Source organism: Neobacillus soli NBRC 102451 (genome assembly GCF_001591665.1).
Lineage (GTDB): Bacteria > Bacillota > Bacilli > Bacillales > Cytobacillaceae > Neobacillus > Neobacillus soli.
The window spans coordinates 1-57,671 of the sequence record NZ_BCVI01000041.1 but is presented as its reverse complement, the minus strand read 5'-3'; the positions used below and the strand labels follow the sequence as shown (position 1 = coordinate 57,671).

Annotated in this window: 53 protein-coding genes, 1 tRNA gene and 1 pseudogene (1 of these 55 running past the window's edge); 20 read left to right on the top strand and 35 right to left on the bottom strand. The window is 38.3% G+C overall.

The window, feature by feature from the left end; translation table 11 throughout:
- The 4 genes from tkt to yneA form a co-directional block, all read right to left on the bottom strand.
- Positions 1-173: the start of a transketolase gene (tkt, locus tag BSO02S_RS15220; protein WP_066068946.1), read on the bottom strand. The gene continues 1,834 nt to the left of window position 1, outside the view; the window shows 173 of its 2,007 coding nt (coding positions 1-173); the start codon lies at positions 171-173; the stop codon falls past the left edge of the window.
- A 177-nt stretch (positions 174-350) separates the two neighbouring features.
- On the bottom strand, positions 351-581 hold the full coding sequence (locus BSO02S_RS15215; protein ID WP_066068943.1) for a DUF896 domain-containing protein: 231 nt from the start codon (positions 579-581) through the stop codon (positions 351-353).
- Between the two features lie 76 nt (positions 582-657).
- Positions 658-1,305 (bottom strand): YneB family resolvase-like protein, encoded by a 648-nt coding sequence (locus tag BSO02S_RS15210; RefSeq protein WP_066068940.1) that lies wholly within the window; start codon positions 1,303-1,305, stop codon positions 658-660.
- Between the two features lie 11 nt (positions 1,306-1,316).
- Positions 1,317-1,643: a cell division suppressor protein YneA gene (gene yneA, locus BSO02S_RS15205; RefSeq protein WP_066068937.1), complete on the bottom strand. Its 327-nt coding sequence runs from the start codon at positions 1,641-1,643 to the stop codon at positions 1,317-1,319.
- Positions 1,644-1,800: 157 nt separating this feature from the next.
- Here yneA and lexA point away from each other — a divergent pair, with 157 nt between their 5' ends.
- Together lexA and BSO02S_RS15195 are read left to right on the top strand one after the other, a co-directional pair.
- Positions 1,801-2,424, top strand: coding sequence for a transcriptional repressor LexA (lexA, locus tag BSO02S_RS15200; RefSeq protein ID WP_066068934.1), 624 nt, complete (start codon positions 1,801-1,803; stop codon positions 2,422-2,424).
- Between the two features lie 205 nt (positions 2,425-2,629).
- Entirely contained in the window at positions 2,630-2,914 is a 285-nt protein-coding gene (locus BSO02S_RS15195) for a DUF4257 domain-containing protein (RefSeq protein WP_066068931.1), read from the top strand.
- A 56-nt stretch (positions 2,915-2,970) separates the two neighbouring features.
- On the opposite strand, the gene glnA is transcribed toward BSO02S_RS15195, so the two are convergent.
- The 4 genes from glnA to hflX all read right to left on the bottom strand — a co-directional run bounded on the left by glnA (position 2,971) and on the right by hflX (position 7,431).
- The gene (glnA, locus tag BSO02S_RS15190; protein WP_066068930.1) at positions 2,971-4,305 is read right to left on the bottom strand and encodes a type I glutamate--ammonia ligase; all 1,335 of its coding nucleotides are present in this window, start codon (positions 4,303-4,305) and stop codon (positions 2,971-2,973) included.
- Positions 4,306-4,340: 35 nt separating this feature from the next.
- A complete protein-coding gene (locus BSO02S_RS15185; RefSeq protein WP_169802756.1) occupies positions 4,341-4,715 on the bottom strand; it encodes a MerR family transcriptional regulator in 375 nt (124 codons plus the stop codon).
- A 170-nt stretch (positions 4,716-4,885) separates the two neighbouring features.
- The gene (locus tag BSO02S_RS15180; RefSeq protein ID WP_066068922.1) at positions 4,886-6,157 is read right to left on the bottom strand and encodes a methionine gamma-lyase family protein; all 1,272 of its coding nucleotides are present in this window, start codon (positions 6,155-6,157) and stop codon (positions 4,886-4,888) included.
- 14 nt (positions 6,158-6,171) lie between these two features.
- Positions 6,172-7,431, bottom strand: coding sequence for a GTPase HflX (gene hflX, locus BSO02S_RS15175; protein ID WP_066068917.1), 1,260 nt, complete (start codon positions 7,429-7,431; stop codon positions 6,172-6,174).
- A gap of 198 nt (positions 7,432-7,629) precedes the next feature.
- Here hflX and BSO02S_RS15170 point away from each other — a divergent pair, with 198 nt between their 5' ends.
- Positions 7,630-8,235, top strand: coding sequence for a trimeric intracellular cation channel family protein (locus tag BSO02S_RS15170; protein ID WP_066068913.1), 606 nt, complete (start codon positions 7,630-7,632; stop codon positions 8,233-8,235).
- 129 nt (positions 8,236-8,364) lie between these two features.
- Positions 8,365-10,152 (top strand): M14 family zinc carboxypeptidase, encoded by a 1,788-nt coding sequence (locus BSO02S_RS15165; RefSeq protein ID WP_169802754.1) that lies wholly within the window; start codon positions 8,365-8,367, stop codon positions 10,150-10,152.
- A 43-nt stretch (positions 10,153-10,195) separates the two neighbouring features.
- On the opposite strand, the gene spoVK is transcribed toward BSO02S_RS15165, so the two are convergent.
- The 3 genes from spoVK to miaA form a co-directional block, all read right to left on the bottom strand.
- On the bottom strand, positions 10,196-11,140 hold the full coding sequence (spoVK, locus tag BSO02S_RS15160; protein ID WP_066068911.1) for a stage V sporulation protein K: 945 nt from the start codon (positions 11,138-11,140) through the stop codon (positions 10,196-10,198).
- Positions 11,141-11,284: 144 nt separating this feature from the next.
- Complete coding sequence (hfq, locus tag BSO02S_RS15155; protein ID WP_066068908.1) at positions 11,285-11,515, bottom strand: RNA chaperone Hfq; 231 nt, start codon at positions 11,513-11,515, stop codon at positions 11,285-11,287.
- A gap of 30 nt (positions 11,516-11,545) precedes the next feature.
- Positions 11,546-12,499, bottom strand: a complete 954-nt coding sequence (gene miaA, locus BSO02S_RS15150) for a tRNA (adenosine(37)-N6)-dimethylallyltransferase MiaA (RefSeq protein ID WP_066068951.1) — start codon at positions 12,497-12,499, stop codon at positions 11,546-11,548.
- Between the two features lie 308 nt (positions 12,500-12,807).
- Between miaA and mreBH the strand changes: the two genes are divergently transcribed.
- A complete protein-coding gene (gene mreBH / locus BSO02S_RS15145) occupies positions 12,808-13,815 on the top strand; it encodes a rod-share determining protein MreBH (RefSeq protein WP_066068905.1) in 1,008 nt (335 codons plus the stop codon).
- 94 nt (positions 13,816-13,909) lie between these two features.
- Here the strand turns inward: mreBH and mutL are convergent, their stop codons facing one another.
- Together mutL and mutS are read right to left on the bottom strand one after the other, a co-directional pair.
- The gene (gene mutL / locus BSO02S_RS15140) at positions 13,910-15,820 is read right to left on the bottom strand and encodes a DNA mismatch repair endonuclease MutL (protein WP_066068902.1); all 1,911 of its coding nucleotides are present in this window, start codon (positions 15,818-15,820) and stop codon (positions 13,910-13,912) included.
- 24 nt (positions 15,821-15,844) lie between these two features.
- Positions 15,845-18,457: a DNA mismatch repair protein MutS gene (gene mutS, locus BSO02S_RS15135; RefSeq protein ID WP_174524248.1), complete on the bottom strand. Its 2,613-nt coding sequence runs from the start codon at positions 18,455-18,457 to the stop codon at positions 15,845-15,847.
- 237 nt (positions 18,458-18,694) lie between these two features.
- Here mutS and BSO02S_RS15130 point away from each other — a divergent pair, with 237 nt between their 5' ends.
- From BSO02S_RS15130 to BSO02S_RS15115, 4 genes are all read left to right on the top strand, one after another.
- Complete coding sequence (locus BSO02S_RS15130; protein WP_066068899.1) at positions 18,695-19,237, top strand: RNA polymerase sigma factor; 543 nt, start codon at positions 18,695-18,697, stop codon at positions 19,235-19,237.
- Entirely contained in the window at positions 19,227-20,126 is a 900-nt protein-coding gene (gene spoIIP, locus BSO02S_RS15125; RefSeq protein WP_066068898.1) for a stage II sporulation protein P, read from the top strand. The genes BSO02S_RS15130 and spoIIP overlap by 11 nt, the downstream gene beginning before the upstream one ends.
- A 160-nt stretch (positions 20,127-20,286) precedes the next feature.
- Positions 20,287-21,027, top strand: a complete 741-nt coding sequence (locus tag BSO02S_RS15120) for a YwaF family protein (protein ID WP_066068895.1) — start codon at positions 20,287-20,289, stop codon at positions 21,025-21,027.
- A gap of 63 nt (positions 21,028-21,090) precedes the next feature.
- A tRNA-Arg gene (locus BSO02S_RS15115) sits at positions 21,091-21,164 on the top strand.
- A gap of 379 nt (positions 21,165-21,543) precedes the next feature.
- On the opposite strand, the gene BSO02S_RS15110 is transcribed toward BSO02S_RS15115, so the two are convergent.
- The gene (locus BSO02S_RS15110; protein ID WP_066068892.1) at positions 21,544-22,548 is read right to left on the bottom strand and encodes a DUF3231 family protein; all 1,005 of its coding nucleotides are present in this window, start codon (positions 22,546-22,548) and stop codon (positions 21,544-21,546) included.
- 318 nt (positions 22,549-22,866) lie between these two features.
- Here BSO02S_RS15110 and BSO02S_RS15105 point away from each other — a divergent pair, with 318 nt between their 5' ends.
- From BSO02S_RS15105 to BSO02S_RS15090, 4 genes and pseudogenes are all read left to right on the top strand, one after another.
- The gene (locus tag BSO02S_RS15105) at positions 22,867-23,871 is read left to right on the top strand and encodes a DUF3231 family protein (RefSeq protein WP_066068890.1); all 1,005 of its coding nucleotides are present in this window, start codon (positions 22,867-22,869) and stop codon (positions 23,869-23,871) included.
- Positions 23,872-23,901: 30 nt separating this feature from the next.
- A complete protein-coding gene (locus BSO02S_RS15100; RefSeq protein WP_066068887.1) occupies positions 23,902-24,084 on the top strand; it encodes a hypothetical protein in 183 nt (60 codons plus the stop codon).
- A 141-nt stretch (positions 24,085-24,225) separates the two neighbouring features.
- Complete coding sequence (locus tag BSO02S_RS15095; protein WP_066068884.1) at positions 24,226-24,435, top strand: hypothetical protein; 210 nt, start codon at positions 24,226-24,228, stop codon at positions 24,433-24,435.
- Positions 24,436-24,928: 493 nt separating this feature from the next.
- A pseudogene (locus BSO02S_RS15090) lies at positions 24,929-25,965 on the top strand (DUF3231 family protein).
- Between the two features lie 275 nt (positions 25,966-26,240).
- Here BSO02S_RS15090 and BSO02S_RS15085 read toward each other — a convergent pair.
- From BSO02S_RS15085 to BSO02S_RS15065, 5 genes are all read right to left on the bottom strand, one after another.
- Positions 26,241-26,867, bottom strand: a complete 627-nt coding sequence (locus BSO02S_RS15085; protein WP_066068881.1) for a LysE family transporter — start codon at positions 26,865-26,867, stop codon at positions 26,241-26,243.
- A gap of 237 nt (positions 26,868-27,104) precedes the next feature.
- The gene (locus tag BSO02S_RS15080) at positions 27,105-28,463 is read right to left on the bottom strand and encodes an amino acid permease (RefSeq protein WP_066068878.1); all 1,359 of its coding nucleotides are present in this window, start codon (positions 28,461-28,463) and stop codon (positions 27,105-27,107) included.
- 401 nt (positions 28,464-28,864) lie between these two features.
- Positions 28,865-29,200, bottom strand: a complete 336-nt coding sequence (locus BSO02S_RS15075; protein ID WP_066068875.1) for a hypothetical protein — start codon at positions 29,198-29,200, stop codon at positions 28,865-28,867.
- Positions 29,201-29,837: 637 nt separating this feature from the next.
- Positions 29,838-33,794, bottom strand: a complete 3,957-nt coding sequence (locus tag BSO02S_RS15070; RefSeq protein WP_066068872.1) for a S8 family serine peptidase — start codon at positions 33,792-33,794, stop codon at positions 29,838-29,840.
- 228 nt (positions 33,795-34,022) lie between these two features.
- Complete coding sequence (locus BSO02S_RS15065) at positions 34,023-35,399, bottom strand: aminotransferase-like domain-containing protein (protein WP_066068869.1); 1,377 nt, start codon at positions 35,397-35,399, stop codon at positions 34,023-34,025.
- Between the two features lie 157 nt (positions 35,400-35,556).
- On the opposite strand from BSO02S_RS15065, the gene BSO02S_RS15060 reads away from it, so the two are divergent.
- Both BSO02S_RS15060 and pdxR read left to right on the top strand, forming a co-directional pair.
- The gene (locus BSO02S_RS15060; protein ID WP_066068866.1) at positions 35,557-36,459 is read left to right on the top strand and encodes a DMT family transporter; all 903 of its coding nucleotides are present in this window, start codon (positions 35,557-35,559) and stop codon (positions 36,457-36,459) included.
- Between the two features lie 430 nt (positions 36,460-36,889).
- On the top strand, positions 36,890-38,326 hold the full coding sequence (gene pdxR / locus BSO02S_RS15055) for a MocR-like pyridoxine biosynthesis transcription factor PdxR (protein WP_066068862.1): 1,437 nt from the start codon (positions 36,890-36,892) through the stop codon (positions 38,324-38,326).
- A 611-nt stretch (positions 38,327-38,937) separates the two neighbouring features.
- Here the strand turns inward: pdxR and yiaA are convergent.
- The 7 genes from yiaA to BSO02S_RS15020 all read right to left on the bottom strand — a co-directional run bounded on the left by yiaA (position 38,938) and on the right by BSO02S_RS15020 (position 45,580).
- Positions 38,938-39,408, bottom strand: a complete 471-nt coding sequence (yiaA, locus tag BSO02S_RS15050) for an inner membrane protein YiaA (protein WP_066068859.1) — start codon at positions 39,406-39,408, stop codon at positions 38,938-38,940.
- Between the two features lie 351 nt (positions 39,409-39,759).
- Entirely contained in the window at positions 39,760-40,368 is a 609-nt protein-coding gene (locus BSO02S_RS15045; RefSeq protein WP_066068855.1) for a flavin reductase family protein, read from the bottom strand.
- 22 nt (positions 40,369-40,390) lie between these two features.
- Positions 40,391-41,329 (bottom strand): ring-cleaving dioxygenase, encoded by a 939-nt coding sequence (locus tag BSO02S_RS15040; protein WP_066068850.1) that lies wholly within the window; start codon positions 41,327-41,329, stop codon positions 40,391-40,393.
- Positions 41,330-41,559: 230 nt separating this feature from the next.
- Positions 41,560-41,982: a MarR family winged helix-turn-helix transcriptional regulator gene (locus BSO02S_RS15035; RefSeq protein WP_066068847.1), complete on the bottom strand. Its 423-nt coding sequence runs from the start codon at positions 41,980-41,982 to the stop codon at positions 41,560-41,562.
- Between the two features lie 295 nt (positions 41,983-42,277).
- Positions 42,278-42,871 (bottom strand): YdeI/OmpD-associated family protein, encoded by a 594-nt coding sequence (locus BSO02S_RS15030; protein ID WP_066068844.1) that lies wholly within the window; start codon positions 42,869-42,871, stop codon positions 42,278-42,280.
- 456 nt (positions 42,872-43,327) lie between these two features.
- Positions 43,328-44,287, bottom strand: a complete 960-nt coding sequence (locus BSO02S_RS15025) for an aldolase catalytic domain-containing protein (protein ID WP_066068841.1) — start codon at positions 44,285-44,287, stop codon at positions 43,328-43,330.
- A gap of 189 nt (positions 44,288-44,476) precedes the next feature.
- On the bottom strand, positions 44,477-45,580 hold the full coding sequence (locus tag BSO02S_RS15020) for an AI-2E family transporter (protein ID WP_066068837.1): 1,104 nt from the start codon (positions 45,578-45,580) through the stop codon (positions 44,477-44,479).
- A 497-nt stretch (positions 45,581-46,077) separates the two neighbouring features.
- Between BSO02S_RS15020 and BSO02S_RS15015 the strand changes: the two genes are divergently transcribed.
- On the top strand, positions 46,078-46,962 hold the full coding sequence (locus tag BSO02S_RS15015; protein ID WP_066068834.1) for a GNAT family N-acetyltransferase: 885 nt from the start codon (positions 46,078-46,080) through the stop codon (positions 46,960-46,962).
- Positions 46,963-47,047: 85 nt separating this feature from the next.
- On the opposite strand, the gene BSO02S_RS15010 is transcribed toward BSO02S_RS15015, so the two are convergent.
- Positions 47,048-47,932, bottom strand: coding sequence for an SCO family protein (locus BSO02S_RS15010; RefSeq protein ID WP_169802753.1), 885 nt, complete (start codon positions 47,930-47,932; stop codon positions 47,048-47,050).
- A 239-nt stretch (positions 47,933-48,171) separates the two neighbouring features.
- Here BSO02S_RS15010 and hpaB point away from each other — a divergent pair, with 239 nt between their 5' ends.
- Both hpaB and BSO02S_RS15000 read left to right on the top strand, forming a co-directional pair.
- Positions 48,172-49,614, top strand: a complete 1,443-nt coding sequence (gene hpaB, locus BSO02S_RS15005) for a 4-hydroxyphenylacetate 3-monooxygenase, oxygenase component (protein WP_066068829.1) — start codon at positions 48,172-48,174, stop codon at positions 49,612-49,614.
- Positions 49,615-49,781: 167 nt separating this feature from the next.
- Positions 49,782-50,387, top strand: coding sequence for a LysE family translocator (locus BSO02S_RS15000; RefSeq protein WP_174524249.1), 606 nt, complete (start codon positions 49,782-49,784; stop codon positions 50,385-50,387).
- A 112-nt stretch (positions 50,388-50,499) separates the two neighbouring features.
- Here BSO02S_RS15000 and BSO02S_RS14995 read toward each other — a convergent pair whose 3' ends face one another.
- From BSO02S_RS14995 to BSO02S_RS14970, 6 genes are all read right to left on the bottom strand, one after another.
- Positions 50,500-50,967 (bottom strand): flavin reductase family protein, encoded by a 468-nt coding sequence (locus BSO02S_RS14995; protein ID WP_066068823.1) that lies wholly within the window; start codon positions 50,965-50,967, stop codon positions 50,500-50,502.
- Between the two features lie 16 nt (positions 50,968-50,983).
- The gene (locus BSO02S_RS14990; RefSeq protein WP_066068820.1) at positions 50,984-51,271 is read right to left on the bottom strand and encodes a hypothetical protein; all 288 of its coding nucleotides are present in this window, start codon (positions 51,269-51,271) and stop codon (positions 50,984-50,986) included.
- 407 nt (positions 51,272-51,678) lie between these two features.
- Positions 51,679-53,100 carry a radical SAM protein gene (locus BSO02S_RS14985; protein WP_066068819.1) on the bottom strand — a complete coding sequence of 474 codons (1,422 nt, stop codon included), beginning with the start codon at positions 53,098-53,100 and terminating at the stop codon, positions 51,679-51,681.
- Positions 53,093-53,836 (bottom strand): prolipoprotein diacylglyceryl transferase, encoded by a 744-nt coding sequence (locus tag BSO02S_RS14980; RefSeq protein ID WP_066068816.1) that lies wholly within the window; start codon positions 53,834-53,836, stop codon positions 53,093-53,095. The genes BSO02S_RS14985 and BSO02S_RS14980 overlap by 8 nt, the downstream gene beginning before the upstream one ends.
- Positions 53,837-53,919: 83 nt before the next feature.
- Entirely contained in the window at positions 53,920-54,564 is a 645-nt protein-coding gene (locus tag BSO02S_RS14975; protein ID WP_066068811.1) for a protein kinase family protein, read from the bottom strand.
- Between the two features lie 65 nt (positions 54,565-54,629).
- Positions 54,630-55,004 carry a MerR family transcriptional regulator gene (locus BSO02S_RS14970; RefSeq protein ID WP_066068808.1) on the bottom strand — a complete coding sequence of 125 codons (375 nt, stop codon included), beginning with the start codon at positions 55,002-55,004 and terminating at the stop codon, positions 54,630-54,632.
- Between the two features lie 110 nt (positions 55,005-55,114).
- Here BSO02S_RS14970 and BSO02S_RS14965 point away from each other — a divergent pair, with 110 nt between their 5' ends.
- Both BSO02S_RS14965 and BSO02S_RS14960 read left to right on the top strand, forming a co-directional pair.
- Entirely contained in the window at positions 55,115-55,828 is a 714-nt protein-coding gene (locus tag BSO02S_RS14965) for a metal-dependent hydrolase (RefSeq protein ID WP_066068805.1), read from the top strand.
- A 125-nt stretch (positions 55,829-55,953) separates the two neighbouring features.
- Positions 55,954-56,505, top strand: a complete 552-nt coding sequence (locus tag BSO02S_RS14960) for a GNAT family N-acetyltransferase (protein WP_066068803.1) — start codon at positions 55,954-55,956, stop codon at positions 56,503-56,505.
- A 13-nt stretch (positions 56,506-56,518) separates the two neighbouring features.
- On the opposite strand, the gene BSO02S_RS14955 is transcribed toward BSO02S_RS14960, so the two are convergent.
- The gene (locus tag BSO02S_RS14955; protein WP_066068800.1) at positions 56,519-56,719 is read right to left on the bottom strand and encodes a hypothetical protein; all 201 of its coding nucleotides are present in this window, start codon (positions 56,717-56,719) and stop codon (positions 56,519-56,521) included.
- A 120-nt stretch (positions 56,720-56,839) separates the two neighbouring features.
- Positions 56,840-57,385 (bottom strand): outer spore coat protein CotE, encoded by a 546-nt coding sequence (locus tag BSO02S_RS14950; protein WP_066068797.1) that lies wholly within the window; start codon positions 57,383-57,385, stop codon positions 56,840-56,842.
- Positions 57,386-57,671: the final 286 nt, after the last annotated feature.

The window sequence follows — 57,671 nt, the reverse complement described above, 5'->3', positions numbered from 1 at the left end:
TTAAACCAATGTGGATTCTTCGGATTTTGGTTCATGAAACGAGTCCACAATGTATATGTCATTGGTGCCGCACCCATTGGCATCCCAGGGTGTCCTGAATTTGCTTTCTCGATTGCATCAATAGCAAGTGTACGAATAGAAGTTACAGATAAATCATCAATAGTATTAAACATGAAATACATCCTTTCTTCATAACGAGGATACTAAATACATTATTAATATTATATTGCTCCAGTAATTAATTCAACAAATAGCAACATAATGTGAAATAAAACACATTTTGTTCCTTATTTTTACACAGAAATAGTTATATATGTAAAAAGGAATACAAAAATTGTATTCCTGAATTATTAATGAAGTGTATTTTTTTTCCGGGCCTTAATTTTTTCTGGTGTGACGTCATTTCCTTCTGGATCAATAAACTTTGTATTTGTTAATGTATCAAGCATATTAGAACGAAAAGCTGTCAGATATTCACTTCTTAATTTAGATTGCTCTTTTGCTTCTAGTTCAGTCAATCCCGTTGCCTTTGCTTTTCTTGCCAGTTCATTAATTCTAGCCATTTTTTCTTTTGATAGCATTCAAGCATCTTCCTTTCAACTGATTACATGACACTTGATTTTACTAAAAAAAGGACCTTCTGACAAGGCAAAGGGTCTAGTCCTCTTCTGATTCCCTATATTCTTGATATCTTCTGTGTACGGTTGCTTTAGAAATGCTATAACCAAAACCTCGTAACGTAGCGGCTATTTCGGCAAAGGTCAATCCATTTTTTCTTAACCTAGCAATTTCTTCAACCGGAACTTCAATCTTTTCGCGTCCAGACGCTTCTCCAAGATTTTTTAAATTTTTTTCCGGTTTATAGCCTTGGCTAACCGCTCGTTTCATGCCCCGCTTAATTTTTACATTATGCAGTTTTCGTTGATATTCTTCGACCATACTGACAATTTTCAAAACCATCGAATCCGATTCGGAAAGCTGCAATTCTCCATTATGCGAAATGCTATATAGTTTAATATTTTCTTTGATAATGCAATGCAAGAGCGCAATTTTGGCGTTTCCCCTGCCAAGTCGTGTTTCATCCTGAATTAACACAGCTTGTACTTGATTATCTTTGATTTTTTCTAATAATTGGAGGATCCCATCGCGGTCGAAATCATAGCCGCTTGCCTTTTCTTTAATAATCGAATCGATTTCAAATTGGTACTGTTTTGCAAGTTGTGTCAATTCTTCCTCTTGTCGCGTTAATGATGTTTCTTGTGTTTCTTTATTTGTACTGACACGGCAGTAGATGATTGCTTTCATAAGGTTCCTTTCTAATTCCCGAGGGCACTTGCTAATTCTGTTGTTGAAGATGCAGCCTTTATGCTGACCGGAATGATAATTTCCTCGCCAGGAAAAATTTCTTCCCCTTCTATCTCATTATGTTTTTTTGTCCAGGTAACAAACTCTTCATTTGATAAAGAATGCTGATTCGAAAATTGATTAGAGATGTTCCAAAGTGAATCTCCTTCTGAGATTTTAACCTTTAAATACTGATCAGCGTCTTTCGAATGCTGCTGGAAGGATAATATGATAGCTAGTGAACAGCTTAAAATAATTAGAGTAATAGCATAGGAGTATTTGTTCCATAGTTTCTTCATGAATAACACCTCTTATAGGAATATATGTTCGTTTGATTAATATTATTATAATTCGAACGTTTGTTTGTTGTCAACTATTTTTCGAACTTATGTTTGTATAGATATGGAGAACATGTTATAATAAAGACAACATTAACCAGGCGAGGTGGATTTTATCATGACGAAATTATCAAAGCGGCAGCAGGATATCTTGGATTACATAAAAAGCGAGGTTAAGAGTAAAGGATATCCTCCTTCTGTAAGGGAAATTGGCGAAGCTGTTGGACTAGCATCCAGCTCCACTGTTCACGGTCATTTAGCAAGATTGGAAAGTAAAGGGCTAATTAGACGCGATCCAACGAAACCAAGAGCCATCGAAATTTTGGATGTGGATGAAGATGCACATATCCCAAGAAACAAGGTTGTCAACGTTCCTGTTGTTGGGAAAGTTACCGCAGGTTTACCCATTACTGCTATCGAAAATGTAGAAGAGTATTTCCCGCTGCCTGAAAGTCTAGCCCCCTCTGATGAACAGGTCTTTATGCTCGAAGTCATGGGTGAAAGTATGATAGAAGCCGGGATTCTTAACGGAGATTACGTTATCGTTAAGCAACAGCAAACTGCTAATAACGGTGATATTGTAGTAGCGATGACAGAGGAAGATGAGGCTACATGTAAGAGATTTTTTAAGGAAAAAGACTACATCCGCCTTCAGCCGGAAAATTCTACAATGGAACCGATCATTTTAGGAAATGTTTCGATCTTAGGAAAAGTTATTGGGGTTTATCGACATATTCATTAATACAAAGAGAGCTGGCATCAAATATGCCAGCTCTTTTTGTATCTCTTTTATTGGGAAATTTACTCGGCAATATCATACCCTTAATTAATATATTGAAAATTCAGTATTTATACTCATGCTTATGTTAGTAATATTTCATATAATAAAAATACACCAAGATTTACCTTAGGTCCAAAAATAACAGGCTTAAGGAGTGTGAGAAACAGTGTTACAGGACATTATTTTCTCTTTAGTGATTGGTGGAACGGTTGGGATTATCGGACATGTTCGAAAGCACGGTAAAATCATCATGCCTCGAAAGACAAAAAAGTTCATTTATCTCGGTTTTCTAGAAGAAATGCTTCTAGGTTCAGTGGCCGCCCTTCTCCTTGTGCTGTACACATCCCCAAATTCTTTTGTAGAAAATATTATTTTTTCTATCATTGCCGGGATTGGTGGTGATGCTGTCTTAAATCGATTTAAACTATTAAACCAAGACAGCGAAAAATAAGGATAAAACCACAAAAAACCCCCAGTACCGAAAATGGTACTAGGGGGTTTTCATTATTAATACATGCTCATATATTGGTCACGTTCCCATTGGTGCACGACCGTACGGAACATATCCCATTCAATCTCTTTCGCTTCGACAAAGTGTTCCATTATGTGTTCGCCAAGACCTGATACAATGGCATCGTCAGCCTTTAATAAATCTAATGCTTGCGCTAAGGTTGCAGGAAGATCGATGATTCCTTCTTCAATCCTTTCTTCCTTGCTCATTACATAAATATTGCGATCCACTGGTGCAGGCGGAGTTAATTTATTTTTAATTCCTTCTAAGCCTGCTTTTAGAAGCACGGCCATTGCCAGATATGGATTTGCTGCCGGGTCCACACTTCGTACTTCCACACGTGTACTTAAACCACGGGATGCCGGAATACGGATTAATGGTGAACGGTTTTGTGCAGACCACGCTACATAGCATGGTGCCTCATAGCCTGGTACAAGACGTTTATAAGAGTTTACCGTTGGATTTGTTACAGCTGTAAAGCTTGGTGCATGTTTCAGAATTCCCGCAATGAATTGACGGGCTGTGTCACTCATCTGTAGATCACCGGTAGGATCGAAGAATGCATTTTCTCCGTTTTTAAATAATGAAAGGTTCATATGCATTCCCGATCCATTAACACCAAATAATGGCTTCGGCATGAAAGTTGCGTGCAGGCCGTGTTTGCGGGCAATGGTTTTTACTACAAGTTTGAAGGTTTGAATTTGGTCACAAGCTGTTAGAGCATCTGCATATTTGAAATCAATCTCGTGCTGACCTGGTGCTACTTCATGGTGTGAAGCTTCAATTTCAAAGCCCATTTCTTCCAATTCAAGTACGATGTCGCGGCGGCAGTTTTCGCCAAGGTCGATTGGCGCTAAATCAAAGTAGCCGCCTTTATCGTTTAACTCTAAAGATGGTTCACCTTTTTCGTCTAATTTAAATAAGAAGAATTCAGGCTCTGGTCCAAGATTGAAATCCGTAAAGCCAAGCTCATGCATTTCTGTTAATACACGCTTTAAGTTATTGCGCGGATCGCCGCCAAACGGAGTGCGATCAGAATTGTGAATATCACAAATGAGGCGGGCCACTTTTCCTTTTTCCGCTGTCCAAGGGAAGACAACCCATGTATCTAAATCAGGGAACAAGTACATGTCTGACTCTTCAATTCGAACAAATCCCTCAATTGAAGAACCATCGAACATCATTTTGTTATCAAGTGCTTTTTCTAATTGGCTGATTGGGATTTCCACGTTTTTAATGGTTCCAAGAATATCTGTAAATTGTAAGCGAATAAATTTAACGTTTTCCTCTATTGCCAACTGTTTAATATCTTCTCTTGAAAACTTTGCCATTTTAAATCCTCCAATTTTTATATAAACTTCATTTTCTAATGGAAAAAGCGCGAGATATCACCCTGTCGTAAGGATGAGCGATTCAACCTGCCCGTATGCATTAATTCGTTGCGCAAAAGCTTTCGCAACTGATCATCCGTTAACTCACGTTTTGCCTTTTCCGCTTGCGGCTCTAGCGCTTTAGATTGTTCTTGTTTGACCAAGAATAGTTGCTTAATACCAGCCATATTCACACCTTGGTCAATTAAATCCTTAATTTCTAAAAGCCTATCAATATCATTTAAGCAAAATAGACGCCTGTTCCCCTCGGTTCTTGCTGGAGAAATCAATTGGTGTTCTTCATAGTAGCGGATTTGCCTTGCTGTTAGTTCTGTTAGCTGCATGACAGTTCCGATGGGAAACAGTGGCATCGAGCGGCGAATTTCCTTTCCACTCACCAATTTCTCCTCCCTTTTCTAAATTATATTTTATATTATATTTGGTGGTAGAAAAGATGTCAAATACATGTTAGGTTTTCTAACATGGTTTTTTCAAAAGAAAAAGGACAGCTTGTAAGAAGCTGTCCTCGTCATTTATTTCCCTATTTTAGTTCAATCAAACTTTTTTCAACTAAGTGGTCGATGGCAAGACAAACGGCCATTTTTACGTGGGCGTAGGTTAAGCCGCCTTGAACATAGGCTATATAGGGAGGCCTGAGTGGGCCATCTGCGGTAAGCTCAATACTTGCACCCTGGATAAATGTCCCTGCGGCCATAATGACATCGTCCTCATACCCTGGCATATAGCTTGGATGTGGAGTCACGTAGGAATTAACCGGTGAGGCAAATTGGATTGCTTGGCAAAAGGCAATCATTTGATCCCGGTCATCGAACTGTACCGATTGAATTAAATCTGTTCGCTCCGCGTCCCATCTTGGCGAAGAATTCATTCCTAATTTCTCCAACATTGCTGCCGTAAATACTGCACCTTTTAACGCCTGGCCAACGACATGCGGTGCAAGGAAGAAACCTTGATACATTTCTTGCAGACTGTAGAGAGAGGCACCAGCTTCTGCCCCGATGCCTGGTGAGGTCAGCCGGTAGGAACAGGCCTTCACCCATTGTTTTTTACCGACAATATAGCCGCCTGTCTTCACAATCCCGCCGCCGGGGTTTTTAATAAGCGAACCCGCCATTAAATCCGCTCCAACATGACAAGGCTCCAACTCCTCTACAAATTCCCCGTAACAGTTATCAACAAATACGACGACATCCTGTTTGATTTCTTTCACAAAGGTAATCATTTCGGCTATTTCCGCCACCGTGAATGAAGGTCGTGCCGCATAGCCTTTCGAGCGCTGGATGCCAATCATTTTTGTATTCGGCTTTATTTTCTTAGCGATGGTCTCCCAATCGACTCCACCTTCATTGGTCAATGCCACGCTATCATAAGAAATAGCGAATTCCTTTAATGAGCCAATCCCGTTCCCACGAATCCCGACTATTTCTTCAAGCGTGTCATAAGGTTTGCCCGTTATATAAAGAAGCTCATCCCCTGGGCGCAGCACACCAAATAAAGCGATGGAGATGGCGTGTGTACCGGAAATAATTTGCGGGCGAACAAGACCTGCTTCCCCCCCAAAGACATCTGCATAGATTAATTCCAGTGTATCTCTGCCAATATCATCGTAACCATAGCCCGTAGACGGGATAAAATGGGAATCACTCACTCTTTTGTTTTGAAAACTCTTTAATACACGAAATTGATTTTTCTCAATTCTTTCGTCTATTTTTTTATGTACTTCAGCAATTAATTGTTCTGCTTCTTTTACAATTGGCTGAAGTCGTTCTCCGCTTTTCAACTGTTGAAACATGTTGTTACTCCTATCTACATCTTGAATTTCTGTAATTGCCCTGTTATTTGATGGTCTTCCAGTGAAAAACCTCTGCATTGATAAAGCTGGCTTTCTTCATCAAAGGATAGTTCTCTTAAGATTGTTTCGTTTTTTAATTGGGAAAGCAGCTTTCCCTCAGTCGACGGAACCTGTACCTCATAAGGGTCCATCATTTCCATCACAAGCTTCTCCATTTTCTCCTTTAACGCTTGGCGGTCGTCTTTATCAAAAGCGCTGATAAAAGCAGTAGGAGTATCGGCCGTTGGCACAAAGTCAGGATGCTGAATATCCTTTTTATTATAAACGGTTAATTGCGGGATCTCTTTAATATCCAGATCCTCAAGGAGCTTGTTAACGGTTTTTTCGTGATGAAAATAATCTGGGTTGGACATATCGACAACATGGAGAATTAGGTCTGCTTCTTTAACTTCTTCAAGTGTTGAGCGAAAAGCTGCAATCAGTGTGGTTGGAAGATCTTGAATAAAACCAACCGTATCAGTAACTAGTGATAAAAACCCACTTGGTAAAATTAATTTTCGAGTCATCGGATCAAGTGTGGCAAATAATTGATTTTCCTCATACGATTCAGCCTCGGATAACCGATTAAAAAGCGTCGATTTCCCGGCATTCGTGTAGCCAACAATTGCGACCTGGAAGGCTTTATTTTTCTTTCTTCTTTCCCGGTAGCGGTCACGATGCTGAACAATGACAGAAAGCTGGGTTTTAATATCATCGAGTCTGCGCCGAATATGACGGCGGTCCGATTCTAACTTCGTTTCCCCAGGTCCTCTCGTTCCAATTCCAGCACCCAGCCGTGATAAGGCGGTACCCTGACCGGCAAGGCGCGGCAGTATGTATTGGAGCTGCGCAAGTTCAACCTGCAGTTTACCTTCTTTCGAGCGGGCCCTTTGGGCAAAGATGTCTAAGATGAGCTGGGTTCTGTCAATAATCCGTGCATCTATTTCAGAAGCAAGATTTCTTTTTTGACTTGGAGATAGTTCGTCATTAAAGATGACTATATCTGCCTCGAGTTCTTCAACTAGGGCATTTAATTCTTCCACTTTCCCTTTACCTATGTACGTGGCGGGATGGCGGCGCTCCCGTTTTTGGACGACAGTGATCAACACATCACCCTGTGCAGTTTCCGTTAATGCCGCTAATTCTTCCATTGAATAGCTAAAACGTAGAACATCATCTTTACTAGTTTGACAGCCGACAAGGATTGCTTTCTCTCTCGTTTCTTTTTGTTCCACAAGGCATCCTTCCTTCCTTAAATGCTCTACCACTCATCATAACAAAAAACACCTGCATACTCTAATTTTCCCATGATAAAAATAAATGTTGTAATTTTCCCGCATCATGATAGAATTTTACTGTTTGTTGATTAATTAAATTTCACTATGAATATAGTGTTTTTATTAAATAGATAGCAAGGAGAAATCGGATAAAAAATGACATGGGAAGTTTTAAGTATGATTGGCACAATTGCCTTTGCTGTCAGCGGAGCAATCGTGGCTTTGGAAGAGGAATATGATATTTTAGGCGTTTATATTTTAGGAATTGTCACCGCTTTTGGCGGCGGCGCAATTCGAAACCTGTTAATCGGTGTACCGGTTTCTACCATTTGGGAGCAAGGATTATTTTTTCAAATTGCCTTGCTGTCGATTACAGCTGTGTTTTTATTTCCAACGAATCTGCTCAAACACTGGCAAAAGTGGGGCAGCCTGTTCGATTCGATTGGCCTGTCGGCATTTGCGATTCAGGGCGCTATTTATGCAGCGAACATGAACCATCCGCTCAGTGCTGTGATTGTTGCAGCGGTATTAACTGGCATCGGCGGCGGGATCATTCGTGATTTATTAGCGGGAAGAAAACCGATTGTACTAAGATCAGAAATTTATGCCGTTTGGGCGATTCTTGCCGGGCTTATTATCGGGCTTAAGATTGCATCCCATGCGTGGGAATTGTACACATTATTTATTCTTGTTACTGTGTTACGCGTTCTTTCCTATACTTTTGATTGGAAATTGCCGACCCGAAGGATTGAACATTTATAATATAACCTTTATCCCCTTTTTACTTTAGTAGTATTTTATTTTACTAAAGTAAAAGGGGTTTTTTATAGACCATTTTAGTGGTAATATTTAGATTGTTTGCTAGATTAAGAAAGTCAAGGAGGAGCATCATTGCGTAGATTCAAAATTTCTATTATTATTCTCATTCTTTTATTTTCAGGGTTATCCTTCACGGAAAACGCCAAAGCAGCTTCTTTCATTGTAAACCCTAAACAGGTATACACATACTCTAAAATGGTATCCGATATGAAGAAACTAGAACATACATATCCAAACTTAATAAAGGTAAAAGTGATTGGTAAATCGGAATTGGGACGTAACATCTATGCCCTCTCACTGGGAAATGGGCCGAGTAAAGTATTTATTAACGGCTCTCACCATGCCCGTGAGTGGATGACAACCACATTAAATATGTACATGATGAATCAGTATGCCGATGCTTACCTCAAAAACAAAAAAATTAACGGATATAATCCTCGTGAAATTTTATCCACCACAACAATCTGGTTTGTTCCCATGGTAAATCCTGATGGGGTTACTTTGCAGCAAATGGGATTAAAGGCATTCCCAAAAAGCATGCATAAATCACTGATAACGATGAATAAAGGCAGTAAGAATTTTAAACGCTGGAAAGCAAACATTAAAGGCGTCGACCTTAATAGGCAGTATGATGCCGGCTGGGAAAAGATCCAGGGGCCGAAAAAGCCTAGTTATAAAGACTATAAAGGGAAAGCACCTGCCACAACAGCTGAAACAAAGGTTATCTTAAAATTTGTAAAAGATATTGACCCTGAAATGGCTGTCTCTTACCACAGTACTGGTAAAATCATGTATTGGAATTATAAACAGGATACAAAACGATACAAAAGGGATCTCGTTCATGCTAAAAAGATTGGGAAAATGACTGGATACCGATTAATTTATACTGGGAAGAACCCATCTGGCGGAGGCGGTTTTACCGATTGGTTTGTATCAGTGAAAAAACGGCCAGGTTTTACTCCAGAAATCTCAAAGCCTGTTTATGAATCCAATCCGCCGCTTAGTGAATTTCCAAATGCTTGGAAGGAAAATCAAGCGGTGGGCTTATATGTTGCCGCTGAGGGATCTAAACTATTTAATGAACGAAATTATTCCTCGCTGCAAACAAAATATAAGAATTTACAATCACAGTCTAAAAAGCTTCAACCCTATTATGATAGTAATGTGAAAGGTCAAGCCAATTTAAAAATCGAGAAGAAATTCACCGATCTATACAATAATGTAAAAAACGAAAATCATAAATTGGCACAACAGACTGGAAAGCTTTATTCCAGCTACAGAAAAAAACTTGAGCCATTCCAGAAAGACATCAAATTACAGCTGGGAAATTCAGAGAAATATATTGCCGGAATAACAGCAGGTGAAAAGTTACAATCCTATCAAAAAGCTTATCTTAAACCATTCGAAGATGGGACATTAAACGCTAATACGGCAGCCCAACAACAACAGCTAATCACGATGAAATCAACAACAATGAATGCATTGTCAAAAATGACTAGTCCAAAGGTTAGATCGTTAGCCACTGAAAAGTATATTCTTCCTGCTTCTATTACTGTGGAAAATACCATGTATGAAATTAAACGATTCAACTTAACGGTTCAGATTGAGGAGCAACTGAAATTAGGCGATGTTAATGAAATTAACAAGCAGCTTTTCGTGCTTGAACAAATGGAGACTGAAGCAGTTGCGTTTAAAGAAAACAAAATAAAACTTTTCCCAGGTCAATACAAGTTTTTTGTGCTGACAGAGAAGATGCTTGCCGCTAAAAAGGCAGCCATTGCGGAAGGACTTGACAAATTAATCGTTTCTGAAAATGAAAAAAACCCTCAAGAAGATCCAGCCAATCTATCAGCTGAATAATCAAAAAAAACGGCAGATGGCTAATCTGCCGTTTTTTTTGAAACTAATCCTCATCAAAGATAAGATCATTGCTTCTAAGCGTCATTAATTCATGTCTGTCATAGTTATTTAACATTAGCAGCCTCATTGCCTGGGCCCGGACTGATTTCTCAATGACATTACGTACATACCTGCCATTTGAAAAACTATTGGGATTTAACACTGCCTTTACCCAAATTAAATGATCTCTTAATTTTTTTTCACCCTCGTGGCTCAGAGTATACTCTCTTTCGATCAACATTCTCCCTGCAATGTCCATCAGCTGATTAATATTATAGTCCGGGAAGTCAACGACCAATGGAAAACGAGAATGAAGTCCAGGATTTAATGTTAGGAAGTACTCCATTTCACTGGAATATCCTGCAAGAATAAGAATAAATTCATGTTGTTTATCTTCCATATGCTTAACGAGTGTATCAATCGCTTCCTTGCCAAAATCTTTTTCCCCGCCCCGGCCGAGTGAGTAGGCCTCATCAATAAACAGAATCCCCCCTTGAGCCTTCTTGATTAGATCTCTTGTCTTTTGGGCTGTATGCCCGATATATTCGCCCACGAGGTCAGCACGCTCTGCCTCAATTAAGTGACCTTTGGTTAGAACGCTCATTTTTTGAAATAACTTTCCGATCAGCCTTGCTACCGTGGTTTTTCCTGTTCCTGGATTCCCTTTAAACATCATATGGAGGGCCTGTTTTCTTGCCTTTAAACCCATTTCCTCGCGTTTCTTGTTCACATAAATCCACGCATAAATTTCCTTTATCATTCGTTTCATTTCTTCCATGCCAACCAAGGTCCCGAGCTCCTCCTCAATTTCTATCAGAGCTGAATGCTCAGGGGGAATGACCTTTGGAACAACTTGAAAATCAGGTAGCTCTTTTGATAAAATTTTTTTTTGTGAATTGAGCACAACGCTTATTTGGCCGTTACTTTTCATGCGAATCGGTTGATCCAAAGCTTTCACCTCTCATTCTGCAAACAGTGTACGTAAGTTGGGTGCATAATCCTTCAATCTATATGTATTCAGGTCCCATGAATTTCATTAAAAAGTTTTTTAAAAAATAAAAAGAGCCCATGGGCTCTTTTTAAATGAAGTGGTTTATTGTGCATCCAGGTCAAGCTGTACATTTCTCTGTGGTGCAAAGGTTGAAATGGCATGCTTATATACAAGCTGCTGTTTCCCCTCTGATTCAAAAAGAACTGTAAAATTATCAAAGCCCTTAATTTGGCCTCTTAATTGAAATCCGTTTAACAGGAACACCGTAACATGGATGTTGTCTTTACGGCATTGGTTTAAAAATTGATCTTGGATATTAATCGTCGTTTTCATTTGTATATCCTCCTCTTTTATCTCTACTAACTATGTATTCGATTTTACTTGAAGCTTTCCTTCAACACAATGTGAAATTTTCGTTATTTTTTTTGAGAAATGATTCACATCTGTCATATCAAACCATTGTACCTCCATCTTGTTCCGAAACCAAGTTAATTGCCTTTTTGCATATCTTCTTGAATTTTGTTTTAAATTCGCTACTGCCTCTTCAAATGTAACTTTTCCATCCAAATATTCATATATTTCTTTGTAACCAATTGCTTGTATCGATTGACAATCCCGCAAACCCTGATCATATAGGCCTTTTACTTCCGCTAAAAGCCCAGCTTTCAGCATCAAATCCACCCGCAAATTAATGCGCTCATAAAGATTCTCCCGTTCCATAGTCAAGCCAACGAGCGCCGTATTGTACAAAAGGTCGGGCTGTTGTTTACTTTGGAATTCTTGCATGGTCTTACCTGTAAGTTTGAATATTTCAAGTGCCCGAATGACCCTTCTCACATTATTCGGATGAATTTGCGCGGCACTTCCGGGATCCACCTCCATTAATTCTTTGAACAGTTCTTCATTCCCTATTTCTTTTACCCGTTCCTCAAGCTGTAGCCGTAGCGATTCATCCCCTGGCACATCGGAAAATTGATAATCATAAATGACTGACTGTATATACAACCCTGTCCCACCGACAATAATTGGGAGCTTTCCCCTTTCGGCAATCTCACCTATTTTAGCCCTAACGAGGAGTTGAAATTCAGCAACGGAAAAATTTTCATTAGGTTCCTTAATATTAATCAAATGATGCGGGATACCTTCCATTTCATCCTCTGTTATTTTTGCGGTACCAATATCCATTCCGCGATAGATTTGCATCGAATCACCGCTGATAATTTCACCGTTATATCGCTTGGCCAAATCGATACTTAACCTTGTTTTCCCTACCGCCGTTGGCCCAATAATAACTAATAAATTTTGTTTTGAATCCACTATTTTCACACTGCCTTATCCCATTTTCAGTGAAAGCTTACCTTTGATTCTACTTCCACACCTACATCGTAACACAATTTTGAAAAGCAGTTGAACATCAAACAAGTATATACAAAAAGATTCTATTCTATGCGTTTTTTAGGAATGTTTTTATAATATCCATTTTATCACTGAATATGGGAAATTTTTCACGTAAGTTTACAAATGGATAACGGTTCATTTACAAACGGCTTTTTACCCCCATATTTATGGTAGGCTAAACCGTAGCTTATTCTGAATGAAAAATAATGAAATTAGGTGAAAGACTTATGTTATCTACTTTTGATATAGGAATTGATTTAGGAACGGCAAATATACTAGTTTATAGTAAAAATAAAGGGATTGCTATTAACGAGCCATCTGTTGTGGCCATCGATACGGTAACCAAAAATATTGTCGCCGTCGGTCTAGAGGCAAAAGAAATGATAGGAAAAACGCCTGAAAAAATTGTTGCGATCCGCCCCTTAAAGGATGGCGTTATCGCTGATTATGATGTGACCACAGAGTTGCTCAAGCATATTATGCGCAAGGCCTCTAAAAAGATTGGTTTTGCACTTCGTAAACCAAACGTGATTGTTTGTATTCCATCAGGGTCTACTAGTGTGGAAAGACGCGCCATTCAAGATGCTGTGAGGAATGCTGGTGCAAAAAAGATTAGCTTAATTGAGGAGCCTGTGGCTGCGGCGATTGGGGCAGGTTTGCCCGTGGATGAACCTGTTGCCAATGTGGTTGTGGACATAGGCGGTGGGAATACGGAGGTCGCGATTATTTCCTTTGGCGGCGTGGTTGCCTGCCATTCGATTAAAGTAGGCGGCGATCGACTTGATGATGACATTATTCAACATGTTCGTAAAGAATACAATGTGTTAATTGGGGAAAGATCGGCGGAAAATATCAAAATGGAAATCGGTTATGCGCTTGTTGATCACGAGGAACGTCACATGGATGTCCGCGGGCGCGACCTAGTAACCGGATTGCCAAAAACGATTACATTATCATCCTATGAAATTCGTAATGCGATGAGGGAAGCTCATTTGCATATTCTAGAAGCAATTCGAGCAACGCTTGAGGATTGTCCTGCCGAACTCAGCGGTGACATCGTGGACCGTGGCGTCATCCTCACTGGCGGTGGAGCGCTAATGAACGGGATGGAGGAGTGGCTTAGTAACGAAATCTTTGTTCCCGTCCAACTGGCACCAAGCCCGCTTGAATCCGTCGCGTATGGAACCGGAAAGGCTCTTCAATATATGAGCAAGCTGCAAGCAGCGATGAAATAGCGATAGATTTGACATGATTCTATCATTTAGTTAAAAAAGAGGTTGAAGGATTATCTCCTTCAACCTCTTTTTTTCGTGTCTCGGGCACAATTAATTACATTACCCGTTTAAACATTTTCTCCATCTCATAAACACTGTAATGAACAATAATCGGCCTGCCGTGTGGGCAGGTAAACGGGTCTGATGCCTTCCGCAGATCATCTAGCAGCGCCTGGATTTCATCCGTACGCAAATGACGATTTGCCTTAATCGATGCTTTACAGCTCATCATGATTGCTGCTTCTTCACGAAGCTTTTTAATATCGACTTTTTTCATCGATAAAAGCTGCTCAATCATGTCTTCAATGATTTCTTTTTCTTCCCCTTTTGGCAGCCACTGCGGATGGGAACGGACAATAAAGCTATTCAGTCCGAATTCCTCGAGAAAGACACCTACCTTTTCGAGCTCGTTTTGGTATTCATTTATTTTTAAAAATTCATCCGTTGAATATTCAAACGTTATCGGGACTAGCATTTCCTGGAGCTCCGACTGCACCTGTCCTACTTTTTCACGAAAGTATTCATATTTTAGCCTTTCCTGCGCCGCATGCTGGTCAATGATATATAGGCCATTTTCATTCTGGGCAAAAATATAGGTTCCATGCATTTGCCCGATTGGATATAATCGTGGAATCCTGCTCTCCGTATGAAGATTATCCTCTTCATGGGTTTTTACATTTGGTTCAATCCTAGGTTCACTGGAATCTTCATGTGAATCACTAAACGGGGTAGCAGCCTGCCAATTGAAGGGCTCAACCGCCTCTTCGCTTTCATCCTGAATCGGTAACTTTGTAAAAGGTGTTTCCACTGGAACTTCCAACCATGGACGATTCTCCTGAATGGTTGAAGTTGCTCCTGAAGGTTTCCATCCAAACTCTTTTTTCTCTCTTGATGGTGGTGTTCCTTCATCAAGTACCAATGCAGTCTGCTCATCCTTAGGCGCTTCTTTTTTCACAGCTGTATAGGCTGTCGGAATTAAGATCTTCGATTTAAAAGCCTCTTTAATAATCGTTGTGACAAGCTCATTCAGTTCCGCTTCCTTACTAATACGAACCTCCATTTTCGATGGGTGAACATTGACATCCACGAGCAAGGGATCCATTTCAATATTCAGGAGAACAATCGGAAATCTGCCAATTGGCAGCAAGGTATGGTACCCCTCCTGAATGGCTTTGGCCAGCGGATAGTTTTTTATAAATCGACCATTAATCATCGTCGAAATATAATTTCTTGATGCCCTGGTGATCTCGGGCATGGAAGCAAATCCGGTAATTTTATAATCAAGAGAACGGCCGGTGATCGGAACAAGCTGCTTGGCGATTCCCATTCCGTATATCGATGCCAAAACCTGCCGTACATCGCCGTTCCCGTTCGTTTGCAGCAGTTTCCGCTCGTTATGGATTAAGCGAAAGGCTACTTCTGGATGGGATAGAGCAAGCCGATTGACCAAATCCGTGATATTCCCCAGTTCGGTGTGGATCGTCTTCATATATTTTAAGCGGGCCGGAGTATTGAAAAATAAATCGGTAATCGTGATATCTGTCCCACGTCTGCTTGAAGCTTTTTCAAAGATTTCAACCTTCCCGCCTTCGATAACAACCCGGTTTCCGGCACCTTCCCCCGTAGAGGTCTTCATCTCAAGTCTGGAAACGGAGGCAACGCTTGGCAATGCTTCCCCACGAAACCCGAGGGTCCTGATGCGGAATAAATCATTTTCATCTTTGATTTTGGATGTGGCATGGCGTTGAAAGGCAAGTAATACGTCCTCTTCGTCAATCCCATATCCATTATCGGTAATCCGGATTTTCGCGAGCCCCGCTTCTTCTACCTCAATTTCCACCACGGTGCTGCCGGCATCAATCGCATTTTCAACCAGCTCTTTGACAACAGAGGCGGGGCGTTCGACTACTTCTCCCGCCGCTATTTTATTGGAAAGGGCATCATCTAATTGGATAATCTTCCCCATATTCAATCGCCTCCTTATCACACATTAACCTTTTAATTTTTTGTGCAGCTCATACAATAAATTTATCGCCTGAAGTGGTGTCATCTCTAATAAATCAAGCTCCTTTATTTTTTCCAACACTCGTTTTTCTTTAGAGGAATGCTCATGTCTCTTAGATTCCTTTGGCTCATCAAAGAAAGACAACTGGGCAGGCTGATCCTGTGGCTGTACCTGTGCTTCTTTTATAACTTCAGCTTTCGGAGCGGTTGCAGTCTGAACATCAGTTTGCTCAAGCGCGGTTAAAATTTCATTAGCCCGATGGATTAATTCGGCCGGCAGCTCCGCCAGCTGGGCGACATGAATCCCGTAGCTCTTGTCGGCCGGTCCTTCTTTAATTTTATGAAGGAAAACTACCTTGCTATTATGCTCAATCGCACTGACGTGAATGTTTTTTAACTTCGGCAGTTCTTCATCCAACACCGTTAACTCATGATAATGGGTTGAAAAAAGTGTCTTAGCCCCAATCCGCTTATGAATGTATTCAATAATTGCTTGCGCAAGGGCCATCCCGTCGTACGTCGACGTACCTCGGCCAATTTCGTCAAACAAAATTAAGCTGTTTTTTGTTGCATTTGTTATCGCATTTTTAGCCTCGAGCATTTCGACCATAAAGGTACTTTGCCCAGAAATTAAATCATCGGCAGCACCAATCCGGGTGAATACTTGGTCAAAAATCGGCAATACTGCTTCCGCTGCCGGCACATAACAGCCGATTTGCGCTAAAATTGCCGTCAACGCGATTTGGCGCATGTACGTACTTTTACCGGACATGTTTGGACCTGTAATTAACAAAACTTCGCGGTCGCTGTCCATGAGGCAATCATTCGGAACATACTCTTGGGAGTTAAGTACCTTTTCGACAACCGGATGACGGCCGTCCTTCACAGCTACCCGACCTTCCGCTGAAAATTGCGGTTTCACATAGCGTCGTTCTTCACTGACTTGGGCAAAGCATTGCAGGACATCAAGCTCACTGATTGTTTTCGCTAATGACTGTAAGCGCGGAATTTGTTCCTTAACCATCTCGCGGATTTCGGTAAATAACTCATATTCAAGCTCACCGCATTTTTCTTCCGCTTGTAAAATTAACGCTTCTTTTTCTTTTAAATCAGGCGTAATAAACCGTTCAGCATTTGACAAGGTTTGCTTGCGCTCATACTGCCCTTCTGTTAAAAGATGCAGGTTCGCCCGTGTAATCTCAATATAGTAGCCAAATACGCGGTTATAACCAACCTTCAGCGATTTAATGCCGGTTTTCTCCCGTTCCTCACGCTCTAAGCTCGCAATCCACGTTTTCCCGTTCCTGCTCGCATCCCGATATTGATCAAGCTGGGCATTGTACCCGTCCTGAATCATATTTCCCTCTTTTAAAGAAAGAGGTGGATTTTCAACAATCGCTTGCTCCAAAATGTCAGTGACCTCTTCACATGGATCGAGGAGTTCGGCAATTTCGTTCACCTTTTCATTTTGCATCCCCTGAAGGATTTGTTTTAAAAAAGGCACCTGCATTAACGAGCGCTTTAATTGTACCAAGTCGCGGGCATTCACATTGCCAAAAGCTACCCGCCCTGCTAAGCGTTCTAAATCGTAAACTTCCTTTAGTTTTTCACGCAGCTCCTGGCGCTCAAAATAATGAGCCATAAGGACTTCTACGACGGTTTGACGATGTTCAATTTCAACCTGATTAATTAACGGCCGGTCAATCCAAGCCTTTAGCATACGCGCGCCCATCGCGGTCATTGTCTCATCAAGCAGCCATAATAACGAGCCTTTCTTCCCTTTCGAACGAATCGTTTCCGTTAATTCGAGATTTCGCTTTGAATAGTAATCAATTTTCATATAATGATGAATTTGATAGGTAGCGACGGGCTGGAGATGATCAAGGCTTCTTTTTTGCGAGCGGTATAAATAGTTAAACAGCCTCGCAATAGTCTGCTTTAATTTGTCTTGATTTATCTCTTCAAGCAGATGTGAAAAATTCATATCTATTGAACTATTATCTTCAAACGAGATAGCAAGAACATCGCGTTCACGCATTTTCTTTTGGAGTTCCCCGTCAAAGTTGCCCGCCACGACGACTTCTTTCGCGCTTAAGACAGCAAGCTCATTCAAGACTTCCTCAAAATTATTCGATAATATCGTGACCCGACTTTCTCCTGTTGAGATGTCATTATAGGCGAAACCATAGGTTTGGTCGTCAAAGGCGGTAATCGAGGCGATATAATTGTTCTCTTTGTCATTTAACCCCTTGCCATCCATCACCGTTCCCGGTGTGATAAGCTGGACAACTTCCCGCTTTACCATCCCTTTTGTCAGTTTTGGGTCCTCGGTTTGTTCACAAATCGCTACTTTATAGCCCTTTGCGATTAGCTGTTCGACATAGTTAGCGGCTGCATGGTACGGAACCCCGCACATCGGAATCCGTTCCTCAGTGCCTCCGCCACGGCTTGTTAAGGTTATTTCTAATTCTTGTGATGCCTTAATGGCATCCTCAAAAAACATTTCATAAAAATCGCCTAAGCGAAAAAATAAAAAGGCATCTTGATAATCTGCCTTAACGGTTAAATATTGCTGTATCATCGGCGTATAACCAGCCATAATGACCTCCACGGTTTTAAGTCTTTCGAGTATCTTCGACAAATTATTATACCACAAACGGGTGCTGTCAGGCACCCGTTGATTCCCTGCCAAATTAAAGGGTTTTCGCTAATTTTATTGAAATATAGAGGAATTAGTGTGGAATTTATTAATTTTCCTTTTGAAGAGGAAATACTTGTAACCTTTATTGAGGCTCATGCGAATAATAGACGAATACCTAATTGAGGGGGGAGTTATTTGCCTGATGTAGAGAACTTGGAAGATCGTATTAGTGATATCTATCGCAAACATTATTTGGATGTTTATCGGTTTCTGATTTGTTTTTCTGGGAATCAAAACGATGCTGAGGACCTGACCCAGGAGGTGTTTATTCGCGTCCTGAACAATTTAGCCAATTTCAATAGCGGCAACAGCTTAAAGACGTGGATTTTTTCGATTGCCAAACATGTTGCGATTGATCATTATCGAAAAAGACGATTCACCTCTATCTTCCAAGAGGGATTCTTCAAACAGCTCGTTTCCACTGATAAAAAGCCAAATGAAATCGTGGAGGAAAATGAACTGAAAAGAGTGGTTCATAAGGCAATCGCAAAATTAAAGCCCCAATATCGTGCTGCCGCGATCCTGAGAGGTATCAATGAATTCTCGATAAAAGAAACGGCCGAAATCCTTCAATGCAGTGAATCCAAGGTGAAGGTAGATTTCCACAGGGCCTTAAAAGACCTCAAAAGGAAAGTGGATTTCGACGATTTAGAGGAGGTTTTTCGAAATGCAAACTGATAAAGAGCTATTTGAGCTGATCAAAGAAACGTATTCATTAAATCCAAACGAGGATTTTGTTTCCGCTACAGATGTTAAACTGAGACATCTGGCGAGAAAGATCAATCGAAAAAGGAACCTGAAGCGACTTTCACTTTCTTCTTGTGGAATTATCTTGTCTGCGCTAGCCATTTCATGGTTTTTCTTTTTTAGCGGAAAAGAAGTGGTCAATCATGCCCTATCCTCTTTTGGAGAGGATCAAGCTTCATCGGCAGTTAATCAACAGGAACCATTAGTCTATATTTACCACACACACAATCTTGAATCATTTGTTCGCGAAACCGATGCGAAAAGTCCAGACGACGCTTATGATGAATCAAAGAATATAACCCTTGTCGGAAATCGACTTAGTCAGGCATTAAAAGAAAAAAATATTAACACCATTCACAATTCCAAAGATATTATGGGTATATTAAAATCTAAAGGATTATCTTTTGCTAAGTCCTATGAAGTTTCAAGAGAGTCATTGTCACACGCATTGGATGAGCATAAAAGCATTAAAATGGTATATGATATACACAGAGATTCACAGAAAAGATACGTAACGACAGAAACAATAAAAGGCATAGATTATGCTAGAATCGTATTCGTAGTATCTCGTTTAAGTGCTAATTATCAGGAAAATTTGAAATTTGCCACATTACTTCACAGTGAAATGGAAAAGAAGTATCCAGGTCTTTCGAGAGGGGTTCTCTTAAAAAGTTCAGGCCCACAAAGTACTTACAATCAAGACCTGTTAGATGGATCAGTCCTATTGGAAATTGGCGGCTTTGAAAATACATTAGAGGAAGAATATCGCTCAGCAGATGCCTTAGCTGAAATCACCAAGGAAGTAATTGGAAATAAATAACCTTTGTAAGAATGCGGGCATTCCAAAATTGGAATGCCCTCATAAATTGTGAATACATTAATGTTAGTACCCTCTCCGCGAGTAAAGTTCTTAATACTCTGACCGCGACCGCAAATTCCAACTCGAAACATGATATGATAAAAAGAAGGAAGGTGAATGTATGGAGTGGTTTGGAGGGAGTAACAAAAACTACGATTTTCAGTTATTTTCCGTCAGTCACTTTAGCATTATTTTCATCTTAATTCTAGTTTCAGCATGTATTTTCTTATATAGTGATAAGCTAAAAGCCGAGAAATGGAGACGTACTGAAATCGGGATTGCTATATCATTGATCATCATAGAAACAACCTATCACTTGTGGATGTTTGTGAATGACAGTTGGAATGTCAGTTATGCTCTCCCACTTGAATTATGCAGCATCAGCCTAATTTTGACTGTGCTCCTGTTGCTAACTAGAAAAAAAATAATCTATGAGATTTTACTATTTACAGCATTATTAGGTGCATCTCAGGCGATTTTTACGCCATTATTAAATTATGACTTCCCTCATTTCCGTTTTTTCCACTTTTTTTATACGCATTTAATAATCATTTGGGTTCCGCTCTATTTTACATGGGCAAAGGGATACCGCCCATCGATCTGGTCTGTAGTAAAGTTATTTGTATTTTTGAATGTTCTGATGCCAATTATTATGTTCATCAATAGGCTGGTGGACGGAAATTATATGTTCTTAAGCCATAAACCGAGTAGTGCGAGTCTATTAGATGTTCTTGGGCCTTACCCTTGGTATATTTTATCCATGGAAGGGTTATTAATATCGCTTAGTTTAATCCTTTGGTTGATTTTCCGTGAAAAGGCTGCAAAAGATACGGAAGTGGCACGCGAGCTGCCAATTCGATAATTCCAACTTTTTGTTGACCTTTTCTGATTTACTTATTATAATAAATAACGTTCCTATTAATAAGTCTCAGTAGCTCAGTAGGATAGAGCAACAGTTTCCTAAACTGTAGGTCGGAGGTTCGAATCCTCTCTGGGACATAAAAAAGCCTTGAAACGCTTTTCTTGCGCTATTTAGCCGTTTATTTATATCGGTTAATGTGTAGCGTAGAATTAGCGTTTTTTTGGTGTTTTTTAGCTGCACTGTAGGACCTCGTATGTTGTGTTTATAGGACACACAGCCACCAAAATAGGGGGTACATTACTTTCAGCAGATTCATAGGAAAATGTACGTTGACTCCTTGGACCAAGTTCTGTGTGACGGCGAGGACATAACGGAGCTATAAAAGAATTGGAGTTAAGGGGGTAGCTAAACGCTATCCCCTTTTTTGTGTGTGCGGCCCATGCACAAAAAATAATACGTGGCTGGGCTGAACCCTTGAAAGTTGTGTATTTGCTACAACAGCGGTTTTTGATGGCATTAATTCTGTATTAATTGGTCGCGGTCTGCTGCTTGGGGAGGTTCCTCCATCCATCCGTTTTTAATCATAATGTTGGCTCCATCTTCGGCATACAGTGCAATTTCTGGAATTAATGACGCATATTCTAATCCTATATCCCTCCTAGGACTTACTGCTAATGCCATTCCAAAATTTCCAATCCCAGCGGCAATCATTGCCGCAACGTGATACATCATTAATTTATCCGAAAAAACACTAGTAGTTGTATCCGAAACAGCCGAATCCCAGCTCAAAGGGGCTGGTAAATCCTCTTTTATTAAAAAATTACTAAAAGTATCTACATATTTTTGTGAAAGCTGTTTCCCTCTTAAGAAATATTGTTTCACTTCATCAGTTTTAGTAGTTTGAGCAAACCCTGTTATTAAAGCTTTACCGATAGCATTAGTTTGAGTATTTAAAAACAAATGAGCGATTTCCATTGCAGTAACAGTCCTCTTTTTCCCAAAAAAGCCAGCTAAAAAATGTTGTTTTTCTACAAAATCCACCTTGTCCGGGGTGGGTATATAAGGCGTTTTTACATAGGTCCCTTGTTCTAACATTAAATTGGTTGTTTTTTCTTGCAATTCAACCCCTTTGTTTAATACACGCTTATGAAAAGCAAAGACATCTGGGCGAGTTGCCAATCCTAGTGCTGCACTATTAGCTGCCATTGCAATAAAGGACATATGTTGTAGATACATTAAGGAAAACGTATCTGAAAATAGTCTTGGAGCTGTCGGATTTACATCTTTTTCTGTAAATCCGATAGGTATCGGAAAATCCTCTTTTTTAAACAGATCCTGCATGATTGAAATATTTTCTTTCGCTGTATCCAGTGTCCATTCAATTAAGGGACGTGCTTCTCCATCCACTACTTTTTCTAAGAAGTAGCTGTTTACACAAACAGCTACTGTATCGTTTATGTATTGCGTCCATAAGCCAGCCATTTCTGCTGCAGTTAAGCGAATTTTTGTCTTATCTTCCAATAGAACAACCTCCTATTAATGAATACATCTGGAATAATATTCCCCCAAATAGCGGAAAGTATAAATAACCCCTCTAAGGAATACATCAAAAATAAAAAGGTCATAGCTTAACTTAGGCATGGAGTTTTTAAAAGGTATTCTCTAATTTACATTGTTTTTTGAAAAAGGTGAGCATAGAAATATGCTTGCCTTTTTAGTGTATTTGCCTTTCTGGTGGGATTCAAAGTCTTCCAATAAAATCGGTCCAATGGTTTCTAATTATTCAAGAAAATTCATATCACTTACTAAATTGGTAAATACTATCCTAGAGGTGATAACGTGGATAAGAATAAATTAAAACTCACATCTTCAGAAATCGGAACACTATGGGGAGAGTATGTGAACGGCACTTCGGTAGATATGGTAAATAAGTATATGGTTTCTATTATTGAAGATGAGCCAATAAAAGCTATATTTGAGGAAGCTATTATTACATTTGAAAAACAAAAAAAGCAAATCGCAACTTTTATGGAGAACGAGGGATTTCCTGTTCCAATTGGATTTACTGAATCTGACCTCTTTAAAGATAAACCGAGATTATTCACGGATATATTTTGTCTGAATTATTTACATATTATGACCTTACATGGATTGCTGGGACACAGCACTGCATTAGCCGTTTCTGTTAGAAAAGACTTAAGGGACTTTTACGATTCATGCGATAATGATGCGAAAAAGATGTATCATCAAACCATTGAGTTATTGCTTGAGAAAGGAAGTTTTCAAAGAGACCCTTTATTTTACCCAGCTAAAAACCCTGAATATATTTCCAGCCAAGATTTCACAGATGGATTTTTTGGAAAGGGTAGAACATTATCAGCGGTAGAAATCATTAGTATTTCTATCAACCTTAAAAAGAGCATTATGACTAAAACCCTATCTATCGCATTCAGCCAAGTTGCTCAATTAAAAGAAGTAAGGAAGTTTTTAACCGATTCCGAGAAAACGGCTGATGGTCAAATAAAAACATTTGCAAAAATAATGCAATCGGATAATTTACCAGTTCCGAAATCCTGGGAAACAGAAGTGACAACTTCAACTGATTCCCCCTTTTCCGATAAGTTAATGTTGTATCATATTGGATTCTTGTTTCAAGCTGCACAAAACTATCATGGAGCGGGATTAGCATCATCAATGCGAGCAGACCTCGTAACAACTTATGAAGGGACTATTCTAAAAAATTTAATGATTACAAAAAAATGGTATAACTTAATGGTGCAAAATAAATGGTTAGAACAGCCCCCTCTTGCTCCTAATAGAAAAGAAATTGCAAAAGAAGTATAGTACTAACAATTGCTTAGAGAGGGGTATAGTATGAGGCTAAGAAATGGAGATTTTTATACAAATGTTTTTACCAATAAGTTATATAGGTTAAATGAAGATAACGATAGCAGCTGGTACTTGAGCTTACGTGATGAAGAAGGTTTTCATGAACCAGAAAAGATATCAGGGCGTGATATGATTAGATTGGTTGAAGGTAGTTATAAAAAAAGCTAATAAAAGAAGCTACCGATTCCTGTCATAGTACCTGTAATCAGATTTTTTTAGTGGAAAGTAGGTAAAACTTGAAACAATATAAGATGTTCCAAGGAAAAAGTCGCCTTTATGTCGAATATAGTAGGTAAAGGGGATTATCCAATGAACAAAGTTGAGTTATTAAAAAAAATACTAAATAGTAGTCGAGGTAATTTGTTTTCATTAGAGATTCCTACTACAAAAGAAAATGAAAAAAAGATTCAGGAATTGGTTAGAGTATTAGAAACAGAAAAAAGAATTAAATTAAGAGAATATTTACAGAGAGAGTATTCAGTTTATTTACATGGAATAATTAAATATGCATCCGAATAATCGGATGCTTTTTTTATTGGTTTGAATCACCATAGGGTTCTTTAAGTTATACATTAAGCCAAGATGGGCATAGAATTTTTATGAGATTTAGAAATTGTTAACCTTCATAACCCACAAAGCCAATAAATCCATTGGGCATCTGTTTTCTTAAATTAACCGTTAGCAATAGGTAAGCGTTTGAAATTATCTCCGGCTTTTCCCCCGCTCCGCACGGAACGTGACAGTTTCCAAGCATCCTGTGTTCCATCCAGCGATGGTTTTCTTAATTATAAGTTTCAAGTTACTCTTGTTGATTCGGGTTATTTCATATGTTCTAATTCACATTTTTCCCGGTATATATTGATTTTCTCCAGTATCGGTTGCACTAAGCTAAATGCAAATATTTTGAAGGTTTATTCTTAAACTACAGGGAGTTAATAAGACTAAATTGCCTTTAAATGGTTATCCTAAACAAAAATAACGGAAAAGAGGATAACTCATGGATTTACAACCAATGGATGTTATGAAACCAATTAATTTAAGTACACAGGAATTAGACGAATCTCAACCTTTAACGTCTGTTGAAATGGGTAAACTTTGGGTTACATATGTTGGAAATAGTATGTCAAGTCAAATTTTACCTTATTTCCTTCAGCATTGCGAGGATCATTATATTAGGACGTTATTAGAAAATGGTTTGGCTTTATCTAAGGATTTTCTGAAAAGGATAGAAGGATTTTTTAAAAAGGATAATTTCCCCATACCATTCGGATTTACTCAAGATGATGTAAAACTAGGTGCCCCACGCTTATACGACGATGAATTTTATGTTCACTATTTAAAATATGCAGCTAAGGCAGGTCTTAGTTTATATGCTGTAGCAATTCCGTTAGTAATGAGGAGGATATAAGGGAATTTTTCAATTATGCAAATCAATGCACCGATATCCTATTAGGACAAATTAACAATGTTTTATTTGAAAAAAAGTTAATTGTAAAACCTCCAATTATTCCTACACCTGAAAAACCAGATTTTATTAATAAACAAAGCTACTTAAATGGTTGGGTTGGGGATGTTAGACCATTACATGCGCTGGAAATTGTTCACCTATACGATAACATTGAAAATAACACAACTAGTAAAGCGTTATTATTAGGATTTTATCAGACTGTTAAGGATGAAAAAATAAAAGCGTTATTTAAACGGGGTTTAGACATGACTGATAAAGTGGTGAAGCAATGTGTTGAAAAACTTCATATCGAAAACTTGCCCACACCATCGTACATAGACCATTTGGTTACAACGGCCACTTATCCTCCTTTTGCCGATAAAATCATGTTATTTCATAAAGTGGACATGTTCTCTATGAAGATAAGATCATTTGGAAACTCTCTGGCGGTAAATGGAAGAAGAGATATAGGTGCATTATACGGAAAAGCGATCATAAACGTTGGTTTATTTGTTGATGATGGAGCAAATATATTGATTGATAAAGGTTGGATGGAATCCCCGCCAAAAGCATTCGATAGGCATTCATTAAAATCCAATTAGTCTAACTCTAAACATTTTCCTAATGACGGAGTGAATATCGCAGGTCCAAATGCGTCTGGATTTAGTAATGTACCTAAAAATCCTAACTAATATTTTTTAGAAAATTTTCCCATAATAAAATGACACTAACCCTGTAGTTGGTCTCATTTTAACTTTTACTTTATAGTACACAATTTTTAATCAGTAAACCACAAATCAATCCCGGGATTAAACATATTATTGGAAGCCAAACTGGCCAAATAATATTCCAAACAATTGAAAACTCTTTTGCTCCATTAGAGTGCTTGAATCCCCTGATAACCAAAATAAACTCCAAATATAATTAATGACATACCGGAAATAATAGAAATCGAAATTAGGGTTTTTACATTTAAAAGCCTCCTAAAACCAGTAGTAAGGGCCGCAACAAAGATGTCCCAAAAAATTAGACCAAGGAAGATCATGCTGCTATAAATCAAAAGTGACTCCGTTCCATTTGTTTGAGCAGTTTTTGCCAAAACGGATCCATAGATCCCCAACCAAAAAAGAATAGATAATGGACTGGTAATAGACATGAAAAATCCTGTAAGAAAGCATTTAAATAAGGAATCTTTTTTTCTGCTGTATGTTAAGGTGATTGTATTCGCATTTTTAATACTTTCAAATCCAGAATAAATAAGAATAAATCCTCCAAACAGCCAAAGGAAGATTTGTACAATAGGAATACCTAAGAATTGAACCATCCCTAAATAAACCATTAACATAAAAATCCCATCAGCAATCATCGCACCTACACCCACAATCCAAGCATGCCAGAACCCATTCTTGATTCCTTTGTCCAAGCGAGCAGAATTGACTGGGCCAATAGGAGCGGCTAAAGTAAATCCGAGGATGATATAACCAGCCAAAATACGTATACTCAAAATAATCACCTCATATCACATTGGGTTAACTTGTACATTTTATGAAAGAAAAGGTGATTCATGTCCAGATAATTTGTCATACTCCACAGTTATATGGGAATAAGCTCATAAAAAACATGAAAAGGAGCTATCTAAAAATAGACAACCCCTTCCTCTATTATCCGTGCGGCCTTTTTTAGAGCACATCAAAAGATTATCCAACACTAACGAGAATTAAAGATATCCTTTCCGTTAAATCTATCCTTTTTGGCTTTCCTTCTTCCAAACCATTTTTTCCATGATAAAGGCTATTACACCAATGATCGCTGCTACTAATAAACTTACAAAGAAGCCCATACGAATGCTCTTCTCCATTAAGGTTCCACTTACTGCAGCAAGAATAAGAACTAAACCTAATATTGCCAACATCTTTCCAGCAAGCTTTATTTCTAAAATATGTAAGGCAGAAATTATGATAAAGGACCAGTTGAAAAGAATTAAAATCCCTGCGGCTGTTGTGATGTATTCATAGATCTTACCGGGCAACAGCAATGCCGTGACAATTGAGACAATTAATCCAATCGTTGCCAGGGCTAATGACGGAAGTGGCAGCTCTTTAAACTTTTTTAGCTTTTTAGAAAACAACGATGGTGCATCACCACCTTCAGCAAGTGTTACTAAAAGTGTGGTTACCCCAAATAATGAAGCCGTCATGGTTGAAAATCCCGCCAATATAATCGCAGCATTAAATACATGAGGAAAAAAGCCAAAATGATATTTATCTAATGCCGTAACAAATGGACTCTCTTTTTCAGTAAACGCTCCATGTGCAGCCATAAAGACTGCAAGACCGATGGAAATAACATAAATAATCACCAATACGATTAACATGATAATTCCCGCCTTGGGTGCATCTTCCTTCTTTTTAAGTCTCATGGCCATTAGTCCAATAACTTCAATCCCTCCATAGGCATAAAAGGCATAGATTAAGGAGGACCAAAAACCTTTGTACCCTTCAGGAAATAGTTCTTTTGTTGAATCAGGAAAACCTGGATGTTTCACATTCCCATGGAACCAGCCAAAAACGGCTGCAACTGCGATAATAATAAACATAACAATAGCGGCTGTTTTAATAATTGCTAATACATTTTCTACTTTATCAAAACCCTTATTGCCTGTTAAAACAACAACAATGGAAAGAATCGCATACCCCGTCGCAAAGAGCCATAGTGGGACATTGGGAAACCAAAATCTTGAAAGAATCGAGAGTGCTGTTAGTTGGCTTCCCATAATCAGGATGTTTGAGCACCAGTAATTCCATCCGCAGCTAAAACCTGCCCAGCGTCCGTAGGCTTTGTTTGCGTAGTAGCAAAACGATCCATCTTGTGGATCTTCTGCTGTCATTTTGGCTAATAGATTGTAAACAACATAAGTCCCTAGGGCTGCTAAAATAAATGAAAAGACAATAGACGGGCCGGTTACTTTAATCCCAATTGTGGACCCGAGAAAAAATCCAGTTCCAATCGTACAGCCCACTCCGATTAAAGATAATTGCCACCAACTTAAATTTCCTTCTTTACCGCCTTTACTCTTACCACTAGGGATAAAAAAATCCATGTGATGCCTCCTTATACAAAAATATTCCTATGAAGACAATAAAAATTTCATTTGAAGCAGTTTCACTCAAATTAGTATTGTCTTATGGAGACAGGATAATTCCTTGAAAAACAAACCAAACTATTAGGATTCGACTCTTATATGTATGAAATAAACTATCACCATTTTCTTTTCTTAACATAAGCCTGCCCAGCCTATATTCATGATGAATGACCCTTTTAAATTCGTGTATTTGATAGTAGCTAAACTAAGAATGGCAGCGTGGTGAAAGGTAGAGACTTGTCTAATCCTCCTTATATGAAGGGACTGATTTTAATGAGATTATAACTATGACACAGCAAAAGAACACGAGAACTATTTTTCTCGTGTTCTTAACGATCGATTGAAAAACACTTCAATATCTATTTCTCCTTCTTTTCGCTTTTCTTCTCAGGCAGACTGCGATACATTTGCGTATACATACTGCCTTCCGCAATATTTTGAAGAAAAAAATCTTCAATCAGTTTTAAATATTCTTCATCGTCAAACATCTTTTTGTTTTGTAATTCCATCTCAGCTAAACCTTCATATCTTGTTAATAGGGCATATTTATGGTCTTCACCAGAAATAGGGGATAATATCTCAATTTTCTGACCATATTCCTCGTTCCGGAAATTTTTTATCTCATTTAGATTTTCTATTCCTTCTTTGAATTTATCCTGTTTAAATATAAATGTCTGCAAAACAAAAACTGTCATAATTGCACCCCTAGAATATTTTAGGAAAAACCTATGAATTATGATTCCCCGACGTTTTGATATTATTCATGAACATTATTGGGGGATCAAATACCTTGGTAAGCCCCTTATTAACATTTAATTTTATTATTATTTTTCAGGTAAAGTTTATGAAAAATATAAATTGCCTTTTCATTTATATCTGATTTTTCAATGAAATAATTTAAATAAAGGGAAGTATTTCACTTCCCTCTTTGTGCCAGCATATTGCCCATTATTTGATTATAAAAGTATCATTCCTGAGCCTGATTACTTGGTTTTATGGCAATTAACGCCACAATTGCTGCTATTACTCATAGACTGCAAAGTGACATAAAAATCCAATGATTAGACTGCTTCATTAAAAGTACTATCATTGGGTGACCAGCCGCTACTCTCGATCGCCCACCCTGCTAAAATTGCCCAAAATTTGTTAATATTATTGGTAACAGCCAACAAATTTTCCTTTTTATCAAACCCTTATCACCTGATAAACAACATAAATGAGGGCCCAAGAAAACAACTCTTTCCCAAAAATACCTTAACACCAGCCTTCGTTCCGATGCTTGATCCTCAATAAAAATCCTGATCTCCACTTTATGGAGATCAGGATTTTTTGTTATTTTGCTATTGTAAACAGGGTTAATTTAATTGCGTCGATATTTATATATGCTTTTGTTGCGGCTTTAGCTTTCTTTCCTGTTGCTACTATCTTTATTTTGTGTGCTTTATTTGATAAGTTTTGGATTTCATAAATATTTGCTTTATACTTGCGTTTCGAAGAGTAAAGGTCGATTTGCTTTACTTTTTTTCCATCCAAGTAAATATCCGCCTTTCCCATCGTTTTATCTTTTAACGCATACAGTGTGATTCCAGTTCCAGTAAAAGCGTATTCAAGGGATCCAGAGGTTCCTTTCGTTTGATGGATCGTGCCTCCGGAAGCACTCTTATACTTTGACTTATTCCAAGAACCTGAATATTTAATAGTGGAATCTGTATTTTCCACGGTTTTTGCCGTTTGGACGGAAATGGTTAAGCTATAAGAGCCAGACCCTTTTATTGCAGTCGGTACGATATAATAGAGTCCCGATTTCGTCGGTTTAAATATGATTTTTTCTGATGAAGTAGCACCCGTTGATTTTTTAAGGGCTGTCTTGCCATAAATCGTCGTTGTTCCACTATTGAATAGAGAAAGATCAAAATTTGTACCTGATGGTCCAGCAAGTTTAATCTCATATGTTTTGCCCTGATCAAGTCGTTTAGACCAAACGTCATTTACGTCTTTCGTGTCAGTATTCAGACTTCCTTTTGCTGTTCCTGACAATGGCAGGCTTCCTTTTATATCATCATCATAAACGTAAGTGATGGCTGATGAAAAAGGAGTTTCCGTTTGCTCTTTTGTATTGATGACAACTGCGTAGTTATAGGATTTCCCCGGCACGGCAGTCGTATCAGAATATGCTGGTGCAGCAATAGGCTTGGTATTCATTTGTACATAGTTTGCCTGTGAAGCCTCTTTCCGGTATATGCTGTAGGATTCCGCCCACTGTACAGCTGACCATGTAATCACAGGATATTTCTTATCTTTATTATAGTAGGCTTTTAATGTAACAGGATTGCTACTTACCAGAAATTTATCTACATTGATTCCTGATCCACTTTTTCTCGAAGCAGGATCGCTTTTTCCAGTCCAGACAATTTTTACTGTGTGTTTGCCGTAAGAGGAATAGTCTTTTCTAAAGATCGTTTGTTTGGCTTTAAACGTACTAGCATAAAGCGATGGTGATGCAATCTTAGTGCCGTCTATATAAACATCGGCAATCCCCTGGGTTGGATCTTTAAACCCTTGCCACTCAATTCTGTGTCCAATAAAAGAAAAGTGAACTTCTCCGATTGAATTAAGGATAGTGGCAGATTCCTCTGAATACTGGGGATTAAATGATGGCATCCAGCCCCCGTAGAAGGTCATTAGGTTTGAATTATCCTCATACGATCCTCCAAAATTACCAGTGTATAGCTTGTATTTTCCGTTCCCTTTGTAGGCGTAGACATTAACAAAATAGATGCCGGTTTTAGGAGCAGTAAACTTAATGGATTCACTGGATGTATTGGCATTCTCAGAGAAGTCAAGCATCCCATACGAATTGTTTATATTCGTTGTTGAGCCGTCAAACACATACAAATCAAAGTCAGTACCTGAATCACCATTTAAAGAAAGGGACAGAGCTTCTCCTTCTTTTAAAGAGAAGGCAAATACATCATTTTTATCTGTAGTGGCATCCAACGTGTCATTTAAAACACTTTTTTCCAAGGGAACTCCTGGAGCTTCATTATCATCAAAGTTATCTAGATTCAACGTGCTGACAAGTTTTCCGCTGTTAACAAGTCCTTTTAATGACTCTTGGCTTTTTCCTTTTGCGCTAGTATATAACTTTAGCATTTCTGGTGACATGTTTGGACGTAATCCTAGTAAAATAGCAGCGATCCCTGTTACATGAGGGGTTGCCATTGACGTTCCGCTATAGTAATCATACGCCTGTGAATAATCAGAAACATATTTCGTATTTACAATTGTTCTTGAATCATTGGATTTAATAAAATCAGCAAAGTAATAGGGTGTTTCATAGCGGTTTACATCATAATTTTTATTTTCATAGATTCCACCCGATAGACCTACAACATTCAAGCTTGGTGCCACATCAGGAAAAACAGTTAAATGCAAATAGTCCTTTACAAGTGATGATTTCTCTTGGAAAGATAGGGCATTCTGTCCAGATAACAACAAGTTCCCGCCATTGGATAGGTATTTTTTTAACATTTCAGCGTCAGAAGGTGTTAATACTCCCCCTTCCTCCGTAAAAAAACCTAACCCATTACCAGTAAACCAGATGACTGCATCAAAAGAAGATAATTTCGTGCTGTCCAGGTAATCCGATAGGGATGAATTATATTTAACCGTAATTGTTGTGAGTGAAGAATGCTTGCTCAAAAGCTCTTTATAAATAGGCAAATAGTTTTTAAATAAGCCTGCAAGTTCGGGTTCATCTTTGAACACATCTGCCAGGTCACTTTCATCATCCTGGACAAGAAGAATGTTTTTAGATGAATCCAATTCCAAATAATTTAACGCTTTATCAAAAGCCTCTTGTCTTTGCGAAGCGGATAATTTTTCATACCCAATGCCATCAAAGATTGCTTTATAATTGTCTCCGCTGATTTGCGCGGATGCTCCCGGCTGGTCGATATTCAATGATTTTGCTAGCTCATCCATTGGGAATTTAGGGACCGAACTTAAGATATCAACACCTGGAGCAGCAACATCAACAGAGTCGTAGCCATAATTCGAGAAAGGGGCTAGTTTACCCTTGTTGTCGACTGCAGCAACGGACAATATATTCGCACTTTCATAGCTTGCGGGATAAGATCCGCCAAAATCATTATTCATTCCATCATTTCCGGCGGCGGCGACAAATAAACTATTACTATTTTCAATGGCTTCTTCGAGTAAAGGGTCTGGTTCTTCACCAGTCCAGCTATTATTCGTAATTTTTACACCCATCGATTTTGCATACGCAATGGCCTCGATGGCATCGGAAGTTGTTCCACCCATAGGGCCTAGAAATTTTATCGGTAAAATTTTCACGTTTGGAGCGACACCAACAACACCTTTATTCGTACTAGTGTCTGTTCCCTCTAAAGCTGCCGCAATGGTTCCAGAGACGTGTGTTCCGTGCTCGTCGCCATCAAGTGCATCATAGACACTGTTATCTTTGTTGTAGAAATCCCATCCATGGATATCATCAACATAACCGTTGTGGTCATCGTCGATATTATTGTTTGGGATTTCTTTTGGATTTGTCCAAATTTTCCCTTGTAAATCGGGATGATTGATATCAACACCCGTATCAATGACACCGACCACAACCTCTGGAAGTTTGGAACCAAATTTTTTCCAACCTTCAGGTGCATCTACATCTATATCTTCTAATCCCTTAATCCCATTTATTGGTTGTCCTGTATTGTTAAGGCCCCATAATTGATTATAGTAGTTGGGGGAATTGTTTAGATCAGAAGGATAATATTTGTAGTTAGGCTGTACAGATTCAATCGTTTGATCCTTTTCAAGTTTATTCATAAAATCACTCATCGTTTGACCCGCAGGAATTTTTACAACCTCTGCATTTACCGATTTTAATTTCTTCGTTGATTTTAAAGAATATTTCTTCTGGAGTGTGCTGATTTCCCCAGCCGTCACTTTCTGCTTATATTTAATAATTAATTCACCAGATTGATATTTACTTTTACTTTGTGACTCCTTTTTTTCATTTAGTTTTTCCTTAATCTCTTTTTCTAATTTACTTTCAATCTTCTTTTTAATTGACCCCTTGTTGTTCGCTGTTTTTACTTCTTTCATTTGGCTTTTTCTAAGATTGTTACTAGCGTTCACTTGCTTAGCGCCTGTAACGGCACTGCTATTTCCTTTGGTTTGTTGAGTTGCCTGCACGGGCCCTGCGAAAACTGTTGATAATAACAGGAAGGCAGTAACCGGTAAAGATAAAAGCGTCTTTTTCTTCATTCTTGCACCCCTTAAAATAAGATTAATAGAAATATGGCATGAGGAAGTTTTTTTAAGTCTAGTAAATTGGTACTACTTACCCATATTGACATTATAAGCCAAAATGGTAGCATTTTGATATAAAAATTGTTTCTATTTTTATAATTTTTGAAACATTTATTTGTTTGTTTAGTTTTATCGGCCGGAGGTTCGAATCTCACCGTTACGCAGCTTATAAACTCACCCATACTAAAAGAGTAATAAGTTATTTGGAGTAATGTGATTTTTTCTACTGTCAATTAAAGCAATACAGTGAGCCAATCGCTCTATCCCTAGTTTAATTTGACTCTTGTTCACTTGAGAGATGCATAATCGAAGGAGATTTTCCTTTTTATATTCTGGTAAAAACATTCTAGAGGCATCATCAACATAGATATGCTGCTCGATTAGCATATGAACTACCTGTTTTGCTGTCACATTCTCGGGCAAACTGATGGATAGATAGAATCCTGAAGTCGGTTTAGAAAAATAAGTATTAGCAGGAAGCAATAATTCGCATGCATCTTGAAGGATTTGCATTTTAGTACGGTATACCTCTTTTACTTTTTTGAGATGGCTATGAAACATACCACTTTTTAAATAGATTTCTAGGGCACCTTGAGAAAGTGCTGAACTATTAAAATCAGAACTAAATTTATAGCGTAAAAAATTGTTTATCATTAATGTAGGAAGAACGACAGTAGCAATCCTTAACCCTGGGAGAAAAATCTTCGAAAAGCTTTTAATATATATCACTCTCCCGGAAGGATTAAAAGAAAATAAAGGATCTGACTTTGCATTTGGATCAAGGTCTCCTAAAAAATCATCTTCCACTATATATACATCGTATTTTTCAGCTAACTCAACGATTTTTTTCTTTTCGCTATTCGTGTAACAATGTCCAAGTGGATTATGAAATCTCGGGATAATATAGAAAAATTTTATTTCATTATTTCGAAAAATGTATTCCAGACGATCAAGATCAATCCCTTCCATCGATAACTCAATTCCCAAAGTAGTAGCTTGGTGCAGCTTGATCGACTCAATGAATCCGAAATAAGTAGGCTGTTCAATTAGAATATTATTTTTTCCATTTGGAAAGGGCATAGAAACTAATAAATTTAGGGCTTGTTGCGAGCCAGATACAACGACTAATCTATCAGGTTGAGTGAACACCTGTAAATTTTGCAAATATTTCACTAACTGTACTCGTAGTGAGTAAAGCCCTTGTTGATCAGAGTATGTAAAAAGCTCTTCCTTATATTGGTCAATTGCTTGGTTCATACAATGTTGAAATTCCACATAAGGCATAACATTTTTATCTGGACCGGCAGACAAGAAATCAATCACCTCATTTTCTTCCGTTGCTTTTTGAAATTCATTCACAACATAGTAGCCGCTTTTAGGAACTGAATAAATTAAATGCTCTTTTTCAAGTTCGACGTATGCTTTAATGACCGTATTTTTGCTACATGAAAAATCCTCAGATAGCTGACGAACAGAAGGGAGCTTACTCCCTGCAATAAGCGACCCATCTGATAGCCGAAGCTTAATTTCCCCCATTATTTCACTATATTTCGAGCTCATATAGTTATCCTCCTTCAACTGTACCAGGACAGATGAGTAAAAAAATGGTTTATTTTACTGTATGTACCTATTAGTATTTTAATTATAACAAAACTGATTTTTATGAAAAGTAGAAAATGGTACAGATGTGATACAAAAAAATTGGGGGTAGGATAAGATGCAGAGAGAAACCAGAGAGAAATTAGGTTTATTTTGGGGATTTGTAGGCGTCATTTGTTTTAGCTTAACGCTCCCTTCTACAAGTATTGCCGTAGCGTATTTTGGGACTACGATTGTCGGTTTAGGAAGAACAGTTGTTGCCGCTATTTTAGTTACTGTTGTATTGATTGTTCGAAAAGAAAAACTACCCTCTTCAGGCCAATTCAAAAGTCTCCTTATTGTTGCCGTTGGTGCAGTTTTAGGATTTCCTCTCCTCACTTCTTGGGCAATGGAATCCTTGCCTGTATCTCATGGAGCTGTGGAATTAGCCCTGTTACCGTTAGCAACAGCAGGATTTGCTATGTTTAGAGCCGGTGAAGTCCCTTCTCTCAAATTCTGGATTTCAAGTATAATCGGCTCTTTTGCTGTTATTGTGTATGCCCTTCATCTAGGGTTCGGTCAATTACAATTTGCCGATTTAGCCTTACTCGCAGCAGTGATTATACTTGGGCTTAGTTACGCAGAAGGGGGGAAATTAGCGAAAGAATTAGGTAGCTGGCAGGTAATTGCTTGGGCGATTATGATCGGTGCCCCATTTTTCATTATTCCAGTTGGGCTAAACCTTACAACTGAAATGCTCAATGCCCCTATACAAGCGTGGGTTAGTTTTATTTATCTCGCAGTGGTTAGTCAATTTCTAGCATATGTTGCTTGGTATAGCGGAATGGCTATGGGCGGAATAGCAAGAGTTAGTCAAATTCAATACTTACAACCATTTTTGATGATACTATTTGCAAAAGTATTTCTAGATGAATCCATTACCCTTTTCACTCTTGTTATAGCAGTGATTGTTGTCTTTTCTGTTATATTAGGCAAAAATGCGCCCGTATCAAAAAAAGGATCACTGTCAGAGAAAAACTAACTACATGTTCAATAGGGAAAGACACATTCATATTTTAAAAAGGTTGAGGGATACCATTTCCCCAACCTTACTTTTTACATAAACGTTTTTAGCCCCCATAAAGACTGCTAGGAAAGCAAAATAATGTGAACTTGATATTTCCTTGCCATTTCTTTCAGTTCCTTTGTGATGCTGCCAATCGCAAGGTCATGCCGCTTATACTTCTCGCTGACGGCAATCAGCTGGAGTAGAAATTTTTTTAAAAATAAAAAGCCCGGATCATGAGAGACTAACTGTATATAAAGAACTCTTTGGAAAAAAGTTTAAGGTAAAAAGCTCAATCTACTTTCTATTAAAAGTCCTATGCCTACAGGTATTTAATTGGTGTAATAAATGAATTATGTATACAATATTTATGGTGAGACCTAAATTAAATTAAAGGATGTAGCAAATGGATTGGAAACTTGATAGAGAATCTAAAAAACCCATTTATAAACAACTTGCTATATATATTGAAAACGGGATTGCAGACGGGACTTTTCCGCCTGATAAACCTTTGCCTTCTGAAAGAGGTTTAGCTAAAGAGCTTGGAATAAACAGAAGCACAGTTGTTGCTGCCTATGACGAGTTAGAATCAAATGGACTCATAGATAGGAATAGAGGCAGCGGAACAACAGTCAGCAAAGATATTTGGGGAATTGCCAAGAAACGGATTCCAAGTTGGAACAGATACATTGAGGCAGGTTCGTTTCTTCCCAATTTACCTGTCACGCAAAGAATACACAAAGAAATGGCAGAGCATAACCTCATAAATTTAGCTAGCGGGGAACTGTCGCAGGATCTTTTTCCGTTGAACTCACTTAGAGAAATCACTTCCAACAGATCCCTTAGAGGGAACTTGGGATATGATCACCCACAAGGTAATCTAATCCTTCGAAAAACTCTGACGGACCATGTTAAACAGTTTCGAGGTATAGACACCGACCCATCAGCTTTATTAATTACATCAGGGGCACAGCAAGCTTTGTATCTTGTTGTTCAATGTTTGTTAAAACCTGGAGACGCTGTCGCTATTGAAAATCCTTCCTATCATTTTAATCTTCCGATATTTAAATCAACAGGAATTAAAACCTATTATTTGAAGGGTGATAAGGACGGAATAAACCCAGATGATATAACCGATTTGTATAGAAAACATAGAATTAAGATGATTTTTTTGAATCCTATTTTTCAAAATCCTACAGGTACTTTGATGTCTTTAGAGCGGCGAAAAAAGATTCTTGAACTATCTTCTGAATATGGGATTCCAGTCGTGGAAGATGATCCGTACAGTTTGTCATCTTTTTCAAACGAAAAAATTCAATCTCTCAAATCCTTAGACCATCATGGGAATGTGTTATATATAAGCTCATTGACAAAAATTGTTGCTTCAGGATTGCGGATAGGCTGGATTATTGGACCCAAAGCGGTAATCGAAAGGTTATCAGATGCCAAACAGCAGGTCGATTTTGGACATGCAAGTTACTCTCAATGGATTGCAAACGATTTTTTAGATTCAAAAGATTTTACATCACACATGAGCAAGTTAGTTAAACAGTTAGAAAGCCGTAGAGATCAAATGGTTGCCAGCATTTGCTCCTTTTTAAAAGAACAAGCTGAGTTTAATATACCACAAGGAGGAATTCATTTGTGGTGCAGGATAAAAAATGAGTTTAATGAAATCCAATTGTTAGAAGAGTCCATTAAACGAGGTGTTATCTATGTTCCTGGATCCACAATGGGGACTGAAAAGGGATATGTCCGTTTTACCTTTGCAAGGGAAAATGAAGAAACGATTCATGAAGGAATAAAACGGTTTGCTGATGCCCTATCTGTTGTTTCAACTTAATATTTATTTTACTATCGCGTCTTAGTAGCCCCTGTGAATTTACTAAGGCTAAATTAGAGATAAAAAGACAGTCTGTTTAATCAGACCGTCTTTTTTATGTTTCTATTAAACGTTTTTTGAGGTTTTCGGAGCGCAAACGGGCGTTTAATGCAGTTCTCTTTAGATACTAATTCAACCAAATATATATCCCTAATGAAATTAAAGCAATGAAAATAACTACTACATATATTAAGGTTAAGTTTGTTGTATTTCTTTTCGTTGAACTACTGTAATTGTCATCAGATTTCCTAGTAAGTAAAAGAGTTGAAACCACAGAGAAAATTAGGATTAAAATAACCAAACCAATCAATATATTCATATTGCACCTCGGATAATGCTATTATTTACACACTAAATAGTAATAATTAAATAATAACCCAACTTGATTAATTATTAACCATCCAATTTAGTTAAAAATAGACCATCCACTTAAATAGGCTTGTTACCCATTTTATTTGAAGGACCTTAATAATTCCTTAAGTTCAAATTAATTTTTCTATTTTCTAGTAATTCACTCACAAACAAGCACTCAGAATTGAATAAGTTCCCCCGTCAAATCAATGGAAAATAACTCAATTCCTTTCTCTTACCCTCTGTGCATCTCTAATATTCTTTTGAACCGTAATGGCTGCAAACAAACTAAGAACAAATGCCATACCATAAAATCCCTTTTCGCTCAAATCAATACTTCCTGCGTTGAATAAACCGATACCCATTAATGAAATAGCTACAATAAGTGCAAACCAACTGATCCCATAATAAATATTAGTAACAGGTATTCCCTCATCTTTATCCCTTACTGCTTTTTGTAAAGATACCGCTGAGTAGAGGCCGAAGACTAAAACTGCAAAGTAATATCCTTTTTCGTTCAATTGCATCGTTGCGTTATACAAGCCTATGAGATATGCCGCAACACCTACTAATAACGCTGCCCATGAAGCTCCGATGAAAGCAGGAGTCGGCTCTCCCTCTTTCCTTTTTACTTTGATTTTTGGATCATTTTGTTTTCCTTTATCTAATAAAACCTCATTATCATTAGACATTAAATGTTCCACCCCCATCTTCTTATATAATAAAAATTGAGCACCTTAGGTACCGCAGTGCTCTTACCTAAATCTATTATATAGGAATTTCTTACAAAGAATAGATAATTTTATTATTAATTTCCAATTTCGATTTCTGTATTTGGTTATCTAAAAAATGCCTGCTTCTGTTGTAAATAATTGAAATATCTTTTTATCGGTATAAACTTTTTAGTAGGAGGCTGTTAACCACACTAAAAACCCCCTAAACTGGATTGTAAGTCCAACTTAAGGGGTTCACTACACTGTACCTGCTGCTTTTTTCTTTCCTTTATTTTCCCACCATTTCATCAATGGGATAATTAAAGTGGATTATTTAGGTCTTTCGATTTCAAAAATATCACCGATTTGAGCATAATTATTTCCAGCCAAACGACTTACAGCACCTAAGCCCCTAGGGTCGATTCTTCCTTTTTCATAAATGTCGCTTTCAATATGGAATTGAACAACTTTTCCTATAATAAAATCACACCCCGGTATGTCTGAGCCTCCCAATTCCAAAGAATGTTCCAATGAACATTCCATTCGAATTTTTGCTTCCTTTACACCTGGTACAGATATCTTCACACTTTCCACTGGCGTTAAGTTAGCTAACTCAATCTCACTTTGATCAGGAGGAAGGTTTGCAGCTGTTTTATTTATTTTTCCAACATTTTGTTCGTCTACGATGTGTACGACAAATTCTTTTGACTGGATGATATTTCTCGCTGTATCCTTTTGTCTCCCCGCTGACCGTTGAATAGATAGTGAAATCAGCGGGGGATTGGATGACACGATATTAAAATAACTAAATGGTGCACCATTTAAAATACCGTCTTTTGAAACCGTTGTGACGAATGCAATCGGTCTTGGAATAATGCTTCCTATTAGGAATTTATAATTTTCTCTTTCAGACATTGAGTTTGGGTCTATCGAAAGCAATGAATTCATTCCTTTCTTTTTCTTAATTTAATTCTCTTACTTCAAACGGTAGCAGTGATTGTTCAAGTTGTGCTCTATGGGGTTCATACTGTGTTGGCAGCATTAATTTTTCTCCCATTGTTTCTTGTGATTCATCATGTGCGAATCCTGGTGGATCAGTAGCAATTTCAAAAAGTATTTCTCCATGTTCTCTAAAATAGATGGCGTTAAAATAATTTCTATCCTGAACAGGAGTGACACCATACCCATTCCCAGCAACATACCTTTGCCAATCTAATTGATCTTGGTCATCCTTAGCCCTCCATGCAATATGGTGGACAGTACCAACACCCATTTTGCCCCGCCCTTTAGGGGTTAATTTAAGGTCAATGATATTTCCAATATCAGCTAAAGAACGAAAACGGATAAAATCTCCCTCTGGTCCAATTTTCTCAAGTCCCAAAACATTTTCTAAAAGTTCGGCAGTTTTATTTGGTTTGGCAGATAAGAGAGTTGCTCCGCCAAATCCTTTGATGGCAAAGTCAGATGTCACTCCTCCAAAGGTCCATGTATTGGCTTCCCCTTCTTCTCTTTCAACAATTTCCAAGTGAAGACCGTGTGGATCATCGAATTCCAAATACCGCTCTCCAAAGCGTTCCATTTTAGTAAAAGGAACATTGAACTTTTCTAGCCTTTTTTCCCAAAACTCCGTAGCACCTTTTGGAACAACGTAAGAAGTCACCCCTACTTGACCATCTCCAATGATTCCTTGGCGGGCCCCTGCCCATGGAAAGAATGTAATGATTGTTCCTGGTTTTCCGCCTCCATTACCGAAATAAAGGTGATAGGTACCCGGATCATCAAAATTGACAGTTTGCTTTACTAAACGCAAACCCAAAACTCCTGCGTAAAAATCAACGTTCTCTTGCGGATGTCCAACAATCGCCGTAATATGGTGAATACCCATTGTTTTTTTATTCATTTTTAACACTCCTTTTTAATCCCAATCTCGAAGGAAACCTTTTACCTTATTTTGTTCCTACCCCAATATTTCAAGTCTCATAAAATTTAGTTTTAACTTAAGAATTTTCAATTCAAGATATATTAAAATAAAAATGCATCTAAAGCATATTTACCAGGATTTATCATCTTAATATCCTCCTAAATGTCTTTATCTCAATTCCGAGATATTAGTTTAAAAAAAATGTAATTTTAAACTTTATTCCTTACTTTTTTCAAAAGCTGTATTAATATCTCTGCTTCATCAGAATTTAATGAATCAAACATATCATCAACTAACTCATAATATTTCGGCATGATTTCATTCATTAATTCATTTCCGTCATAAGTTAACGTCACATGTATCACTCGGCGATCATCTGGACAGGCAGTTCGGCCCAATAAACCTCTTTGTTCCAGCTTATCAATAACATAGGTCATCGAACCGCTTGAGATCAATATGCAATTTCCAACTTGCTGAATTGTTTGTTTCCCTTTTTGATAAAGGACCTCTAAAACAGAGAATTCCGTTATAGTTAGCTTGTTTTTGGTCATTTCTTCCTTTATTCGCTCATGAATCGCTTTAGATGTTTGCATCAAAAGCAGAAAGGGTAAATTCGAACATTTTCTCTCCATTTAATCACCTCCTAGGTATCTCGAATTAAATTATCTCGAATATGAGATAATAATAATACTTGAAAATTTTTTTTTCAATTCTTTATTGAATTATATCCTTCATTTCCTACACGGTTACCTGCCAGTTATTCGTTATTTTAACGATCTTGGCGTAGCGACGCTTTTTTAAGCATCGCCCCGTTAGTCTTCTCATTCTAACTCCTCTTTGGATCGCAGGTAACACTACAATAAAATAATTTAAAACAAAGTGAGGTAATAACTTAAAATTTGATTCATGTATCTCTCATCGAATAGACTAATCATTTAATCCTTTTCCATTGAGAATTTGCTGGCTATATTTTTCAACCCTAGACTCTCGAGTTTTGGATTGTTTGGGTGCAGAAAAATAAAGAATGTATGCTCTTTGCCGTCCCGGCGTTAATGCTTCAAAGGCAGTTTTCAAGGCAGGGAGTTCATCGAATTTATTTTGTAATTCTACAGGAATTTTGTATTCTGTCGTCTTCTTAAAATTCACTTCCAAGCCGGCTTTTTCAACTTCAATGGCTTCATAAATATAGGTTTTCAAAATGGTTTCCATTTCAATTATTTCTTGAAGATTGGTGAACCGAATCTGGCGCGCTGCCTGTACATTCTCCGTTTGTTGGACTAGAATCCCTTGGGTATCCTTTAATAAGGCACCTTTGTTAAACAGAAGCGCACAATATTCTTTAAATCCATGGATTAAAACGATGTTTTTTTTCTCAAACGTGTAACAAGGATGCATCCACTTAAATTCTTCGGTCAGCTCACAGTCAAGAACGATATTTCTCAACTTTTCATATTCTTCCTTCCACTTTTTAGCTTTACTTAAAAATTCATCAACCTTAGGATTCAATCTACTATTTGTCATCAAGGAACACCCCTCTTCAATTTTCGATCGGCTTACAGTTAAGAATGATCCTTCTCATTTTCTCCAATTCATTCTGTCACTTTTTGGCTTTACTTGAATATTCATCAACCTTGGGATTCTTTCTACTCTTTGTCATAATGTCATTTTAACTTAATTCACTAGTTTTTTAAAACGCTGGACGAGACATTTGGTTAATGCACTTGTTCTTCAATCGAAGCCATTTATACATTATGCCTTTTGGGAAACAAAAAGAGACCACAAAGGTCATTATCGTAATTGATAATGTTTTTGTGGTCTCTCCAGTGTCTGCAGACAAATTATTACCTTGATTTTAAAATCATATAGTTTAGTTTTAATGATGAATAGGTTATTACTTGAAAACCATTGCCACCTTAACCGCTTTTTTCCAGACATTAGAAAAAGCATAATGAGGGTAATTCTCTCTACTAATTCTAACTATTTTGAAACCGATGCAATTGCAACTTCAGGTGATGTTACTTTGTCATAAAAATCCACGAATTGATCACGTTCGTCACTATTGCGGTAGGCCATTGCGACACGTGGGTGTTCATTCAGGACACCAGAAATCATATAAGGAATGATAAAGCCCCATTCCCACTTAAGACGCATATCAAGCATATGTTTTTCAATTACACCTAGAACTGGCTTAAGCTCGTAAGTTGTTTTTTGGATGTAGCTTACGAGAAGTTCTGTGTGACAGTTACCAGCCGCACGGCCCATACCATAAACAGAAGAATCTAGGAAAGTAACTCCATTATTCATCGCAGATAGTGTATTGGCGAATGCTAACTGCATGTTGTTATGCGTATGAATTCCAAGTTGTTTGTTAGGGATCATTTCTTTAAACTTTTTCACTTGATGCTCGATATCTGCGGGATCTAAACTTCCAAATGAATCCACAATATAGACCACATCTACAGGGCTATTGCGCACCAATTCGAATGCCTGAATAAGCTGTTTTTCAGGGACACTCGATAAAGCCATAATGTTAAGGGAAGTCTCATACCCCAAATCATGAAACATTTGTACAAGTTCTAAGCCTTTGTCTACTTCTCGGATGTAACATGCTACACGAATCATATCCAAAACACTTTGTTCACGTGGCAGAATGTCATTTGGATCTACACGGCCAATATCTACTAAAGCAGAAAGTTTCGTGAATTTTTTCACAGGAATAATTTCTTTCAAGAAGTTATCGTCAAGAAATCTCCACGGATTAGGTTCCGTTGCGTTTAGCAGCTTAGGAGAATTTTTGTAGCCAATCTCCATGTATTCAACACCTGCATCGCTTAGGCCATTATATAAGTCTTGCACAAATTCAACGCTAAAATCCCAATTATTAACCAAACCTCCATCACGAATGGTACAATCTAAAATTTTGCTGCGTTGTCCCATGATGTAATCACCCCTATTTTCCCAAGATTATCTTTTACTTTAATGCTTTTATATATTAAAATCTTATAGTGTTTATATCATTTTTCATTTACTAGTGTCAATCTATTTTTCTGAAAATTCCTATACAATTAACTACGTCTCCGCAATTCACCATTTGTTACATAAAATGATTTTCTAATTACAATTATCTTAAGTTTCCTCTACGGTACTGCTTGCCCGTTTTCTCGCCCGTAAAAACTTCACAACATTTAAAACAATCGTTTTTGATACGGCATAGGTGGGGACGGCTAATACCATTCCAAGTACACCAGCAAGGTTTCCAGCGGCTAGTAAAATGATGATGATAGTTGCCGGATGAGTGTCCAGGGTTTTGCCAAGAATCATCGGTGATAAAACATTTCCTTCAATTTGCTGGGCGATGGCGATTACCACCACAACCAGCAATGCCTTTGTCGGAGAATCGAAGAGTGCGATTAGTACAGCTGGTGCGCCGCCAATGATTGGACCGACATATGGAATAATGTTGGTAAAGGCTACAGTCAGGGCCAATACGAGCGCAAAGGGCATATCAATGATCAGGTAGCCAATGAATGCCAATGTCCCCACAGCCAAAGCCACGGTCACCTGTCCTTGGATATAAGCGGAAAGAGTCTCTCCCGTTTCTTTTAAAATTGACCGCCCTTCCTTCCGGTACTCTTTCGGAATAAACTTCCCTACTGCTGCTGGGAATTTGTGCCCGTCCTTAAACATGTAAAATAATAAAAAAGGTACGGTGACCAGAATAATCGCAATATTGGCGATGATACCAACGATATTACCTATCGCACCTGTAATCCTGTTCGGAAGTGTATTGCCAAACTCCATGAGTCTTTTTTGGATTGATTCAATTATGTCACTTTGCTGGGTCATGAACCGTTTGAATTCCGACGAATGCGCCAGATTGTCAACAAACTTCATGGTCCTATCAGCATAGACCGGGATTTCATTAGCTAGTGCAGTTATCTGCTTAGTAAGAACCGGCACCAAATTTCCAATGGCAAGTACGAGGAGCCCTGCAAAAACAACATAAATAATCAGGATGGCCACTATTCTTGGAAGTTTTTTCCGTCCAAGAAAATTCACAATTGGATTCAACATAAAAAATAAAAAACCGGTAATCAGAATGGGGAAAAAAATGGTCGAGAAAAAGACACCAATCGGTGCGAACAAAAAGGAAATTTTTGTTGAAACAAAAATGATGGTGAAGACCAATAAAATCTGGATGAGCCAGAATTGTAATTTTGACTTTCTCAAAGTATGTACCTCATATCTTTATTATTTAATAAAAGTATATCAAACACGGTGTTTCCAGCACAATTTTTTAGTAGAAAAGTTCCTACAACAATTTGATTTATAGTCAGAACATGCTTTTTTTTCCACAAAAAACATATACTATAAAAAATACAAGTTGGTGATGGGATGCACACAATAATTACTGGCACAGATGGACCTATATACTTAGGTTATCCTCAACCCATGTTTGGTGCTTGGAATCAGGTAATCCACTACAATCCTTATAGTTATCACATTGGACATAGCTTCGTTCACATGACGCCGATACTTTATGGGTATCCTGCTGGTTTTCCGTATCTAGGACCTTACGTCCCTTTTAGAAAATAAAATTTTAAAAATATGGACTCTTAGCATGAATTCCCCCCCTTGAGCACAACATTTTGTTATCATAAAGTTGATTTGGTTAATCCAAAGTGGTAATGCAAAACCAGGGCTATATGACGCTAGGGGGGATATCTATGATTGATTCATTTACATTTATTAAAGACTACCGGGAGAATATTACTTTAAGAGCGAGTTTCAATGATTTAGCAGCCTCAATTTTTGGTATTAATTTTGAAGCATGGTGTCAATTTGGCTTTTGGACTTCAAAATATATGCCTTATTCATTTATAAAAGATAATCAGGTGATTGCCAATGCATCTGTCAATCTTATTGACTTTGTGATTAATAAGGAAGTGAAACGAGCGGTTCAAATTGGTACGGTTATGACTCATCCGGATTATCGAAATTTTGGGCTCGCAAGGAAATTGATGGAAAGGATAATAAAGGACTACGAGGATGTCGATTTTTTGTATTTATTCGCAAACCAATCTGTTTTAGATTTTTATCCTAAATTCGGGTTTACTGCTCTAAAGGAGACCCAATACTCTATGAGCTTTGATGGCAATGTAAAGGATGACCAAAAAGTGAAAAAGCTGCATGGCGGAAATAGAGAGGATTTAAGATTCATCTATGAATTTTCTCAAAGCGGCAAAATGGTTTCCGACATTTTTGATACAACGAATACCAATGAGCTATTGATGTTTTATTGTATGTACGTGTTTCCCGATGACCTTTATTCTCTTCAAAGTGAGGAAGCGATAGTTCTCTGTAAACATGAAGGCAGCATGCTTCATATTTTTGATGTGATTAGCGCTAAAGAACCTAACCTGAAGGTGATAATTGCCCATTTAGCAAACGGCAATACTCGTGACATCCTATTTTATTTTACACCTGATAGAAACATAGAGGGCTTGACAACAGCACCATATCAAGACAGTAACACCCTATTCATGAAATATAATCATAAAAATGTATCATTACCAACATATTTTAAACACCCAATCACCTCCCAGGCATAAGTGATTGGGGCAGAAATCATTAGTAGCCAGTTTTTGCACTAATAAAAGACCGCCATAATTTTATTCTAAATAGCGGTCTTGTTCTTTATTTTTCTCCTGAAACAACCTGAAGCAATTCATTCCGATCAATGTTGCTGCCCGTAAATTCATGCGTTAACTTACCGTCTGGATTAAAAATAAACGTTTTATTATCATGTAAAACTTCTGCACCGTTTTTTTCAAAATGTTCACCAAGAGTGCCTGCCAACTTTTGAATTTCCTGCTTGTCCCCTGTCAGCATTTTAAGGTAGGACATTTCGAAATTCATTTTCTTTGCGTGTTCTTTCATTGCTTCGGGAGTATCATTATCGGGGTCAAGTGAAACGGAAACGAGCAAAAGATCTTCTGTATTGCTTCCCTTCGTTTTCATATCCTGCTGCAAGTTGCTAAAGTTCTTCAATAAAACCGGGCAGGCATTTGGATCCATACAGTTTACATAGGTAAAGGTCAACACGACGGTTTTTCCTACCAAGTTCTGTCTTGTCACTTTATCACCATTCTCGTCGATTAGGTTAAAATCTGGTAATGCTACCTCTTTTGTGACTTTATGGGCATTTTCCACTGTTTTCTCTTCGACCGTGAACTGCTTATTTTCCTCAAATTTTTCTCCATCATGATTTACTTCAATGTTTGCCACCCAGTCACCATTCATCGGCAATTTGACGGTTCCAATATATTTCCCATCCCCTATCTCTTCCACAGCAGCAGGGGTTGTTCCATGGTCCATATTTTTCATAGTTAAATCCGCGCTAACTTTGGCGCCTTTCACTAGGTTTCCTTGCTTGTCTGTAAGTTTAAATTGCATCACATATGGTTTCACGGGGGTAAACGTTTTTGGTGAGGAAAGCTTCACCGTTAAGTCATTCGTTGCCCCGCAGCCTGCGATAAAAATTAAGAAAAGACTCATGACGAAGACAGTTATTCTGTTCATATTGCCCAACCTTCCAGCCATTTTTCTATTTAAAATAGTTCCCTTTAACTATACCCCTCTATCCTGCTTTTAACTGTGAAGTTCTTCACTTTATCATCTTTTCCACATACATCCTTTTAGTCGTAATTCCCAAATTACTGCCAACACAAAAATAAGCAGAACAAGTTTCCATATTCTTTAATAAAATAGAATATCTCACAAAACCAAAATTAATGGCCCATTAAATAAGGAGTGGTCATATGGGAACCATTACCGGGAAGGAATTTATTGAACGAATTGATCGGTTAAACACTGATATATGGATTGACGGAAAACAAATGGAAGGAAAAATTTCTGAACATCCAGCATTCAAAGGGATTCTTCAAAGCAAAGCATCCCTCTACGATTTGCAGATGGAGAAACAGCTAAAAAGTAAGCTGACTTATCTTTCAGATGATTTAGGAGAACCGATCGGGCTATCCTTTTTACAGCCAAAGACAAAAAAGGAGCTCAAGAAAAGGCGAACAATGATTGAACAGTGGGCAAAGCACACGAATGGGATGATGGGAAGAAGTCCCGATTATATGAACACGGTTGTAATGGCGTTTGCCTCCTCCACCTCACTCCTAGAAGGTAGGAAAAATTGCTTTCCTGAAAATATCCAAACTCTTTATGAAAGGGCGAAGAAACAAGACCTTTCGTTCACCCATACATTTATTACCCCCCAAGTGAATCGTTCCCAGTTCCACTTTGATTCCTCTACGGAACCGATTTCCGCCAAGGTGATTGACAGAAACGAGAATGGAATTATCATTCAGGGCGCTCGACTGTTAGCTACACAAGGCGGTCTAACCGATGAAGTACTGGTATATTCAGCAGGCGGAGTGATAGATGAGGATCTTGCCTACGCATTTTCTATTCCCTCTGACACCATAGGGTTAAAATTTATTTGCCGGGAGTCTTTTGTTGGCGGCGATTCCACCTTTGATTATCCGTTAAGTTCACGATATGAAGAAATGGATACCATTCTTGTCTTTGATCATGTATTAGTTCCATGGAACCGTGTGTTTTTTTACGACAATATAGAGGCCTCCAACCAATTCTTACTTCAAAGCTCATTCCAATCCTTTGCTAGTCATCAGGTTATTACAAGACAAATTGTCAAAACGGAATTTGTTCTAGGCGTTGCTGAGCTTCTGGTAGAAACAATAAATGTTAGTGAATATCAGCATATACAGGAAAAACTCGCTGAAGTTATTATTGGTCTTGAAACCATGAAAGCACTTTTAGCTAAGTCAGAAATCGATGCGAAGTTAGATGAAGAGGGATATATGCGACCGAGTATGCTGCCTCTTCAAGTTGCCAGCAATATATTCCCCAAAATATATCCTAGATTTAGTGAGATTATCGAAATCGTTGGAGCAAGTGGGATGGTCTCTTTACCAACCGAAAAAGATTTCTTTTCCGCGATTCGAACCGATTTGGACCAGTATCTTCAAGGGGCAAATAAAAATGCGGAGGACCGGGTTAAAATATTTCGTTTAGCCTGGGATCTGACGATGAGTTCGTTTGGTACAAGGCAAACCCAGTATGAAAGATACTTTTTCGGTGATCCCATTCGGTTATCAAGCCAGTTATATAGCACCTATCCGAAAGAACAATATGTAAAACAGATTAGCGAGTTCTTGGAATTAAACTCCTGATAATATAAGATAGCTGACTCAATGTGTTCCTAGTCTTGAGTCAGCTTTTTTATTTATTAACTTTTTTCCGCAAAGGTCTTCAGATATGTTAAATTAATAATAATTAAATTTTAAAAATTATCTGAAGGTAGGAAATTACCGTGCAGCATTTTTACTTATTTATTCTTATGTGTATTTTTCTCATTATTTTACCTGGTCCGGATACGGCCATGGCAACAAGGAACACGCTCTCCATTGGAAAATCAGGTGGTTTTAAAACCGTTTTTGGTACTTGCTGCGCCCTCTTTATCCATACCTTTGCCGCAGTAATTGGCCTTTCCGCCATTATTGTGAAATCAGCCCTCTTATTTTCGATTTTCAAATATGTAGGGGCTGTCTATTTAGTATATATTGGCTTTAAAACATTATGGTCCTTGAGAAAAAATGATGCAGTCGAAGGCCAGGATACAAATATAGAAAGCAAGTACGGGCAAAAATCTTGTTTTCGCCAAGGGTTTCTTACAAATCTACTAAACCCGAAGGTGGCCATTTTCTTTTTAACCTTTTTACCGCAATTTGTGAATCCTGAAAGTAATACCTTTTTTCCGTTTCTAATTATGGGAATAACCTACACTGTGTTAACTGCACTTTGGTTTTTCCTATATATTTATTTAATCAATCAGATCAGTGCATTTATGAAAAAACCATCTACCCAAAAGGTTGTTCAAGGTATAACCGGGTTTGCCCTGCTAGGTTTTGGCCTAAAACTTGCCCTTGAAAAGTCTCATTCATAGTCGGTGTCAGGCACCAAGCGATTTGTAATCAATCATTACATTACCATTAAATCAAAAGGAGGGCATCCCAATTTCACCTATGACGGGACACCCTCTTTTCTATTCCTTTTAGTCATGTATTCTCAACCAGCGAAAAGTATTTTCCATTAAAATAGATTAGCGGTTCTGAATCATTAACGTGAATTCCTAGGACTTTGCCGATAAATAGTGTATGATCACCCTCTATATGTGAAGACGATACTTCACAAGCAATTTGTGTTAAAGCCCCCGGCAAAACCGGTACTTCGCCCAGTCGGTCAAATACTATTTCTTGATGTTCTTTCACCTGTCCGGCAAAAATCAGCGAGAGTTCCTGCTGATCCGCGGTGAGTATATTTATCGAAAATGTACCGCTCCGTTTTATTTTTTCAAGCATTTGTGCTTTTTCGGCTACTGAGATTACCACGAGTTTCGGATTGAGTGACACAGACATGAAGGCATTTGCAGTCATACCGTGCACCTGACCATCCACTTCTGTTGCCACCACTGTTACCCCTGTCGCGAAATTTCCCATTGCGTTTCGAAATTGACGATCATCCATTTTATTTTCCTCCCATTTATCCACCCAGTCCGGAAATAAGGATTCCAAAACAGGCAGTAAATAACAATATATTTAAACCCAGACCAATTAATGCCCCTTGCCCTAACCGACTCTTCCCCTTCGAAAAACTAATGACCGGAAACACCACCAGTCCAATGATGGCGACACACATATACGCAAAAAATATCGAAGGATACACAAATATAATTAATAATCCCAGCAGGTAAATACCAAGAGTTATGCCAATTCCAATCCATAAGTCTTTTAGTGATCCGTCGGTCTTTTTTCCTGGATTCTGATTCAAATAACCTCCTCCTTTTTTTAAGAATACTTTTTGTTCCTATTAACCCATCATGACCCTTTTTCAACCCAAATGGTCGTTATGACCTGCTCTTATCAACCGTTTCTCCCTTTCTTCAACCCAAATGGTCGTTGTGAACCGCTCTTATCGACCATTTCTCCCTTTCCTCAACCCAAACGGTCGTTATGAATCGCTCTTATCGACCGTTTCTCCCTTTCCTCAACCCAAGGTCGTTATGAACCACTTTTATCGACCGTTTCTCCCTTTCCTCAACCCAAACGGTCGTTATGATCTACTCTTATCGACCGTTTCTCCCTTTCCTCAACCCAAATGGTCGTTATGAACCGCTCTTATCGACCGTTTCTCCCTTTCCTCAACCCAAACGGTCGTTATGAACCCGCTCTTATCGACTATTCCGCATTAATAAAGGTTCTCCCTTCAAGCTCGGCCTGAATTTTCTTCAGCTCCAGCTCTTTCTCATCACGGTAAAATAAATTATAAGTATCAAACGGGATGATTCGACCATCTGGATGGGCAATATGAACACAGGATTTTTTGACCGAGCGGACATCAAAATTATAAGCATCTAAAAATTGCATAATAATTACCCGAAACACGTTATCATAGCCGATTTGCCCTGGCATTGATACTTTTGGCAGGCAGCATAATAAATCCTGCAATGATAATGCCGACGAATCCGGTGAATGATTCAGAGAAAACAATTTAAATATCATATTTTTAATATTTTCATCTTGTTCAAATACAATTGTATTCCGTTCTCCCTCTAATAATATGTTCGGATCGATTAAGCCTGTTAATGGTGTTGCCACACCGTCGTGTTTTAAGGCATACCCCATCGCTAGACAGTCTGGATGGCAGGGAACAGGGATGATATCCGTTGGCCCAAAAACATTGGATTGGTCGATAATCATCTGTCTTACTTCACTCAATGTTAAGCGATTGGTCGATGGGTCATATTCCTCCAATCTTCCTGCCGCCTGAATGGGCTGAAAGGTTACCCCACGGACACATTTCTGTTTCAAGCCATATTGAATGATTTTTCCCACCTCATGTTCGTTTAACCCTTTTTTCAATGTGACAACAAGTGTAGTGGAAATATTGTACTCATTTAAATTCTCGATTGCTTTTTGTCTAATATCTCTTAAATCGACGCCTCTTAATTCTTCGAGTGCTTCTTTTTCAAAGCTATCAAATTGAAGGTAGATTTCAAAGCCCGGTGAATAGGTAGCAAGCCGCTTCACAAATTCTTTATCAGTGGCAATCCGAAGCCCATTGGTATTAACCATTATATGCCGAATCGGTCTTGATTTTGCCAGATCAAGTATCTCAAAAAACTGTGGATGGATCGTTGGTTCCCCACCGCTGATTTGGACAATATCCGCATGGCGTTCATTTTTAATGATATTATCAAGCATAAATTCAATTTTTTCCATGCTGCGGAAGCTTCCCTTTTGCGGTGAGGATTCTGCATAGCAAATCGGACATTTTAAATTGCATCTCTCCGTTATTTCTAACAGCGTTAAACAGCTATGCTGCTCATGATCAGGGCATAGTCCACAATCATATGGGCAGCCGTACTTAATTGGTGTATTCCAGCGATACGGCATTTCCGAAGGCTTGATAAACTCGCGGCACCACTTATAATAGGCAACATCAGTAGAAATCAAAACCTTCTCTCTCCCGTGCTGCATACAATGCTTCACAAGGTAGACCTTTTCATTTTCGATAATGACCTTTGCCTCTACTTTTCGCAAACAGGTCGAACATATGCTGTTGGTTAATTCATAAAATAAATAAGGTCGATTAGGCATGGATTTCTCTCCTTCTTTCCGTTTGTTTTTTATTGATTAGCCAGAGGTAATACGCGATTCCTAGTAAACTTGCAAGTTGAATATTGTTGAGGATCCAGTAAGGGTGCGGTGTGGGTTTGATAAAATCAATCATGAAGCGAAACGATAAATAACTGAGCATGAATAACTGGAACAATAATCCTTCCCAGCCGGTCTTTTTCCTTTTTATTTGAAAAAGGACGAAAATAAGCATTCCTAAAAAGAATATTTCATAGAGCTGTGTGGGATGACGCTTGATTCCATCTCCGAAATCAACACCAGTCATCCAAGTGGTTGCCACACCGTATGTATGGTCATCCAAGCCTGTTAAAAAGCAGCCGATTCTTCCAATCATCATCCCTACGATCAAGGGCAGAACAAAATCATCCCCGGTCGAACGCGTCCAGCCGATCCATTTCTTGGCTGTTTCCACGCCGATTAGACCGCCTAATAATCCGCCGACAATCGTTTTCCCTTCGATTAGATAAATAAGATTATTCCAATTTTCTAGTGTTTTTCCCGGGTCCTCCAACCAATAAAGCAGCTTTGAACCTAGCGCCGCACCTAATGTGGCACCGACTACCACCCAAAGCGCTTTATCGATTGGAATCCGTTCTTTATTTCGTGTATATAAATACACACGAAAGCCAATGAAGTAAGCTAGCGCTTCTAATAACAAATGGGGATGAATTCCAAATATATAGACAGGGAAATTCACCTAGGGCTCCTCCTATCTAAAAATAAGTCTTGTATCATTTCCATACTATCAGAATATTAGGTATATTTAACAGCTATTTTTCGCTATTTCTTTTTCATTCTGCGATACAGCCGATATCCTTTTCGGACCCCGTTAACGAAAAAAAATGGTATCGGTGGATGGTATTTATAAAGATACGGTTGATAAATCTTGTAATAAGCCTTTTTCAAATCATCCCACTTCCGGCAATAACCCTGTTTATAAAAATCCGAAACGTCAACGATATACCCTCTTCCCTCAAACATGACAACATTTTTACCGTGAACATCAAAGGGATTTAAACCAACAGACCGGGCATAGTCCAGGCCTTGGTCGATATCCTCAATCACCAGTTTCGGGATTTGAATCCCCTTCACAACCGCATCAAATAAGGTAATTCCCTCAAGCTTTTTTAGTACTAAATAGTTATCCCCATACGCAAATAAAGTAGAATAAGATTCATGGGTTCCCAATTTTTTATAGACATCTATTTCCTTTTTAAGCTCCTCATGGCTGCGTCCATATACTTTTACCACCCGCTTTGGATGCGAAACATGGGAAAATACTCCGGCATAATTGCCGCTCCCGATTGTTTTCCATGAAGTTGACAGATTGTTTACGATGATTGGGTCAAAGGGGCTATTAGTGGATAAATTTATTTGTGGTAATAAATCGTTTTCTATTAAATCGATATACTTCGATTGCTGCATCCTAACACCACACACCGTTCCCTTTATATAAATCAGTTAATTCTGTTCCTTTTTACGCACCTGGGTTACAACATAGAGTTATAGGCAGCGATTTTATTTTCTGTTAGTTTTATAATTTCTTCCAAGTCTGTTTTTTGCACCCTTAATTTTTCTAAGTGTTTTTGAAGGATTTCTTTCCTTCTGATTAACAGCCCGGAAATACTGGGAATCTCCTTTTCCAATATGCAGCCATCCTTAACAATTTCCTTGATATTTTCCAGGCTCATCCCCGTGCTTTTTAAACTACAAATAAAGTTTATAAAGGTAATATCTTTTTCCGAATAGACTCGGTCCTTGCCGTTCACCCTTTTGGGAAATGGTATGATTTCCTGTTTTTCGTAATAGCGTAATGTATGGGTTGACAATCCTGTTTTCGCAGCCACTTCCCCTATCGTAAACATTATACTCGCCCCTTTAACTCATTTATTACTTTTATCATAAATGGCTATTGACTTAGACTCAACTCTAAGCTGTAACCTTAACAAGAAAAAGACAAGAGGAGGCATCATTTATGAGCAAAAATCCATTAGAAATTACCTGGTTAGGCTTTGGAGCCTTTTATATCAAAACTGCTGGGGGGAAGAAAATCCTGATTGACCCCTGGGTGCAAAATAATCCCCTATTCCCGCACTCGTTTACAGAAACAATCTTGGATTGTGACTACATTCTCTTGACACATGGTCACCGAGACCATGCAGAAGATGCTGTCAGATTAGCCGGACTTACAAACGCTACCCTGATAGCAGGCTGGGAATTGTCACAGTTACTGATGCAGCGAGGTGTCGAGAATGTACTGCCCATTAATAAAGGTGGTACGCGAGTAGTTAAAGATATGTCCTTAACAGCTGTCCATGCTGACCATTCTGGAGCATTTGTGGAAAACGGAAAAATAATTTATGGAGGCGAACCGATGGGCTTTTGTTTACGCCTTGGGAAAGACTTTTCTATTTACCATGCTGGAGATACGAATGTGTTTGGTGATATGGCTTTGATCCAGGAACTCTATCAGCCCAACATCGCCATCCTGCCAATTGGTGATGTTTTTACGATGGGACCACGGGAAGCGGCCAAGGCCATTCAGCTATTGAAGGTAAAAGAGGTAATCCCCATGCATTTTGGTTTCGACTTTTTAACTGGTACACCTGAAATGGTTTCGCATTATGTAAATGATGAAAGGATAAAGGTCCATCCGATTAAACCAGGACAAACAATTACCTATTCTTAATCGCTAATTGAACAAGATTTAGCTAAAGGGAATTATTTCTTTTCTTTTACGTTTGCACGTTATACACTAAAGAGGAAAATTTAAGTTAATATACTATATTTCGCTAGATATACGAGGTGTTTTAGGTGAATTTTCCTATTTTAGAAACAAAAAGATTAAAATTAATTGAAATAACCCATCAGCATGTTGATGACCTATACGGAATTTTATCTTTAGAAGAAGTGACCCGGTTTTATGGGACCAATCGGTTCACCTTACAGGTCGAAGCGACAAGATTAATTGATATGTTTCTTAAGAACTTTCTTGATAAACGCGGGATCCGCTGGGGAATTAAGCTAAAAGAAAATCAACGAATCATCGGAACGGTAGGTCTTAATGGTTTACAGCTGAATAATAAACGTGCCGAAATCGGTTATGAACTCCATCCCTCCTTTTGGAGAATGGGCTATGCCTCAGAGGCGATTAAAGAAGTGCTTGATTTTAGTTTCAATCGATTAGATTTATATCGAATTGGGGCTGTTGTTTACCCCGAAAATGAGGCATCCATCCATTTACTTATGAAGCATGGCTTTATCAAGGAAGGATTACTGCGCGGCTATATCCACCAAAATAATCAATTTCATGATACGGTTGTATTATCTTTATTAAAACCTGAATGGGATAGAAGCCAGGAATAAATCCTGGCTTCTCTTATTCCTCAAAATATTCCTTCATTGCTTTTGGATCGTTGACTTCTCCATTATGATAATACGGGTTATTTTCAGCAGCATCCTTCGGGTCAAGATTCGTTTTAATGACCAACATTGGCGAAGGAGAACTTTCAGCAATCAATCGGTCGTTCAATTGATCAAAATCAGGCAGCTTTTTATTTCCAGGCTGTCTCGGCTCCATTTAGAACACCTCCTAGAAATAGCTTGCTTCGAAAACCATCTAAAATTCTAAAGTTAGGAAATTCTTCATACAATGATAGGAATAAGAAAAAAACTAGGAAGTATTACCTTCCTAGTATCTTTATTCCTCTTCTGAGCCGACTAAGAAATCCGGATTAAGTTCCTCGAATTCTTCGTCGTCGACATCCATACCCCATTCGTCATCTTCATCCTTGCAGCCCTCAGGATTGACACGCACACAAACTTTTGTTTCGCCAATGACCTCAACGAGGAATTCCCTTTCGACATGGACAATGATGCGATTGCCATTAGGGGAGATGACTGCTTCACAACAGTTAGGCTGCTGCAGCACTCGAGCAACAATTTCATTGTCATCAAGACAGTCATTGTCACGATATTTTAGCTTGATGATATCTGTATATTGAACACGTTCCGTTACCACCTCAGTTTTGGTATTATCATTAAATGAATACCAAACATTGATGTCATATGATCCGTGTATCTCTACAGTCTTGCCGACTTTTTTCGCGTTGTATTTATGGTTGATAATCCAACAGCCAAGAATACTTGTTGGACTGTGCGCCGGGCTAATCGTATGATTGGACTGGGTGAATTTTCGCCCTTTCGCAACTACGGCCTTTGTAATTATCTCTCTATATTCTCCCATTTTGCGCGAACCCTCCTCATTCATTTTCATTTCATCGTATGCTAATTTGTAGACTAGTGTGATATATATTTTTGTGAATACTGGTTAAAAGTTTAGTCATAGTTCATTTTATGCGGGATTTTGATGTATGTGCTTTAAACGCCTGTACTTTAAAAAGAGGGGGAAGAAGCTTCTGCCGAATCAGTGGTATGGATAAAAATTCAAAAAAAAAAGCCTGGCTTTAAATTAAAAGCCTGGCTTTTCTTAAAAGATAAGAAAGTATATAATTTTCGACTTTGAGAATTGT

Excerpts from the sequence above, each read along its gene's own strand:
- BSO02S_RS15185 (WP_169802756.1), bottom strand. The coding sequence starts at position 4,715 with ATGCCACTGTTTCCCATCGGAACTGTCATGCAGCTAACAGAACTAACA.
- BSO02S_RS14955 (WP_066068800.1), bottom strand. The coding sequence starts at position 56,719 with ATGGAGCCGAGACAGCCTGGAAATAAAAAGCTGCCTGATTTTGATCAA.
- hpaB (WP_066068829.1), top strand. The coding sequence starts at position 48,172 with ATGGGAACCATTACCGGGAAGGAATTTATTGAACGAATTGATCGGTTA.
- BSO02S_RS15060 (WP_066068866.1), top strand. The coding sequence starts at position 35,557 with ATGCAGAGAGAAACCAGAGAGAAATTAGGTTTATTTTGGGGATTTGTA.
- mutS (WP_174524248.1), bottom strand. The coding sequence starts at position 18,457 with ATGGCTGGTTATACGCCGATGATACAGCAATATTTAACCGTTAAGGCA.
- BSO02S_RS15170 (WP_066068913.1), top strand. The coding sequence starts at position 7,630 with ATGACATGGGAAGTTTTAAGTATGATTGGCACAATTGCCTTTGCTGTC.
- yneA (WP_066068937.1), bottom strand. The coding sequence starts at position 1,643 with ATGAAGAAACTATGGAACAAATACTCCTATGCTATTACTCTAATTATT.
- BSO02S_RS14965 (WP_066068805.1), top strand. The coding sequence starts at position 55,115 with ATGAGCAAAAATCCATTAGAAATTACCTGGTTAGGCTTTGGAGCCTTT.
- BSO02S_RS15180 (WP_066068922.1), bottom strand. The coding sequence starts at position 6,157 with ATGTTTCAACAGTTGAAAAGCGGAGAACGACTTCAGCCAATTGTAAAA.
- BSO02S_RS15030 (WP_066068844.1), bottom strand. The coding sequence starts at position 42,871 with ATGACAAATAGTAGATTGAATCCTAAGGTTGATGAATTTTTAAGTAAA.
- BSO02S_RS15215 (WP_066068943.1), bottom strand. The coding sequence starts at position 581 with ATGCTATCAAAAGAAAAAATGGCTAGAATTAATGAACTGGCAAGAAAA.
- pdxR (WP_066068862.1), top strand. The coding sequence starts at position 36,890 with ATGGATTGGAAACTTGATAGAGAATCTAAAAAACCCATTTATAAACAA.
- BSO02S_RS15070 (WP_066068872.1), bottom strand. The coding sequence starts at position 33,794 with ATGAAGAAAAAGACGCTTTTATCTTTACCGGTTACTGCCTTCCTGTTA.
- mutL (WP_066068902.1), bottom strand. The coding sequence starts at position 15,820 with ATGGGGAAGATTATCCAATTAGATGATGCCCTTTCCAATAAAATAGCG.
- hfq (WP_066068908.1), bottom strand. The coding sequence starts at position 11,515 with ATGAAAACGACGATTAATATCCAAGATCAATTTTTAAACCAATGCCGT.
- BSO02S_RS15035 (WP_066068847.1), bottom strand. The coding sequence starts at position 41,982 with ATGGAGAGAAAATGTTCGAATTTACCCTTTCTGCTTTTGATGCAAACA.
- BSO02S_RS14975 (WP_066068811.1), bottom strand. The coding sequence starts at position 54,564 with ATGCAGCAATCGAAGTATATCGATTTAATAGAAAACGATTTATTACCA.
- lexA (WP_066068934.1), top strand. The coding sequence starts at position 1,801 with ATGACGAAATTATCAAAGCGGCAGCAGGATATCTTGGATTACATAAAA.
- mreBH (WP_066068905.1), top strand. The coding sequence starts at position 12,808 with ATGTTATCTACTTTTGATATAGGAATTGATTTAGGAACGGCAAATATA.
- BSO02S_RS15100 (WP_066068887.1), top strand. The coding sequence starts at position 23,902 with ATGAGGCTAAGAAATGGAGATTTTTATACAAATGTTTTTACCAATAAG.
- BSO02S_RS15075 (WP_066068875.1), bottom strand. The coding sequence starts at position 29,200 with ATGACAGTTTTTGTTTTGCAGACATTTATATTTAAACAGGATAAATTC.
- BSO02S_RS15210 (WP_066068940.1), bottom strand. The coding sequence starts at position 1,305 with ATGAAAGCAATCATCTACTGCCGTGTCAGTACAAATAAAGAAACACAA.
- spoIIP (WP_066068898.1), top strand. The coding sequence starts at position 19,227 with ATGCAAACTGATAAAGAGCTATTTGAGCTGATCAAAGAAACGTATTCA.
- BSO02S_RS15120 (WP_066068895.1), top strand. The coding sequence starts at position 20,287 with ATGGAGTGGTTTGGAGGGAGTAACAAAAACTACGATTTTCAGTTATTT.
- BSO02S_RS14995 (WP_066068823.1), bottom strand. The coding sequence starts at position 50,967 with ATGGATGATCGTCAATTTCGAAACGCAATGGGAAATTTCGCGACAGGG.
- BSO02S_RS15065 (WP_066068869.1), bottom strand. The coding sequence starts at position 35,399 with ATGAGCTCGAAATATAGTGAAATAATGGGGGAAATTAAGCTTCGGCTA.
- BSO02S_RS15025 (WP_066068841.1), bottom strand. The coding sequence starts at position 44,287 with ATGGGACAACGCAGCAAAATTTTAGATTGTACCATTCGTGATGGAGGT.
- BSO02S_RS14970 (WP_066068808.1), bottom strand. The coding sequence starts at position 55,004 with ATGTTTACGATAGGGGAAGTGGCTGCGAAAACAGGATTGTCAACCCAT.
- BSO02S_RS14950 (WP_066068797.1), bottom strand. The coding sequence starts at position 57,385 with ATGGGAGAATATAGAGAGATAATTACAAAGGCCGTAGTTGCGAAAGGG.
- BSO02S_RS15015 (WP_066068834.1), top strand. The coding sequence starts at position 46,078 with ATGATTGATTCATTTACATTTATTAAAGACTACCGGGAGAATATTACT.
- BSO02S_RS15095 (WP_066068884.1), top strand. The coding sequence starts at position 24,226 with ATGAACAAAGTTGAGTTATTAAAAAAAATACTAAATAGTAGTCGAGGT.
- glnA (WP_066068930.1), bottom strand. The coding sequence starts at position 4,305 with ATGGCAAAGTTTTCAAGAGAAGATATTAAACAGTTGGCAATAGAGGAA.
- BSO02S_RS15010 (WP_169802753.1), bottom strand. The coding sequence starts at position 47,932 with ATGAACAGAATAACTGTCTTCGTCATGAGTCTTTTCTTAATTTTTATC.
- BSO02S_RS15000 (WP_174524249.1), top strand. The coding sequence starts at position 49,782 with ATGTGTATTTTTCTCATTATTTTACCTGGTCCGGATACGGCCATGGCA.
- yiaA (WP_066068859.1), bottom strand. The coding sequence starts at position 39,408 with ATGTCTAATGATAATGAGGTTTTATTAGATAAAGGAAAACAAAATGAT.
- BSO02S_RS14985 (WP_066068819.1), bottom strand. The coding sequence starts at position 53,100 with ATGCCTAATCGACCTTATTTATTTTATGAATTAACCAACAGCATATGT.
- BSO02S_RS15040 (WP_066068850.1), bottom strand. The coding sequence starts at position 41,329 with ATGAATAAAAAAACAATGGGTATTCACCATATTACGGCGATTGTTGGA.
- BSO02S_RS15080 (WP_066068878.1), bottom strand. The coding sequence starts at position 28,463 with ATGGATTTTTTTATCCCTAGTGGTAAGAGTAAAGGCGGTAAAGAAGGA.